The organism is Streptomyces sp. NPDC043680 (assembly GCF_056436685.1).
This window is the reverse complement of sequence record NZ_JBWKCE010000009.1, coordinates 1-55,791: the sequence shown is the minus strand read 5'-3', so window position 1 is coordinate 55,791 and position 55,791 is coordinate 1. Positions and strand designations below refer to the sequence as shown.

51 protein-coding genes and 4 pseudogenes are annotated in these 55,791 nt (G+C 72.2%); 28 read left to right on the top strand and 27 right to left on the bottom strand.

Features of this window, described 5'->3' with window-relative positions; all coding sequences use genetic code 11:
- Window positions 1-106 precede the first annotated feature (106 nt).
- The 5 genes from AC0666_RS19700 to AC0666_RS19680 all read right to left on the bottom strand — a co-directional run bounded on the left by AC0666_RS19700 (window position 107) and on the right by AC0666_RS19680 (window position 2,206).
- The gene (locus AC0666_RS19700) at window positions 107-373 is read right to left on the bottom strand and encodes a DUF4235 domain-containing protein (protein ID WP_468964879.1); all 267 of its coding nucleotides are present in this window, start codon (window positions 371-373) and stop codon (window positions 107-109) included.
- Window positions 370-660 carry a DUF3618 domain-containing protein gene (locus AC0666_RS19695; protein ID WP_468580014.1) on the bottom strand — a complete coding sequence of 97 codons (291 nt, stop codon included), beginning with the start codon at window positions 658-660 and terminating at the stop codon, window positions 370-372. The genes AC0666_RS19700 and AC0666_RS19695 overlap by 4 nt, the downstream gene beginning before the upstream one ends.
- Entirely contained in the window at window positions 657-1,088 is a 432-nt protein-coding gene (locus AC0666_RS19690; RefSeq protein ID WP_468964881.1) for a phage holin family protein, read from the bottom strand. Before AC0666_RS19690 ends, AC0666_RS19695 begins: the two co-directional genes overlap by 4 nt.
- 94 nt (window positions 1,089-1,182) lie before the next feature.
- Complete coding sequence (locus AC0666_RS19685) at window positions 1,183-1,596, bottom strand: CBS domain-containing protein (protein WP_468580017.1); 414 nt, start codon at window positions 1,594-1,596, stop codon at window positions 1,183-1,185.
- A gap of 133 nt (window positions 1,597-1,729) precedes the next feature.
- Window positions 1,730-2,206, bottom strand: coding sequence for a MarR family winged helix-turn-helix transcriptional regulator (locus tag AC0666_RS19680; protein ID WP_468964883.1), 477 nt, complete (start codon window positions 2,204-2,206; stop codon window positions 1,730-1,732).
- A gap of 132 nt (window positions 2,207-2,338) precedes the next feature.
- Between AC0666_RS19680 and AC0666_RS19675 the strand changes: the two genes are divergently transcribed.
- Window positions 2,339-2,749 carry an organic hydroperoxide resistance protein gene (locus tag AC0666_RS19675; protein ID WP_356853092.1) on the top strand — a complete coding sequence of 137 codons (411 nt, stop codon included), beginning with the start codon at window positions 2,339-2,341 and terminating at the stop codon, window positions 2,747-2,749.
- Window positions 2,750-2,913: 164 nt separating this feature from the next.
- The gene (locus AC0666_RS19670) at window positions 2,914-4,758 is read left to right on the top strand and encodes a serine/threonine-protein kinase (RefSeq protein WP_468964886.1); all 1,845 of its coding nucleotides are present in this window, start codon (window positions 2,914-2,916) and stop codon (window positions 4,756-4,758) included.
- Window positions 4,759-4,776: 18 nt separating this feature from the next.
- Here the strand turns inward: AC0666_RS19670 and AC0666_RS19665 are convergent, their stop codons facing one another.
- Together AC0666_RS19665 and AC0666_RS19660 are read right to left on the bottom strand one after the other, a co-directional pair.
- The gene (locus AC0666_RS19665; RefSeq protein ID WP_468964888.1) at window positions 4,777-5,721 is read right to left on the bottom strand and encodes a hypothetical protein; all 945 of its coding nucleotides are present in this window, start codon (window positions 5,719-5,721) and stop codon (window positions 4,777-4,779) included.
- Between the two features lie 143 nt (window positions 5,722-5,864).
- Window positions 5,865-6,056, bottom strand: a complete 192-nt coding sequence (locus tag AC0666_RS19660) for a hypothetical protein (protein WP_478708027.1) — start codon at window positions 6,054-6,056, stop codon at window positions 5,865-5,867.
- A gap of 208 nt (window positions 6,057-6,264) precedes the next feature.
- On the opposite strand from AC0666_RS19660, the gene AC0666_RS19655 reads away from it, so the two are divergent.
- Both AC0666_RS19655 and AC0666_RS19650 read left to right on the top strand, forming a co-directional pair.
- Window positions 6,265-7,806 carry a glutamate synthase subunit beta gene (locus tag AC0666_RS19655; RefSeq protein WP_478708026.1) on the top strand — a complete coding sequence of 514 codons (1,542 nt, stop codon included), beginning with the start codon at window positions 6,265-6,267 and terminating at the stop codon, window positions 7,804-7,806.
- Window positions 7,807-7,885: 79 nt separating this feature from the next.
- Window positions 7,886-9,901 (top strand): prolyl oligopeptidase family serine peptidase, encoded by a 2,016-nt coding sequence (locus AC0666_RS19650; protein ID WP_478708025.1) that lies wholly within the window; start codon window positions 7,886-7,888, stop codon window positions 9,899-9,901.
- 21 nt (window positions 9,902-9,922) lie between these two features.
- Here the strand turns inward: AC0666_RS19650 and AC0666_RS19645 are convergent, their stop codons facing one another.
- From AC0666_RS19645 to AC0666_RS19620, 6 genes are all read right to left on the bottom strand, one after another.
- Window positions 9,923-10,762: an alpha/beta fold hydrolase gene (locus tag AC0666_RS19645; protein ID WP_478708097.1), complete on the bottom strand. Its 840-nt coding sequence runs from the start codon at window positions 10,760-10,762 to the stop codon at window positions 9,923-9,925.
- A 52-nt stretch (window positions 10,763-10,814) separates the two neighbouring features.
- Window positions 10,815-11,315, bottom strand: a complete 501-nt coding sequence (locus AC0666_RS19640) for a hypothetical protein (protein WP_478708024.1) — start codon at window positions 11,313-11,315, stop codon at window positions 10,815-10,817.
- Between the two features lie 74 nt (window positions 11,316-11,389).
- Window positions 11,390-13,603, bottom strand: coding sequence for a xanthine dehydrogenase family protein molybdopterin-binding subunit (locus AC0666_RS19635; protein ID WP_468964897.1), 2,214 nt, complete (start codon window positions 13,601-13,603; stop codon window positions 11,390-11,392).
- Window positions 13,600-14,592: an FAD binding domain-containing protein gene (locus AC0666_RS19630; RefSeq protein ID WP_468964899.1), complete on the bottom strand. Its 993-nt coding sequence runs from the start codon at window positions 14,590-14,592 to the stop codon at window positions 13,600-13,602. Before AC0666_RS19630 ends, AC0666_RS19635 begins: the two co-directional genes overlap by 4 nt.
- A complete protein-coding gene (locus AC0666_RS19625) occupies window positions 14,589-15,098 on the bottom strand; it encodes a (2Fe-2S)-binding protein (protein WP_468964900.1) in 510 nt (169 codons plus the stop codon). Before AC0666_RS19625 ends, AC0666_RS19630 begins: the two co-directional genes overlap by 4 nt.
- Window positions 15,099-15,324: 226 nt before the next feature.
- Window positions 15,325-15,975, bottom strand: coding sequence for a hypothetical protein (locus tag AC0666_RS19620; protein ID WP_478708023.1), 651 nt, complete (start codon window positions 15,973-15,975; stop codon window positions 15,325-15,327).
- A gap of 596 nt (window positions 15,976-16,571) precedes the next feature.
- On the opposite strand from AC0666_RS19620, the gene AC0666_RS19615 reads away from it, so the two are divergent.
- The 8 genes from AC0666_RS19615 to AC0666_RS19580 all read left to right on the top strand — a co-directional run bounded on the left by AC0666_RS19615 (window position 16,572) and on the right by AC0666_RS19580 (window position 28,640).
- A complete protein-coding gene (locus tag AC0666_RS19615; RefSeq protein WP_478708022.1) occupies window positions 16,572-17,792 on the top strand; it encodes an MFS transporter in 1,221 nt (406 codons plus the stop codon).
- Window positions 17,793-17,987: 195 nt separating this feature from the next.
- Complete coding sequence (locus AC0666_RS19610; protein ID WP_478708021.1) at window positions 17,988-21,791, top strand: amino acid adenylation domain-containing protein; 3,804 nt, start codon at window positions 17,988-17,990, stop codon at window positions 21,789-21,791.
- Window positions 21,788-23,068, top strand: coding sequence for an ATP-grasp domain-containing protein (locus tag AC0666_RS19605; RefSeq protein ID WP_478708020.1), 1,281 nt, complete (start codon window positions 21,788-21,790; stop codon window positions 23,066-23,068). Before AC0666_RS19610 ends, AC0666_RS19605 begins: the two co-directional genes overlap by 4 nt.
- Window positions 23,065-24,012, top strand: coding sequence for a peptidase (locus tag AC0666_RS19600; protein WP_468964909.1), 948 nt, complete (start codon window positions 23,065-23,067; stop codon window positions 24,010-24,012). The genes AC0666_RS19605 and AC0666_RS19600 overlap by 4 nt, the downstream gene beginning before the upstream one ends.
- 3 nt (window positions 24,013-24,015) lie before the next feature.
- Window positions 24,016-25,827, top strand: a complete 1,812-nt coding sequence (gene asnB, locus AC0666_RS19595) for an asparagine synthase (glutamine-hydrolyzing) (RefSeq protein ID WP_478708019.1) — start codon at window positions 24,016-24,018, stop codon at window positions 25,825-25,827.
- Window positions 25,828-25,840: 13 nt separating this feature from the next.
- Complete coding sequence (locus tag AC0666_RS19590; protein WP_478708018.1) at window positions 25,841-26,671, top strand: hypothetical protein; 831 nt, start codon at window positions 25,841-25,843, stop codon at window positions 26,669-26,671.
- A gap of 10 nt (window positions 26,672-26,681) precedes the next feature.
- Window positions 26,682-27,596, top strand: a complete 915-nt coding sequence (locus tag AC0666_RS19585; protein ID WP_478708017.1) for an aminotransferase class IV — start codon at window positions 26,682-26,684, stop codon at window positions 27,594-27,596.
- 81 nt (window positions 27,597-27,677) lie between these two features.
- Window positions 27,678-28,640, top strand: a complete 963-nt coding sequence (locus AC0666_RS19580; protein ID WP_468964917.1) for a TauD/TfdA dioxygenase family protein — start codon at window positions 27,678-27,680, stop codon at window positions 28,638-28,640.
- A gap of 60 nt (window positions 28,641-28,700) precedes the next feature.
- Here the strand turns inward: AC0666_RS19580 and AC0666_RS19575 are convergent, their stop codons facing one another.
- From AC0666_RS19575 to AC0666_RS19540, 8 genes and pseudogenes are all read right to left on the bottom strand, one after another.
- Window positions 28,701-29,210 carry a hypothetical protein gene (locus tag AC0666_RS19575; RefSeq protein ID WP_468964919.1) on the bottom strand — a complete coding sequence of 170 codons (510 nt, stop codon included), beginning with the start codon at window positions 29,208-29,210 and terminating at the stop codon, window positions 28,701-28,703.
- Window positions 29,211-29,318: 108 nt separating this feature from the next.
- On the bottom strand, window positions 29,319-30,551 hold the full coding sequence (locus AC0666_RS19570; protein WP_478708016.1) for a pyroglutamyl peptidase: 1,233 nt from the start codon (window positions 30,549-30,551) through the stop codon (window positions 29,319-29,321).
- Window positions 30,552-30,749: 198 nt separating this feature from the next.
- The gene (locus AC0666_RS19565; RefSeq protein ID WP_478708096.1) at window positions 30,750-31,217 is read right to left on the bottom strand and encodes a DUF7144 family membrane protein; all 468 of its coding nucleotides are present in this window, start codon (window positions 31,215-31,217) and stop codon (window positions 30,750-30,752) included.
- A 518-nt stretch (window positions 31,218-31,735) separates the two neighbouring features.
- Window positions 31,736-32,038: pseudogene (locus AC0666_RS19560) on the bottom strand (ion transporter); the annotation flags it as partial.
- 8 nt (window positions 32,039-32,046) lie between these two features.
- Window positions 32,047-32,979, bottom strand: a complete 933-nt coding sequence (locus AC0666_RS19555) for a cytochrome P450 family protein (protein WP_478708015.1) — start codon at window positions 32,977-32,979, stop codon at window positions 32,047-32,049.
- Window positions 32,979-33,518 (bottom strand): cupin domain-containing protein, encoded by a 540-nt coding sequence (locus AC0666_RS19550; RefSeq protein ID WP_478708095.1) that lies wholly within the window; start codon window positions 33,516-33,518, stop codon window positions 32,979-32,981. Before AC0666_RS19550 ends, AC0666_RS19555 begins: the two co-directional genes overlap by 1 nt.
- 53 nt (window positions 33,519-33,571) lie before the next feature.
- Window positions 33,572-34,624: a type III polyketide synthase gene (locus AC0666_RS19545; protein WP_478708014.1), complete on the bottom strand. Its 1,053-nt coding sequence runs from the start codon at window positions 34,622-34,624 to the stop codon at window positions 33,572-33,574.
- A 162-nt stretch (window positions 34,625-34,786) separates the two neighbouring features.
- On the bottom strand, window positions 34,787-36,421 hold the full coding sequence (locus tag AC0666_RS19540; protein WP_478708013.1) for an extracellular catalytic domain type 2 short-chain-length polyhydroxyalkanoate depolymerase: 1,635 nt from the start codon (window positions 36,419-36,421) through the stop codon (window positions 34,787-34,789).
- 163 nt (window positions 36,422-36,584) lie between these two features.
- Here AC0666_RS19540 and AC0666_RS19535 point away from each other — a divergent pair, with 163 nt between their 5' ends.
- The 6 genes and pseudogenes from AC0666_RS19535 to AC0666_RS19510 all read left to right on the top strand — a co-directional run.
- On the top strand, window positions 36,585-37,199 hold the full coding sequence (locus AC0666_RS19535) for a TetR/AcrR family transcriptional regulator (RefSeq protein WP_361726284.1): 615 nt from the start codon (window positions 36,585-36,587) through the stop codon (window positions 37,197-37,199).
- The gene (locus tag AC0666_RS19530; RefSeq protein ID WP_478708012.1) at window positions 37,183-38,817 is read left to right on the top strand and encodes an isovaleryl-CoA dehydrogenase; all 1,635 of its coding nucleotides are present in this window, start codon (window positions 37,183-37,185) and stop codon (window positions 38,815-38,817) included. Before AC0666_RS19535 ends, AC0666_RS19530 begins: the two co-directional genes overlap by 17 nt.
- Window positions 38,818-38,879: 62 nt before the next feature.
- Window positions 38,880-39,584 (top strand): ribonuclease H family protein, encoded by a 705-nt coding sequence (locus AC0666_RS19525; protein ID WP_468964934.1) that lies wholly within the window; start codon window positions 38,880-38,882, stop codon window positions 39,582-39,584.
- 99 nt (window positions 39,585-39,683) lie between these two features.
- Window positions 39,684-42,317, top strand: coding sequence for a class III lanthionine synthetase LanKC (gene lanKC, locus AC0666_RS19520; RefSeq protein ID WP_478708011.1), 2,634 nt, complete (start codon window positions 39,684-39,686; stop codon window positions 42,315-42,317).
- Window positions 42,314-42,448: a SapB/AmfS family lanthipeptide gene (locus tag AC0666_RS19515; protein ID WP_267799330.1), complete on the top strand. Its 135-nt coding sequence runs from the start codon at window positions 42,314-42,316 to the stop codon at window positions 42,446-42,448. The genes lanKC and AC0666_RS19515 overlap by 4 nt, the downstream gene beginning before the upstream one ends.
- A gap of 67 nt (window positions 42,449-42,515) precedes the next feature.
- A pseudogene (locus AC0666_RS19510) lies at window positions 42,516-43,760 on the top strand (ABC transporter transmembrane domain-containing protein); the annotation flags it as partial.
- A gap of 5 nt (window positions 43,761-43,765) precedes the next feature.
- On the opposite strand, the pseudogene AC0666_RS19505 reads toward AC0666_RS19510, so the two are convergent.
- Window positions 43,766-44,443: pseudogene (locus tag AC0666_RS19505) on the bottom strand (transposase); the annotation flags it as partial.
- A gap of 412 nt (window positions 44,444-44,855) precedes the next feature.
- Here AC0666_RS19505 and AC0666_RS19500 point away from each other — a divergent pair.
- From AC0666_RS19500 to AC0666_RS19490, 3 genes are all read left to right on the top strand, one after another.
- A protein-coding gene (locus AC0666_RS19500) for an IS5 family transposase (protein WP_478708094.1) occupies window positions 44,856-45,652 on the top strand; the annotation gives its coding sequence in 2 pieces (ribosomal slippage) (window positions 44,856-45,191 and window positions 45,194-45,652; 795 coding nt in all).
- A gap of 228 nt (window positions 45,653-45,880) precedes the next feature.
- Complete coding sequence (locus tag AC0666_RS19495; RefSeq protein ID WP_467259388.1) at window positions 45,881-46,093, top strand: cold-shock protein; 213 nt, start codon at window positions 45,881-45,883, stop codon at window positions 46,091-46,093.
- Window positions 46,094-46,297: 204 nt separating this feature from the next.
- Window positions 46,298-46,690, top strand: a complete 393-nt coding sequence (locus AC0666_RS19490; RefSeq protein WP_478708010.1) for a hypothetical protein — start codon at window positions 46,298-46,300, stop codon at window positions 46,688-46,690.
- Between the two features lie 303 nt (window positions 46,691-46,993).
- On the opposite strand, the gene AC0666_RS19485 is transcribed toward AC0666_RS19490, so the two are convergent.
- From AC0666_RS19485 to AC0666_RS19475, 3 genes are all read right to left on the bottom strand, one after another.
- Window positions 46,994-47,224 (bottom strand): response regulator transcription factor, encoded by a 231-nt coding sequence (locus AC0666_RS19485; RefSeq protein ID WP_478708009.1) that lies wholly within the window; start codon window positions 47,222-47,224, stop codon window positions 46,994-46,996.
- A gap of 262 nt (window positions 47,225-47,486) precedes the next feature.
- The gene (locus AC0666_RS19480; RefSeq protein WP_468973828.1) at window positions 47,487-47,714 is read right to left on the bottom strand and encodes a hypothetical protein; all 228 of its coding nucleotides are present in this window, start codon (window positions 47,712-47,714) and stop codon (window positions 47,487-47,489) included.
- Between the two features lie 23 nt (window positions 47,715-47,737).
- A complete protein-coding gene (locus AC0666_RS19475; RefSeq protein ID WP_478708008.1) occupies window positions 47,738-48,070 on the bottom strand; it encodes a DUF6233 domain-containing protein in 333 nt (110 codons plus the stop codon).
- 410 nt (window positions 48,071-48,480) lie between these two features.
- Between AC0666_RS19475 and AC0666_RS19470 the strand changes: the two genes are divergently transcribed.
- The 3 genes and pseudogenes from AC0666_RS19470 to AC0666_RS19460 form a co-directional block, all read left to right on the top strand.
- Entirely contained in the window at window positions 48,481-49,431 is a 951-nt protein-coding gene (locus AC0666_RS19470; protein WP_478708007.1) for an RNA-binding protein, read from the top strand.
- A gap of 248 nt (window positions 49,432-49,679) precedes the next feature.
- Window positions 49,680-50,015 (top strand): hypothetical protein, encoded by a 336-nt coding sequence (locus AC0666_RS19465; RefSeq protein ID WP_478708006.1) that lies wholly within the window; start codon window positions 49,680-49,682, stop codon window positions 50,013-50,015.
- 145 nt (window positions 50,016-50,160) lie between these two features.
- Window positions 50,161-50,607, top strand: a pseudogene (locus AC0666_RS19460) (ATP-binding protein); the annotation flags it as partial.
- On the opposite strand, the gene AC0666_RS19455 reads toward AC0666_RS19460, so the two are convergent.
- Window positions 50,604-51,110 carry a hypothetical protein gene (locus tag AC0666_RS19455; protein ID WP_478708005.1) on the bottom strand — a complete coding sequence of 169 codons (507 nt, stop codon included), beginning with the start codon at window positions 51,108-51,110 and terminating at the stop codon, window positions 50,604-50,606. The pseudogene AC0666_RS19460 and the gene AC0666_RS19455 sit on opposite strands and share 4 nt — an antisense overlap.
- A 158-nt stretch (window positions 51,111-51,268) precedes the next feature.
- On the opposite strand from AC0666_RS19455, the gene AC0666_RS19450 reads away from it, so the two are divergent.
- The 3 genes from AC0666_RS19450 to AC0666_RS19440 all read left to right on the top strand — a co-directional run bounded on the left by AC0666_RS19450 (window position 51,269) and on the right by AC0666_RS19440 (window position 53,421).
- Window positions 51,269-51,499 (top strand): hypothetical protein, encoded by a 231-nt coding sequence (locus AC0666_RS19450; RefSeq protein ID WP_478708004.1) that lies wholly within the window; start codon window positions 51,269-51,271, stop codon window positions 51,497-51,499.
- 718 nt (window positions 51,500-52,217) lie between these two features.
- Window positions 52,218-52,484 (top strand): hypothetical protein, encoded by a 267-nt coding sequence (locus AC0666_RS19445; protein WP_478708003.1) that lies wholly within the window; start codon window positions 52,218-52,220, stop codon window positions 52,482-52,484.
- 85 nt (window positions 52,485-52,569) lie between these two features.
- The gene (locus AC0666_RS19440) at window positions 52,570-53,421 is read left to right on the top strand and encodes a hypothetical protein (RefSeq protein ID WP_478708002.1); all 852 of its coding nucleotides are present in this window, start codon (window positions 52,570-52,572) and stop codon (window positions 53,419-53,421) included.
- Between the two features lie 198 nt (window positions 53,422-53,619).
- Here the strand turns inward: AC0666_RS19440 and AC0666_RS19435 are convergent, their stop codons facing one another.
- Window positions 53,620-54,249 carry a TnsA-like heteromeric transposase endonuclease subunit gene (locus AC0666_RS19435; protein WP_478708001.1) on the bottom strand — a complete coding sequence of 210 codons (630 nt, stop codon included), beginning with the start codon at window positions 54,247-54,249 and terminating at the stop codon, window positions 53,620-53,622.
- A 529-nt stretch (window positions 54,250-54,778) separates the two neighbouring features.
- On the opposite strand from AC0666_RS19435, the gene AC0666_RS19430 reads away from it, so the two are divergent.
- A complete protein-coding gene (locus tag AC0666_RS19430; RefSeq protein WP_478708000.1) occupies window positions 54,779-55,408 on the top strand; it encodes a class I SAM-dependent methyltransferase in 630 nt (209 codons plus the stop codon).
- Window positions 55,409-55,791 lie beyond the last annotated feature (383 nt).

Here is a 55,791-nt window from a genome sequence, read left to right as displayed (position 1 = left end):
CATGAGAGGACACGGCCGCCGAAGGAGCCAACCGGGATGGGCCGACAGGGGGAAAACCCGGCCCGGGGCGTTTGAACGCGCCCCGGGCCGAGGGTCCGTCTTCGACTCAGGCGGGCCACGTGCCGGTCAGGCGCTTGGCCGCCACCGCGCCGGAACGGTCGATCGCCGCTTTGACCGCGGCGAAGACGGCGCCCTGCAACGCGGCCGCGAGCAGGATTTCCCGCCACGAGCGGTCCTCGTCCGTGGCGTTCGGGGCGTCCCCCTCATGACCGAGCCGCTTCCACAGCTGCTTGAAGGCGAGCCCGGCGAGGGCGCCGCCCGCAGCACCCAGGGCGAGCCCGACCGGCTTGTAGACGATCTTCGAGGTCTTCACCGGCTGCTCCCTCCGGGGTGCCGCAGCAACATCCACAGGAGGCAGCCCGCCGCCGCACCCGCAGCCACGAGCCAGCGGTTGTCGCGGACGGTCCGGGCCGCCTTCCCCCCCGCCTCGTGCGTGGCGGCGACGGCACGGCCGCGGGCCTGCGCCGCCTGGGCCTTGAGGTCCGTCTTCGCGACCAGCGTTTCCACGGTCCGCCCCAGTTCCGCCCGGGTCTCGGCCACTTGGGCGCGCAGCTGCTCGCGGGTGGGCTGGGGTTCATGCCTCTGCGCTGTCCGGGTCATCGGTGCGCCCTCTCCTTGATCTCGACGAGGTCGGCCCGCACGCTCTCGATGGCCTGTTCGGGCATCGGCGGGCCGGCCTGGCCCACCTTCCTCTTGCCGAGGCCGCCGAGCACGGCCGCGAGCAGCAGCAGAGCGGCGGCGATGACCAGTGCGGCCGCCCACAGCGGCAGCACCAGGGCGAGCGCGATGATCGCGGTGGCCACCAGCGCCTGAAGGGCGAGGAGCGCCACGACTCCCGCGCCGCCGAGCAGCCCCCCGCCGATGCTCCACCTTCTGCCCTTCTGGGCCATCTCGGCCTGGGCGAGGCGCAGCTCGTCGTGAACCAGCTGCGTCAGCTGCCGGGACGCCTTCGAGACGAGTGCGGCCACCGACTCCTCCTGATCGGCCCTGCGGTCGGCCCGGTGGTCGGTACGGTCCATGAGATCCATCACCTGTCACCTGTTTCCTCAGTACGCCGAGAGGCGGCCAGGACGGTGGACCGGGGGCCGCCGAGCGGCTCCCCGTAGGCCACCGCTGTCCGCCTCAAGAGGACAGTGCCTCCAGGAGGTCACCGACCTTCGGTTCGGGCAGGGCGCGCGCGACATCGGCCTGGGCCACCATGCCGACCAGATCGTGGCCGTCGATCACGGGCAGCCGCCGTACCTTGTGCCGGGCCATGGTGTGCAGGATCTCCTCGGCGTCGTCGTCGGCCCCGATGGTGACCGCCTCGCCCTGGGCGAACTCGCCGGCCTTGCACTGGGCGGGGTCCTTGCCCGCCGCCAGGACCTTCACGACGATGTCCCGGTCGGTGAGCATGCCCTTGAGCTTGTTGTCGGTGCCACAGATCGGCAGGGCGCCGACACCGAGCCGCTCCATCTTCTTCGCGGCTTCCAGGACGGTCTCCTCGGCCCCGATGCACTCGGCGCCCTCGGTCATGATCTCGCGGGCAGTCGTCATGATCAGTTCCTCCCTTGTCGCTCCCGCATGCTTCGTGCCCTGCGCCTGCCCGGTCGTACGCGCCCCTAACGGCAGTTCGGCGGCCGGATGGCCGACCGCGCGACCACCCGGTGCCCCGGTCGGCTCGCCGGGCTCATTCCTCTGCGGCCGTGGCGGCGTCGAGGGCGGTGGTGAGGCGGTGGAGGCGGGCCTGGAGGTCGCGGATCTCGGCCAGGTCGAAGCCCGTCGAGGTCGCGATCCGGCGCGGAACCTCGGCCGCGCGGGCGCGCAGTGCCGCCCCCGCCTCGGTCAGGCTCGCGTGGACGGAGCGCTCGTCCTCGGTGCTGCGTTCACGGCGGATCAGGCCGGCGGCTTCGAGGCGCTTGAGCAGGGGGGAGAGCGTGCCCGAGTCGAGCCGCAGGTGCTGTCCGAGCTGCTTGACGGGCGTCGTGCCGTGCTCCCACAGCACCAGCATCACCAGGTACTGGGGATAGGTCAGGCCGAGGTCCTTCAGGACGACGCGGTAGAGACCGCCGAAGGCCCGGGTCGCCGCATTGAGCGCGAAGCAGATCTGGCCGTCCAGGCGGAGGAAGTCCTCGTCGCGAAGGGTGTCGGTGCGCTGCTCGGTCATGCGGGGAAGTCTACCCGTCAAGAGCTTGCGGGTCACTTAGTTGTGCACAACTGAATTGTGTGGTCTATTAGTGGAGGCAGTCGACGACCGGCTGCCGCGCTTCCCCCGCTCCGCCCTGTGAGAGGAACTCCGATGGACGCCCTGTACACCGCTGTCGCCACCGCCAACGGCCGCGAAGGCCGCACCGTCAGCTCCGACGGTCAGATCGACCTCGCGCTCGCCATGCCCCCGGCCCTCGGCGGCAACGGCCAGGGCACCAACCCCGAGCAGCTCTTCGCGGCCGGGTACGCGGCCTGCTTCGCCAGCGCGCTGGGCCTGGTCGGCCGCCAGGCCAAGGTCGACACCGGCGAGGTGTCGGTCACCGCGGAGACCTCCATCGGCCAGGACGCCACCGGCTTCGGCCTGGCCGTCACGCTGCGCATCGAGCTTCCCGAGTCCCTCGCGGGCGAGACGGGCGCCCTGCTGGTCAAGCAGGCGCACGAGGTCTGCCCCTACTCGAAGGCGACCCGCGGCAACATCCCCGTCGAGCTCGTCATCGAGTAGTCGCGTCGCCGCGCGCCGGGGCCGGAATAGCGACATTCGGCCCCCTGGCGCGCGGTGGCCGCTCCCGCACCGTTCGGGCCTGCGCGGAGGCGAGGGGCGCCCGCCCGGTGTTCTTGGGTAGGGTGCCGGTCGTCACAGGTGTTCTGCGGGGGAGAAGTGAGTTGATGAGCGGTCAGCAGCCGGACCGGAACAGGGCCGTCGAGGTCTTCCAGCCGCTGATGGGAGACGATCCGACCGCCATCGCCGGCTACCGGATCGCGGCCAGGCTCGGCGCGGGCGGCATGGGCAAGGTCTACCTCTCGTACACGCCCGGCGGGCGGCCCGTCGCCATCAAGGTGATCCGGCCCGAGTTCGCCGAAGACGCCGAATTCCGCCGCCGGTTCGCCCAGGAAGTACGGTCCGCGCAGCGGGTGCAGGGGCTTTTCACCGCGCCCGTCATCGATGCCGACACCGACGGGGCGCAGCCCTGGCTGGCCACCGCGTACGTACCGGGCCCCTCGCTGGCGGACGCGGTCGTCGCCCACGGGGCGCTGCCGGTGGAGGCCGTGCTGCTGCTGATCGCCGGCATGGCCGAGGCCCTGCACGTCATCCACGGCGCCGGCATCGTGCACCGCGACCTCAAGCCGTCCAATGTGCTGCTCGCCGCCGACGGGCCCCGCGTGATCGACTTCGGCATCGCCCATGCCGCGGACGCGACCTCGCTCACCGGCAGCGGAGTCACCATCGGCACCCCCTCGTTCATGGCCCCCGAGCAAGCCGCGGGCCACCGGGTCACCCCGGCCACCGACATCTTCGCGCTCGGCCAGGTCGCGGCGTACGCGGCGACGGGCACCCCGGCGTTCGGGGAGGGCACCTCGCACGGGGTGCTCTACCGCATCGTCCACGAGGAGCCCGAGCTCAGCGCCGTTCCGGACCGGCTGAAGGAGCTGGTGGGCCGCTGCCTGGCGAAGGACCCGGAAGCCCGGCCCTCGATCGGTGAGATCATCACCCTGTGCCAGGCCGCGAACGCGGAGACCGTGCTGCGCCGTCCCGAGGACTGGCTGCCCGCCCCCGTCAGCGCCGACATCACGGCGCGCGTGGCCGCGCCGGCCCCGGTCCAGGCACCGCCGCCCCCGGTCGCCGCACCCTCCGTGGGCTACTCGCCCACCACGCCGGTCGCCCCGCCCACGGCCCCGCCGGCCGGTTACGGGCCGCCCCCGTCCCAGCAGCCGACGCAGCAGGCAGCCCCGCAGCAGCAGCCGACGCACCAGGCGCCCCCGCACCCCGCCCAGCCGCACCAGGCGGCCGCCCCGGCTCAGCCCCACCCGTACGCCCCGACCCAGTACGCGACGCCCGCACCGACCTACCCGGGGCACCCCGGCCACCAGGCGCCCCCGCCGCAGCCCCGGCCCCGCGCGGGCAGGCGGGGCGCCGTCCTCGCGCTCGCCGCGGCGCTGGTCTTCGGCATCGCGGGCGGCGGGACGGCGTACGTCCTCCTGAGCGGCAAGGACGACGACAAGGGCGGCCGGTCCACCGGCGCGGCCGGTGACGGCGGCGCCCAGCAGACCCCGAGCGGCAACGGCTCTCCGCAGGGGGCGGCCAAGACGGGCGGAGGGCATGTCGCAGCCGATCCGAAGCCCGCCGACTTCAAGGGCATCAACCTCACGGCGGGTTACCACCTGACGTTCGGCGACGACACCGTGCGGCCCCAGCCGGGGGAGGACGGCGGGTACGACCTCTCGTACGACACCGGCGGCTACCTCGACGCGGAGACCACGGGCGGCACCATGGTCCTGCTGGACCCCGGGCAGGAGGGCTCCCTCGCCTCCTGCCGGGCGGACACCCGCTTCACCAAGGAGGTCTACGTGAACAAGCTGTCCAAGGGCCGCCAGCTCTGCGTCATGACCGGCTCGGGCAACCTCGGCCTCGTCACCGTCCAGGGCTTCTCCTCCGAGGATTCACCCAGCAAGTACATCACCCTGGACGTGACGGTCTGGCGCAACGCGATCAGCACCCGCCCGGGCAGCTGACGCGCAGGCCCGCAGGGGTCAGGTCAGCTCGACCACCTGGTGCATGCCGAGCGCGACGTGCGGCACGCCCCGCTCCGCGTCCGGGATGAAGCAGAGCAGGGCGTACGTGCCCGGCGGCAGGTGATGGGTCTGCAGCAGCGCCGTGCGCCCCGGGGAGGTGGCGCCGAGCCCGAGGGCGGGCCCGGTGACGAACGGCGGCTTCCCGGACGCCGTGCCGGCCGCGACGCTGTCGTACCAGGCCTGGATCTCCTCGTCGGTGGTGCCGGGTTCGACGGGCTGGAGCTGCATCTCGTGCAGTTCGTCCGAGGAGTTGCGGACGAGGATGTCGTCGAACTTCCGGGCCAGCCCGTGGACTTCGAAGCGGGGCCCGGCGGCCGTCTCCTTCTCGATCACGACGGCTTCCGGGAAGGCCGCGAGGTCCTCCAGCTCGTTCTGGTCCTTCTCCTTCTTCTCCGGTTCTTCGTGGAGCTCCAGGGTCCGGTAGACCGGGTCGTCCGGGTCCTCCAGGAACGCGCCGAAGTCGAGCAGGACCACCGGTCCCGGCGAGATCGGCGTGGTGAAGGTCTCGGAGACCTCCGGGGTCACGAAGGCGCCCCCCAGCGCCTCCGCCTCGTCCTGGAGCGCCGTGATGCCCTCCGCGCTCTGGGCGGGGACGCGGCTGACGGCCTTCTTGAGGTCGGCGAAGACGGTTTCCAGCGAGACCCCCTGGTGGAGGCGGAACAGCTGCAGCTGGCGGCCGCCCTCGTCGTCCGTGCGGACGTGGAAGGAGACGAGGCCGCCGGCGGCATCCGACGGGGCCTCGATGCCTTCGTCTCCGATGCCGACCTCGATCGGCTGCGACTCGCGGCCGTCGCCCTCGCCGGCCTTGGCGCCGGCGGTGGCCATGCCTCCCAGCGCGGTGGCGAAGGCGAGCGTGGTGACGGCCGCCGCCCTTGCGCCGCTGCGGAGAAGAGTGGTGCGCATGAAAGTCCTCTCGATGGATGGTCCCCGGTCACCCAGGGCACCATCCCGCGGACTGACGACACGTCAGCCACGCTGGGAGCACCGTCGATCGGCCCACCGACGGCCGACCGAGCGGCCACCGGTCCTCCGCGCCACGTGCTCCGTCAGGTCTTCTTGCTGCCGCCCCGGCGCTCCCCGCTCCCCTCGCGCTCCTGCTCCCTCTCGTCCTCCCGCCGCCGCGTGGACTCCTCCGCGGTGCGGTTCCGCGTCCGGCGCCCTCCACCGGAGGCCTCTTCCACCTGCTCCTCGCGGCCGATACCCGGCCGCTGGGCCTTGTCCCGCATGCTGCCGCCCATGGCGCCGCTCCTTTCCCCGTCCGTCGGCTCCGCCGAGCGCCTTCCCGCCGCCGCGGCGGATACGCACCCGCGTCCGGCGGACCGCGCCTTACGGCAAGGCGCTGGTCCCGTGAGACCGGAGCTTTGCCCCGCCATCGGGAAACCGTGACAAATGCGGCGTAGCCTGGTCGGAACCGTCGTACCCGCCCAAGAACCACGGAGGCGGCGCATGACCGATCCCTGGGGCTTCCTGCGGACCCCCCGGCGCCCCGTCCCGGGGCGTCCCGCGGAGCAGCGGCTCGGCGACTGGCGCGAGGTCCACGCCGGGCAGACGCTGCTGCCCCTGGTGTCCGAGCAGGCGAACCGGTGCATGGACTGCGGAGTCCCCTTCTGCCACGCCGGCTGCCCGCTGGGCAATCTCATCCCCGAGTGGAACGCGTACGCCGCCCACGGCGACTGGCGGGCCGCGGCCGACCGGCTCCACGCGACCAACAACTTCCCGGAGTTCACCGGCCGGCTCTGCCCGGCGCCCTGCGAGGACTCCTGCGTCCTGGCCATCAATTCAGACCCGGTGACCATCAAGAACGTCGAGCAGACGATCGCCGACCAGGCCTGGGAGCGCGGATACGTCCCGCCCGCGCCGCCCGCGCGGCTCAGCGGCAGGACCATCGGCGTCATCGGCTCCGGCCCGGCCGGGCTCGCGGCGGCCCAGCAGCTCACCCGCGCCGGGCACACCGTCGTCGTCTACGAACGGGACGACCGCCTCGGCGGGTTGCTCCGCTACGGCATACCGGCGTTCAAGATGGAGAAGGCGCAGCTAAACCGGCGGATCGCCCAGATGAGCGCCGAAGGCACCGTCTTCCGCACGGGGGCGGACGTCGGGGGCGCCCTCGACGCGGCCGAGCTGCGCAGACGCCACGACGCGCTGGTCGTCGCGGTCGGGGCCGGGGAGCGCAGGGAGCTCGCCGTACCGGGGCGCCGGCTGCGCGGCATCCACCAGGCCATGGAGTACCTGATCGGCGCCAACCGGGTCGGCGAGGGCGATCTGGCCCGGCCCCCGATCACGGCGGAGGGCCGGCACGTCGTGATCATCGGCGGCGGGGACACCGGCTCGGACTGCCTGGGCACCGCCCTGCGGCAGGGTGCCCTGTCCGTGGTCCAGCTCGACATCAACCCCGAGCCCGGCCCCGAGCGGCCCGCCGCACAGCCCTGGCCGGTGTACCCGAAGGTCTACCGGATCTCCCACGCCCACGAGGAGGCGCGCGGACGCGACGGCGCCGACCCCCGGCTCTTCTCCTCCGCCACCGTGCACTTCGACGGCGACGAGGCGGGCCGGGTACGGGCCCTGCACCTGACGGCGGTGGAGCCCGCGGCCAGAGCGCCGCTCCCGGGGACCGAGCGGGTGATCGAGGCCGGGCTGGTCCTGCTCGCCCTCGGCTTCTCCGGTCCCCAGCGGGCCGGCGGCCTCGGCGAGCAGCTCGCGCTCAGCCGCGATGCACACGGCGCCTTCGCACGGGACGCGGACTTCGCGGCCCTCGCCGGACCGCGTCCGCAGGCCGGACCGCGCCCGCCCGGCGAGACGGCCTCCCGGGACGCCCGTCGGAGGCCGGAGGGGGTGTTCGTCGCCGGTGACGCCGGACGCGGGCAGTCCCTCGTGGTGTGGGCCATCGCGGAGGGGCGGGCCGCGGCCGCCGCGGTCGACCGCTACCTGACCGGTGCCACGGAGCTCCCGGCCCCCGTCCGCGCCCACGACCGCCCGCTCTCGGCCTGAGGCCCCTCTGCGCGGGCCCGGCCGGGAAGCTTGCGGGGAGTCGCCCCCGGCAGGGCGCGCAGGGCGGCACAATCAGGGGGTGACTGCTGAAGATCGTTTCCTGTGGCTGGAAGACATCGAGGGTGAGGCCGCGCTGGCCTGGGTGGGGGAGGAGAACGCCCGGACCGCCGCCGCGCTCACCGGGGACCCCCGCTTCGAGGCGCTGCGCGCCGAGCTGCGCGAGGTCCTCGACGACGCCGACCGCATCCCCTACACCGTCCGCCGCGGGGCGTTCCTCTACAACTTCTGGCGCGACGCCGACCGGCCCAAGGGCGTGTGGCGGCGTACGACGCTGGAGCAGTACCGCAAGGACGACCCGGCCTGGGAGGTGCTCCTCGACGTCGACGCCCTCGCGGCCGCGGAGGGGGAGGAGTGGGTATGGGCCGGGGCCGGGGTGCGGTATCCGGACTACCGGCGTGCCCTGGTGCAGCTGTCCCGGGACGGCTCGGACGCCGTCGTGGTCCGCGAATTCGACCTGGACGCACGGGAGTTCGTCGAAGACGGCTTCCGGCTGCCGGAGGCGAAGACCCGTATCGGCTGGATCGACGAGGACACCGTCTTCCTCGGCACCGACCTCGGGCCGGGCTCCGTGACCGCCTCCGGCTACCCGCGTACGGTCCGGCGCTGGCGCCGGGGCACCGCGCCGCAGGACGCCGAGCCGGTCTTCGAAGCCGAGGCCTCGGACGTCTCGGCCACCGGCTGGCGCGATGCGACACCCGGCTACGAGCGGGACTTCGTCTCCCGCGCCACCGACTTCTTCCACCACGAGCTCCACCTGCTCGCCGAGGGCGACACGCTGGTGAAGATCGACGTACCGGACGACGCGGGGAAGTACGCCCACCGGCAGTGGCTCATCGTCACCCCGAAGACGCCCTGGCTCGGCCATCCGGCCGGCTCGCTGCTCGCCTTCGACTTCGAGGGCTTCCTCGCCGGGGACCGCAGCGCCCACGTCCTGTTCGCGCCGGACGCGCACACGGCGCTGGCGGGCCACTGCTGGACCCGCCACCACCTGATCGTGGAGACGCTGGCCGACGTCGCCACCCGGATCGAGGTCCTCACCCCGGGCCCGGAGGGCTGGAGCCGCCGGCCGCTGGCCGACGTACCGCCGCTGTCCTCGGCGGGCGTCACCGACACCGACCCGGACGTCAGCGACGAGTACTTCCTGAACGTCGACGGCTACCTCCAGCCCTCCACCCTCACCTACGGCCACGTCGGCGGCGACGGAGAGGTCCTCAAGCAGGCCCCCGTCCGCTTCGACGCCGACGGTCTGACCGTCCGGCAGTTCTTCGCGGGCTCCCCGGACGGCACGGCCGTGCCCTACTTCGTGGTCGGACCCGACCGGCCGGGCCGGCCCGGTCCCGCGCTGCTCTACGGGTACGGCGGCTTCCGCGACCAGCAGACCCCGTACTACAGCCCGGTCACCGGCCGCGCCTGGCTGGCCCGCGGCGGCACCTTCGTCGTCGCGAACATCCGCGGCGGCGCCGAATACGGCCCGGCCTGGCACCAGGCCGCCCTGGGCGCCCACCGGGTACGGGCCTTCGAGGACTTCGCCGCCGTCGCCGCCGACCTCATCGCCCGGGGCATCACCACCCCCGACCGGCTCGGCATCACCGGCGCCAGCAACGGGGGCCTGCTGATGGGCGCCATGCTCGTGCGGTACCCGGAGCTGTTCGGCGCGATCGTCGCCAAGGTCCCGCTCCTGGACATGCTCCGCTACCACCGGCTGCTCGCCGGCGCGTCCTGGGTCGCGGAGTACGGGGACCCCGACAGCGCGGCCGACCGACCGCACCTGGAGGACCTCTCCCCGTACCACAACCTGGTTGCCGGGCAGGCCTATCCGCCCGTGCTGCTCATGACCTCCACCCGCGACGACCGCGTCCACCCCGGGCACGCCCGCAAGACGGCGGCCCGCCTGCGCGAGCTGGGCCACCGCGTGCTGTTCCACGAGAACACCGGCGGCGGCCACGGCGGCGCCAGCGACAACGAACAGGCCGCCCACAACCAGGCGCTCGCCTACACCTTCCTGTGGCAGCACCTGGGCGGTACGGCATCCTGACACGGCACGGACCGGCCGCCCTCAGGCCAGGAACGCTGCGGTGGATGCGACGAACCGGCCCGGGTCGTCGAGCCACGGGAAGTGGCCGGCTCCGGGCTGGACGACGAGCTCGGCGTGCGGGAACAGCCCGCTGAGCCCGGCCATCGCCAGGGGAGGGGAGTTCAGGTCCACCTCCCCGGCCAGCACCAGCACCGGCTGTCCGAACCGGGTGAGCGCCGCGCGGGTCCGGTCCGGATCGAAGGCGCCTTCCGAGCCGAAGACGGCCGCCGCCTCGCCGTTGCGCTGTCCGTCCTCGGCGGCCTGGTGCGCGCGGGCCGCCTCGTCCCACCGCCCGTACCGCAGCGGGGTGAGGGCCTGCCAGGAGTCGGGGGTCGCGCGGCCCGCCATCACGTCCTCCAAGGCCGCGAACGCCGCCGGGAACCACGGCTCGTCCCGGCGCAGCAGGGCCGTCTCCCGCCGGGCGGCGGCGCTGACCTCGATGCCGAGGCCGAAGGGGCTGGGTGTGATCAGCGCGAGCCTTCCCACCCGGTCCGGATGGCGCTCGGCGTAGAGGGCGGCCAGGTTCGTACCGGCGGAATGCCCGAGCACGTCCACCCGAGCCAGGCCGAGGTGCGCACGCAGGGCCTCCACATCGCCGACGAGCCGGTCACAGCGGTAGGAGCCGGGGTCCTCGGGTCGTGCGGACCGGCCCGTTCCCCGCAGGTCCAGCCGGATCAGCTGCCGGTGCGCGTCCAGGCCGCCGAGGTTCCCGAGGTAGGCGGAGTCCTGCATGGGCCCGCCGGGCAGGCAGACCAGGGGCGGCCCGTCCCCGGACACGTGGTAGGCCAGTTCGGTGCCGTCGGGTGCATGGAAGGTGTGCATGGCGGTGATCATGTCAACGGCATTCCTGCGGGGCAACCGCGTTACCCGCAGGTCAGGAGCGCGTACCGGCGTCCGCGAACAGGGCCGCGGCGGCGCGCAGTCGCAGGTCTTCCAGCAGCGAGACCTGTTCGCGGGCGCGCTCCAGCAGGTGCTGGAGCCGGCTCTCTTCCCACGCCGGCCGGTCGGACGCCGCCGCCGGGAGCAAGGCCGTCCAGAGGCAGGCCTTCCCCTCGACGCCGAGCCTGAGGGCTTCGAACTCCAGCAGGGAACTCAGCGGCGAGCGCCGCAGCAGGCGGCCGTTGAGCTTCACCCGGCCCGCCTTCTCCGAGACCCAGCCGGCCAGGGCCTTGTGGCGCCGGACGGGGATCCGCAGCGCCTCCATCAGCCGGAGCAACTCGCGGCGGTCGTGGTCGATCTCCTCCGCGAGGCGCGCAAGCTCCGGGCCGAGGGCGGAGCGCCGGTGGGTGCGGGCGACACGGCGCGCGAGCTCCAGGCCCGCCGTGGCTCCGGCCACATGGTCGTTGAGGTAGATGCCGAGCAAGTCGGAGTCCATACGGTGAGCCCTTTCTCGACGCCGTCCGGGCCTGGCGGGCCGGCGGACACCCTTACGCGTTGACTTCCGGCCCGTCAGGCCCTGCCGATCCGGTGACCGGCCGACGGCGGCCCGCCCAGGGCGGCCAGGACCCGGTCGGGGGTGAGCGGCAGCTCGCGGATGCGCCGGCCCGTCGCATGGTGGAAGGCGTTGCCGACCGCGGCCGCCGCACCGACGATGCCGATCTCACCGATGCCCTTGCTGCCCATCGGGTTGAGGTGCTTGTCGTGCTCGTCGATCCAGTGCACCTCGATGTCGGGCACGTCCGCGTGCACCGGCACGTGGTAGGCGGCGAGATCGCTCTCCGCGAAGTCCCCGAACGCAGGGTCCAGCGTGGCGTGTTCGCCCAGGGCCATTCCCAAGCCCATGATCATGCCGCCGGTCAGCTGGGAGCGCGCGGTCAGCGGGTTGAGGATGCGGCCCGCCGCGAACACCCCGAGCATCCTGCGGACCCGGACCTCACCGGAGACCGTGTCCGCCTGCACCTCGGCGAAGTGGGCGCCGAAGGCGTGCCGGGCGTACGGGGAGCGCTGCTTGGCGGACTGCGTGGTGTCGGCCGACACCGACAGGCCGCCGTCCGGGACCGGCCCGGGGTGCCGGTCCAGCCGGGCGAGCAGGGCGGTGCACGCGTCGTGGACGGCCCAGCCCCAGGAGGCCGTACCCGAGGAGCCGCCGGCCACCGAGCCGGCCGGCAGGTTGGTGTGGCCGATCTCCGCCGTGACGCGGTCCACCGGGACGCCGAGGGCGTCGGCCGCCACCTGGGCCAGGACCGTACGTGCGCCGGTCCCGATGTCCGTGGCGTTGACCTCCACCCGGAACGTGCCGTCCGGCAGGGCGTGCGCCCGGGCCGCGGACGGGGCGATGTAGACCGGATAGGTGGCGGCGGCCACGCCGGTGCCGATCAGCAGGGGGCCCTCGCTGCGGGCCGTCCGGTGCTGCGACCAGCCGAACCGCCGGGCGCCCTCGCGCAGGCATTCCACCAGGTGGCGGCTGCTGTAGGGGTGGCCGCTGTCGGGTTCGGCGGTGGCGTCGTTGCGTACGCGCAGTTCGACGGGGTCGAGCCCGAGCGCCTCGGCGAGTTCGTCCATGGCCGATTCGAGGGCGTACATGCCGGGGGTCTCGCCAGGCGCCCGCATCCAGGACGGGGTGGGGACGTCGAGCGGGACCACGCGGTGGGTGGTGAGCAGGTCGGGCACGGCGTACATGACCCGCGCGGGGACCGCGGCCTGCTCGACGAACTCGCGGACACGGGAGGTGTACGTCGTCACCTCGTGCGCGAGGGCGCTCAGGGTGCCGTCCGCCTGCGCCCCGAGCCGCAGCCGGTGCAGGGTCGCGGCGCGGTGCCCGACCGTGGCGGCCAAATGCCGCCGCGGCAGCGATAGTTTGACCGGGCGGCCGGTGCGGCGGCTGGCCATCACGGCCAGCACCACGTGCGGCCGCGGGGTGCCCTTGCAGCCGAAGCCGCCGCCCACGTACTCGGAGACCACCGTGATGCGGTCCTCGGGGAGGTCGAAGAGGCCGGCCAGCGTCATGCGCACGTACCCGGCGCCCTGGCTGGAGTCGTACACGGTCAGGCGGCCGCTGTCGGGGTCCCAGTGGGCGGTCGCGGCATGCGGCTCCATGGGGTGGTTGTGGAGCGGGGGCACGGAGTACACGCACTCGACGCGGACCGGAGCGGCGGTGAAGGCCCCCGCCGCGTCGCCCTGCTCGCGGTGGCCGGGGTAGCCGCCGTTGACCTGCTCGGGGGTGTAGGCGTCCGGGTGGTCGGGGGCCATGGCGACGTCGAAGGCGTCCTCGGCCTCGTACGTGATGCGTACGGCGTCGGCGGCTTCCTCGGCGCCCTCCGGGGACTCGGCGACGGCCAGCGCCACGTACCAGCCCCGGTGGGGCACCTCGGTGTCCTGGAGCACCCGCAGGGTCGCGTCGTCGGCCGGGCCCAGCCGGGGCGCGTCGTACGGGGTGAGCACCTCGACCACGCCGGGCAGGGCGAGGGCGGCCGAGGTGTCGACGGCGGTGACCCGGCCGCGGGCGATGGCGGCGGGCACCGGCCAGGCGTACAGGCAGCCGGGCGGGGTGTGCTCGGCGGCGTAGCGGGCGGTGCCGGTGACCTTCTCCCAGCCGTCGCGGCGGACGAGGGGCGCACCGAGGGCCGGTCCGGCGGCGGCCCCGGCCGCTTCGGGGGCGGGTCCGACGGGTCCGGTGGCCGGTCCGGCAGCGGGGGTGGAATGCATGGTCTGCCTCTCGCTCATCCGTGCTGCTCCTGCGCCAGCGCGTCCAGCACCTCGCAGGCGAGGTTGCTCGCGAGGCCGACCTTGAAGGCGTTGTCGCGCAGCGGCCTGGCTTCGGCGAGGCCGGCCGCGACGGCCTGCCGTACCGTGTCCGGGGCCGGCTCCGCGCCCAGCAGGAGCGCCTCGGTCGCGGTGGCCCGCCAGGGCCGGTGCGCGAGCCCGCCGAAGGCCAGGGCCACCCGGCGTACGCGGCCGCCGTCGAGGTCGAGGACGGCGGCGACGGAGGCCAGCGCGAAGGCGTACGACGCCCGGTCGCGGGCCTTGCGGTACCGGGACGGGACACCCGCCGGGCCCGGCGGCACGCGCACGGCGGTCACGATCTCCCCAGGCTCCACGACGGTGTCCCGCTCGGGACGGTCCCCGGGCAGCCGGTGGAACGCCGTGACGGGCACGGTGCGCGCCCCCCGGGGCCCCTCGATGTCGACCTCGGCGTCGAGGGCGGCCAGGGCCACCGCCATGTCGGAGGGGTTCGTCGCGATGCACTGCGGGGAATGGCCGAGCACGGCGTGGTCGCGGTGGACGCCGTCGAGGGCGCCGCAGCCGCTGCCCGGCTCCCGCTTGTTGCAGGGCTTGGACACGTCCTGGAAGTACGGGCAGCGGGTGCGCTGGAGCAGATTGCCGCCGGTGGTGGCGATGTTGCGCAGCTGCGCCGACGCGCCGGAGAGGATCGCCTGTGCCAGGACGGGGTAGCGGGCCTTGACCAGCCGGTGGGCGGCGAGGTCGCTGTTGCGCACCCCCGCCCCGATCCGCAGTCCGCCGTCCGAGGTCTCCTCGACGGTGGCGGACAGCAGGCCGGTGAGGTCGACGAGGGTGTCGGGGCGCTCCACACCGAGCTTCATGAGGTCCACCAGATTGGTGCCGCCGGCCAGGTACGAGGCCCCGGGGCGGCCTCCGTGGGCGGCGACGGCCTCGTGGAGCGCGGTGGGGCGGACATAGGCGAACGGCTTCACCGGATCACGTCCTGAACGGCGTCGACGATGCGCGGATAGGCCCCGCAGCGGCACAGGTTCCCGCTCATCCGCTCGGCGATGGCGGCCCGGTCGAGGGGGAGCGGTTCCTCGGGGGAGGAGCGCTCGGCTTCGGCCTCGGCGAGCATGCCCACGGCGGAGCAGAGCTGGCCCGGGGTGCAGTAGCCGCACTGGAACGCGTCGCGTTCGATGAAGGCCTGCTGCAGCGGGTGCGGGGCGGCCGCGTCGCCGAGGCCTTCCACGGTGGTGATCTCGGCGCCGTCGTGGGCGACGGCGAGCAGCAGGCAGCTGTTGGCGCGGCGGCCCCCGACCAGTACGGTGCACGCCCCGCACTGTCCGTGGTCGCAGCCCTTCTTCGCTCCGATGAGATCGAGCAGCTCCCGGAGCGCGTCCAGGAGGGTCACCCGGTGGTCGACGGTGAGCGTGTACTCCTTGCCGTTCACGCGCAGCGTGATGCGGGAGCGGGTCCCCGTGGCTGCGTTCGGCATCGTGACCCCTTGTATGCGCGTCGTGTCGGAAAAGTACCTTCTATACCTCTTCGACTATCCCGGCCGGGCGCATTTCACACCTCTCAGGGCCGACGGGCCTACCCTGGATACGGCGGCTGCCCGCGGTGAGCGGCCCGGGCAACCGCCCCGGCGGCTGCGGGCACGCACCCCTCCCCGTTTCCCGCGCCCGCGGCGCCGGCCTGGGGGGACATCCGGCAGGGGCGGATCACTGCCGGACCGGGTCGGCGGCCGAGAGGCCCGCGCGCTCCAGGGCGCGCAGCATGGCCGGCAGGTCGCTGGCTTCGCCGTCGCCGTCGGTCGCGGGGGCCGACGCTTCCAGGGCCTCGGGAGTCAGCCGGTAGCCCTGAGCCGCTTCCAGGAGTTGGCTCGCGGCGGCGCCGGCGGTGTCGGCGAGCAGCGCGAGCGCCTCCCTGTCGTCCACGAAGCGGCTCATGCCGCAGTCCAGGCCGTCGTCCCGCAGGCCGTCGGGATACGGGGCGCGGGCCCAGGAGCCGTTCTCGTACCAGTAGACGCAGCCCAGTTCCCAGCCGCTGAGCAGGTCGTGCAGCTTCTCGTACGGAAGCCAGTCCGGGGCCTGCGCGAGCATGTCGATGGCGGGCTCGTGCCACTTGACGCCGCTGGACTCGTCCTCACCGTAGAGCACGTAGCGTCCTTCGCCCCTGCGGGACAGGGTCCACCAGGTGCAGCCGCAGTCGTCGAGGTGCAGGCCGGTGTCGTCGATCCAATGGCCGGTGCGGTGCCGTCCGCGGCTCTCCGCCTCCGTGGTCGCCTCCAGTACCGCGACCAACGCCCAGCGCGCCCACAGCAGTTCCGCGGGCGGCAGGTCTCCGGGCAGCCCCGGCCGATGGATCGTCATGGTGTGGTCTCCTGCCGATGCGGGGTCGGACCGACAGATCGTACAGACCGGCCCGGACCGCACCCGCCCGGCGTCCCCCGGAGGGTGGCGCCACGCCCCGACCGGCCGATCTGATCGGCCGCTCGCCGAACTGCCCCTGGAACGGCGGTACACGGCCGTGCTCGGCGTGAACCGGACTGCCGCCGCGGTGTGTTACGGCCGCGAGTTCGTCTCCCGATGCGCTGCCGCCTTCCCGTCCGGCCGCATCCGCGCCGCCAAGACGCGCCGTACTCGCCGGTAGATGGGGTATCACCGACAATCTCTCCACATAATTTTTCTCAAATGTTTGCCGTGACCCCCGGTCAATTCGTTTGTGACGGGGGTCACATGTCCATTTCCTGGACACGGCGGGGCGCACGCAGTTTCGATAGAACCCGACGGGCCGACGATCTTGGCCCGTGATTACGGGGAATTCCCGAATCTTGTCGTTGGCAATGGCGCTGAACGAGGGGTGGGGGCGTGTCAGTGATCCTGACGTGCACGGAAGCAGGGGTCCGGCGGCACTGCCCGGCTCTCGGTCGGAAGTCCGCCCGTGCGGACCACGGTGTGGCAGGACCATGCTGAGCCGGTTGCTTCCCTCGCGCGGACCCGCACGTACCCTCACCGGTATCACCCTGGTGCACACCATGGGCCAAGGCCTGTGGATGGCACTCAACGCGATCTACGCGACGACGGTCCTGGGCCTGTCGCCCGGCCAGTTCGGCATCGGGGTCGGCGTCGCCGCCGGCATCGCCCTCGCCGTGAGCGCCCCGACGGGGCACCTGGCCGACCGGGTCGGCCCCCGCTCCGTGCAGATCTGGTCCTTCCTCGCCCTCGGGCCGCTCACCGCCGCCCTTCTCGCCGTCCACGGCTTTGTCATGTACGTGATCGTGGTGAGCGTGCAGGCCGTGGCCTACAGCGCCAGCCGCAGCGCGCGGATGGCCATGGTCGCCGGGCTCGTCCCCCCGGAGGAGCGGGTCTCGGTCCGCGCCTACCTGCGGGCCACCAGCAACGTCAGCGTGTCCGTGGGCGCCGCCCTGGCCGGCCTGCTCCTGACCGTCGACTCCGTCCGGGCCTACCAGCTGGCCGTCGTCTTCAACGCTGCCACCTACCTGGTGACGGGCCTGCTGACGCTGCTGCTCCCCGCCGTCGAGCCGCAGCCCGCCCGCCCCGGACCGGCCCTGACGGTCCTGCGCGACCGGCCCTACCTCACCTTCGTGGCCCTGGACGGGCTGCTGTCGATGCACAACCTGCTGCTCGACGTCGTCCTGCCGCTGTGGGTGCTGCACCACACCGGCGCTCCCCGCTGGATGATCGCCGCGATCCTGCTCACCAACACCATCGCCGTGGTGCTGCTGCAGGTCAGGGCGGCCCGCGGGACGGACGACCCGCCCGCCGCCGCCAGGGCCTCGCGCTCCGGATCCTTCTGCCTCGCGATCGCCTGCATCGTCTTCGCCCTCACCGAAGGCGCCTCGCCGGTGCTCGCCTGCGCCCTGCTCCTGGTCGGCGCCCTGGCGCACGTCCTCGGCGAGATCAGGCAGTCCGCGGGCAGCTGGGGCATGGCCTTCGGGCTGGCGCCCGAGCATGCGCAGGGCCAGTACCAGGGCACGTACGCCATGGGCGCCGACCTGGGCAAGATGATCGCGCCCGCCCTCCTGACCTGGCTCGCCATCGAGCACGGCACCACCGGGTGGGTGATCATGGCCGTCGGCTTCGCGCTGGTGGGTGCCGCCATGCCCTTCGTCGTGGACTGGGCCCGGCGCAGCGCCCGGCCCGCACAGGACCCCGTCGCCGCCTGAGCGCGCGGCCGGTGCGCCCGATATCCGGGTAATCACCGCAGTCTTTCCTGAATTCACCTGACCCGTATTTCCTTCCGCGCCCGATTCCCGCATCGGTGAAAACGGCGCGCGGAAAAGGCGGACCATTCCAGCCGCATTCCGTCGCGGGTGAATTCAGCCTGCCCGAAAACACATCAGACCAGGGGGACAACGACCGTGGGCGATATTCACGCCGACTCATCCGCCGGGGTACCGGACGGTGAGACGCCGGCCCTGCAACTGCCCGTCAGGGACCCCGGTCCCGGCGGCCCGGACCGGACGGGCACGGGTACCCACACCTGGTCCGGCGAGCCCGCCGGACCCGGCTTCTCGGACCAGGTCCACGCCGCGTTCACCGTCCTCGTGCACCGCTACAGCGGCCAGGACGACATCGTGCTGGCACGGGCGGGCGGTGCGCCCGGTGTGCCCGCCGACCGGCCCGTCGCCGTACGCTCGCCCCTCGCGTACGACGCCACGCTCTCCGAGACAGCGGCCGCGCTCGGCGCCCGCTACGCCGAAGCGGCCCGCCGCAGCACAGCCGGTGACCTCCCTGAGCTCGGTACGGGGCTGCACGCCGGCTACGTCGAAACCGACGGCGCCGAGGCCCTGCCCGAGGGCTTCGCACTGCTCCTGGAAGCCCGACTCACGTCCGAGGGCGCACAGTTCACGTTGCACTACGAACGGGCGCTGTTCACGGCCGAGTTGACCGCGCGGATGGCGGCCAACCTGAGCACCCTGCTCCGCGACGCCGCCCGCCGGCCGCAGGCGCCCGTGGGCGAACTGGCCCTGCTCTCCGACGCCGAGCGGCTCCACCTGCTGACCGGGCTCAACGACACCGCCCGCCCGTACGCCCGGGACACCCCGCTGCACGCCCTCGTCGAGGCACAGGCCGCCCGCACCCCGCACGCCCCGGCCGTCGAAGGGCAGGGCGCCGCCTTCACCTACCGGCAACTGGACCGCCAGGCCAACCGCCTGGCCCGGGCGCTGGCCGCCCACGGCATCACCCCCGGATCCCGCATCGGACTCTCGCTGGCCCGCTCCGCCCGCAGCGTCGTTCTGCTGCTCGCCGTCCACAAGGCGGGCTGCGCCTACGTCCCGCTGGACCCGGCCTACCCCGCGGACCGGCTCAGCGCCATCGCCGCGACCGCAGACATGGCCGCCGTCGTCCACGAGGGCGACACCGCCCCGGCCTGGCTCGGCGGAGTGGCGGCCGACGCCCTCCCCTGGGCGGAACTGTGGGAGAAGGCCTCCGCGCAGGACGACGCCCCGCCGGACCTCACCGTCGACCAGGACGCCACCACCCACCTCATCTACACCTCCGGCTCCACGGGCCTGCCCAAGGGGGTGGTGATCAGCCACCGCAACGTGGTCGCGCTCCTCGCCTGGGCCGAGGACACGTACAGCTCCGAGGACCTGGCCCGGGTGCTGTTCTCCACCTCACTCAACTTCGACCTGTCGGTGTACGAGCTGTGGGCCCCGCTCACCCGCGGCGGCTGCGTCGTCGTCGTGGACAACGTCCTCGCCCTCACCGAGGACGAGGGGCTGCGGCCCACCCTGGTCAACACCGTGCCCAGCGCCCTGGGCGTACTGCTCCAGCGCGCGGCGGTCCCGGACTCGGTCCGCGTCCTGAACGTGGCGGGCGAGCCGCTCTCCAAGGAGCTCGTCAACGCCGCCTTCGCGAGCACCGCCGTCACCCGCCTCTACAACCTGTACGGGCCGTCCGAGGACACCACGTACTCCACCTGGAAGTGCTTCACCGGGCCCACCGCCGACGCCCCCACCATCGGCGTGCCCCTCCTCAACACGGTCGCCTACCTCCTCGACCCGCACGGGCGGCTCGCCCCGCAGGGTGCCGCCGGTGAACTCCACCTGGGTGGAGACGGCCTGGCGGGCGGCTACATCAACGACCCCGACCGCACCGCCGCCTCCTTCGTCCCCGCCCCCGCCCACCTGGGCGCGGTGCCCGGCGGGCGGCTCTACCGCACCGGTGACCTGGCCCGCTGGACCGAGGACGGCGAACTGCGCTTCCTCGGCCGCAAGGACAACCAGGTCAAGGTGCGCGGCTTCCGCATCGAACTCGGCGAGATCGAGGCCGTGCTGCGCGAGGTCGTGGGCCTGCGCGACGTCGCCGCCCTGGCCGTGCGCACCGACGGCGACACCCGGCTGGTCTGCTACGTCGGCCTGGACGGCGCCGACGTCACGACCGAGGCGATGGGCGAGCACCTGCGGGCCAAACTGCCCCACTACATGCAGCCTTCCAAGATCCTCACGGCGGACCGGCTGCCCCGGCTGCCCAACGGCAAGGTCGACCGCAAGACGCTCGCCGCCCGGGACATCGACTGGGGCACGGCCGCCGCGGCCGCCTTCACCGGCGACGACCCCGACGAGGCGGAGGTCGCGCGGATCTGGGCCGACCTGCTGGGTCTGACCCGCATCTCCCCGGACCTGGACTTCTTCTCCGTGGGCGGCCACTCCCTGCTGGCGAACCTGCTGGCCGCCCGGCTCTCGGACGCCGCCGGCCGGGCCGTGCGCGTCGCCGAGATCTACGGCCACCCCACCCTCACCGACCAGGCCGCACTGCTGCGCCGCACCCGCGAGCAGCAGCCCGAGGACCGCACCCTCACGGCCGACGGCCCCGCGGCGCGGCTGCGCGCCGTAGCGGAGACCCTGCGCGAGTCCGGCCGCGGACACGGCGTCCCCGGCGCGGGAGCCGCCGTCTTCCGGGACGGCGCCCTGCAGTTCACGTACCACGGCGTCGCCGACACCGAGACGGGGGCCGCGTACACGGCCACGACCAGGCAGCGCATCACCTGCATCACCAAACCCATGCTGGCCTTCGTCGCGCTGCGCCTCGTCGACCGCGGCCTGCTCGGCCTCGACCAGCCGCTCCACGAACTGCTGCCGCAGGCGCTGCGGCGCCGCGACGGGAGCACCGTACGGGTCACCCTGCGCCACCTGCTGTCGCACACCAGCGGTGTCGACGACTCGTACGAGGTCTGGAACGACACCGACCTGCCGGACCTCGACACCTACATCGGCACGCTGGCCGGCTACGGCCAGCTCTTCGAACCGGGCGAGGTGTTCGCCTACTCGGCGGTCGGCACCTCCATCGTCGCGGCGCTGATCGAGAAGCTGCTCGGGGTCCCCTGGCGCCGCGCGGTCAACGAGCTGATGCTGACCCCGCTCGGCATCAAGGAGATCCCCGAAACCCTCACCGAGGGCGGCCACTACGAGGGCGCCGTCTCCGTCGGCTACGTGTGGAACGAGCAGGCCAAGGCCTACCTGCGCCACGATCCGCCGAAGCAGACCATCGCCGACGACGCCGCCGGCTCGTTCTCCGTCTGCCTCACCCTTGAGGAACTCGCCAAGATCGCCCGGCTCGCCCTCGACGACGGCATCGCCCCCGGCGGCGAGCGCCTGCTGTCCGCCGAACTCGCGCAGCAGATGCGCACCCCGCAGATCCCCGTGCCCGGCCACCACTTCATGCACGCCTGGGGCCTGGGCTGGCTGATGTTCGGCCCCACCGCCTTCGGGTTCAACTCCAACGGCAGCGGCCACCACAACTTCATCCAGATCTTCCCCGAGGAACGCTCCTTCCTGCTGCTGCTCGCCAACGCCTACCCCGCCTTCGGCCTCTACGAGGACCTGCTGCGTGCCCTCACCGGCGAGGGGCTCATCCGGACCGGGCGGCCGTTCGAGATGCGACTCGACGACTGCGCGGGCCTGTACGACTCCGACGGCTACCGGCTGAACGTCCTGCGCGGCACCGACCACCTCCGCTACGAGTACTCCGAACGCCAGGCGGACGGCGCGTGGCTGCAGCTCGACGAGGGCGACCTCGTCCTGTCCGGTGCGGGCGGCTTCAGCTCCATGTCGAAGAAGAACATCCTCGCCGGTTCGATCTCCTTCATCCCCACCCCTGGTACCGACATCCCGGGCTACGTCCGGATCGGCCAGCGATTCGCGAGGAAGACGCGATGACCGCGATGACACATCCGCACGTCAAGCACGTCGTGTTCGTGACCTGGAAAGCCGGCAACGCCCCCGCGTTCGAGGCGGCCCACCGGCTCGGCCACCACGTGACCCTCATCCGCTCCCTGCTGATGGAGCAGTCCCAGAACATCGACTTCGACTCCTCCCCGTACGCGCGGTTCGTCGACACGGTCCACGTCCTGAAGGACGCCACCGACCCCGACGCCCTGCGCACCTGCGTGCACGCCGTCCACGAGGAGCGGCCGGTCGACGGCTTCGTCGCCACGGTCGACGCCCTGGTCGTACCCGTCGCACGGATCGCCGAGGAGATCGGCGTACCGTTCACGGACGCCGCGGCCGCCGCGGCCGCCAAGCAGAAGAACCGCTGCCGGGAGATCCTCGCCGCGGCAGGAGTCGACCGCACCCGCCACGCGGTCGTCGGCGGCTTCGAGGAGGCCGCCGCGTTCGCCGCCGCCACCGGATACCCCGTGGTGGTCAAGCCGGCCCGGGGCTCGGGCAGCGAAGGCGCCCACGTCATCGCCGGCGAGGCGCAGTTGCGCGGCGTCCTGGAGCAGGCGGCGGACGGCGGCGGGTACGACGCGGGCATCCTCGTCGAGGAGTACCTCACCGGCCGCTTCGTCTCGGCCGAGATCGGCCTCGCGCACGGCCGGTTCCTGCGCCTGGCCGTCAGCGAGCGCTCCACCTGGCACCGGCACGAGGCGCTGGAGACCGGCACGACGATCCCCGCCGGGATCCCGGCCGAGGACCATGACCGTGTCATGGAGTTCGCGGAGGCCGTGGTCGGCGCGCTCGGGCTGCGGCTCGGCATCTTCCACGTCGAGGTCATGCTCGCCACGGACGGCACCCCGCGGCTCATCGAGCTCAACCCCCGCATCATGGGCTCCTGCCTGCCCAACCTCTTCCGGCTGGCGGGCGGTGGCGACATCTTCGAACTCCTCGTACGGATCCACCTGAACGAGGAGATCGAGCGGGGACCGACCGCCTTCACCCACTACGCGACCGTCCGCTGGTTCGGTGCCGCGGACACCACCCCCACCCCGGAGCGCGTACCGGACCTCGGCTGGGCGGCCGCGGAGTACGGCGACAGCCTCCACTCGCTGACCGTCCGCTTCCCCGAGGGCGACGTACTCCTTCCCTGCCGCGGCAACCTCGGCAACTTCGGCGAGGTCCAGGTCGTGCACACCGACCGGGCCGCGTCGATCCGCATCGCCGAGGAGATCGTCGCCCGCACCGCCGAACAGCTCGGAATCGAGGTGACACGATGACCGCCACCCCCCACGCCTTCTACGAGCAGACCCGCCGGCAGCTCGAACTGCTGGGACTGCCCGACGGGGACGCGCAGGGCATGCCGGGCTCCACCGCGGCCTTCGCCGACGGCGGCCACTTCCGCGTCGAGGTGCCCACCGTCAACTCGGTGCAGGCCGCCGAGACGCTGCTCTCCGAGAGCCGCCGCCGCGGCTTCACCATCAACCGCATCACCGAGACCCGCGGCATGTACCGGCACACGGCCCGGGAGATCAGCGAGTACGTGACCCTCGGCCGGGAGTACGGCGCCGAGATCCTGATGTCGGTGGGCCCCCGGGCCGGCTACGACATCGGCGCGAGCGTGCAGACCACGGAAGGATCAAGGATCGGCTACCGGCTGCGCGGCCAGGAGCAGATCGTGCGCGCCGTCGAGGACGTCAAACGCGGCATCGAGCTCGGCGTACGCGGCTTCGTCGTCTACGACGAGGGCCTGCTGTGGGTGCTCGGACGCCTGCGCACCGCCGGTGACCTGCCACCCGACCTCCACCTGAAGGTCTCCGCGCACTGCGGGCAGGGCAATCCGGCCTCCGCGCAGATGCTGGAGATGCTCGGCGCGAACAGCTTCAACCCCGTCCGGGACCTGACGCTGCCGATGATCGCGGCGTTGCGGCAGGCGGTCACCATCCCGCTCGACTGCCATGTCGACAACCCCCGGATGTCCGGCGGATTCATCCGCACTTACGAGGCACCCGACATCGTCCGGGTCGCCGCACCCGTCTACCTCAAGACGGGCAACAGCGCGCTCGACGGCCACGGCGTCAACCCCACCCCGGCACAGCTCGACGACATCCTGCGCCAGGTCGAGATCGTCGTCGAGTTCCTCGGCCGACACCATCCGACGGCCCGCCAGAGCAACGGCCGCGCACTCGCCCCCGCCGGCGCCGGCCCCCAGACGGAGGTGTGACCCATGTGCCGAATCTACGGGTGCTTCGGCGGCGAGCCCTTCGGCCGCGACGTAATGGACGCGGTCGCCGACGCGATGCGCGAGGGCGGCCCGGACGAGCAGACCGCCGGCCTCGGCGACGGATGGGCGCTGGGCAACAACCGGCTCGCGATCCAGGGCATCGCCCACGGGCACCAGCCCTTCGTCCGCGGCGAGCTCAACTGCGTGTTCAACGGCGAGATCTACAACCACCGGCAGCTGCGCCGTGAACTCGCCGCGCACGGCTACTCCTTCGAGGGCGACTGCGACGGTGACGTCCTGCTGCCGCTGTACGAGCTGTACGGCGACGCCTTCGTCTCCCGCCTGGAGGGCATGTTCGCGATCGCGGTGGTCGACGGCCGGGGCGAACCCTGCCTGAAGCTGTTCACCGACCACGCGGGCATGAAGTCCCTCTACTACTACCGCTCGGCCGACGGGCGCCGCCTCTGCTTCGCCTCCGAACTCCAGGCCCTGCGGCGCTTCCCCGACTTCCCCGACGAGATCGACCCGCTCGCCGTCGACCGCTACCTCGGCGGCAAGGCGGTCTGGGGCCCCGGCACCGTGTACACCCGGGTGCGCACGCTGGAGCCCGGTTCGGCCCTGCGCTTCGCCGCGGGCCGGCTCTCCCTGACCCGTACGGCGCTCACCGAGGCCGAAGTCGACTGGCCCGGCGGGGAGCCGTCCGTGGCCGCCGCGGGGGCGATGCTCGACGGGCTGCTGCGCGACGAGATGAGCCGGATGCTCGACGCGGACGTCCCCGTGTGCGTCATCACCAGCGGCGGCCTCGACTCCAGCTACACCACGGCCCTGGCCGCCCACCTGGTGTCCGACGTGGCCTCGTTCAACATCGCCTACCAGGGCGACTGGCCGGCCGACGAACGCCACTACGCCGCGGAGGTCGCCCGCCACTGCGGCACCGAGCACCACCAGGTGCTCCTGGACCCGGCCGGCTTCCCGGAGCTCGTGGAGCGGTTCATCCGCCACCTCGACCAACCCAACAACGCCCCGCACAGCCTCAGCACCTTCGCCCTGTTCGAAGCCGTCCACGAGGCCGGTTTCAAGGTGGCGCTCACCGGCGACGGAGCCGACGAGCTCTTCGCCGGCTACGCACGCTTCACCAAAGCCGACCGCGACGGGTCCACCGGCTGGCACCGGGCCTACCAGGGCACCATGGCGGCGGTCCAGACCGAGACCCTCCAGTCCCTCTACACCCCCGACTACGTCGCCCGCGTCCACGCGGACGGCGGCCACTTCGGGGACCGCAGCGCCGACGAGCTGGACCGGCTGGTGCGCTCGGGGGAGCGGGGCAAGCTCGAAACGCTGCTGCGCTACGACCAGTCCGTCCGCTTCCCGTACTACATCCTGCGCCGGGTCGACCACCTGAGCATGGCGCATTCGGTGGAGGCACGGATCCCCTTCCTCCAGCCGTCCGTGATGCGGTTCGCCCACGCGCTGCCCGCCGCCGTCAAGGTGGCCGGGGACACCGTGAAGGCGCCGGTGGCCGAGGCCGCCCGACGCTGGGTCCCCGAGAGCGTGGTGAACCGGCCCAAGCAGCCGTTCACCCTGCCGATCGCCGCGATGATCCGGCCGGGCGAGGCCCTGCACGACATGATCGGCGACCTCCTCCTCGCCCCCGGCGCCCACTGCCACGCGTACGTGCGCCCGGACGCCGTCCACGACCTGTTCCGTCTGCAGAGCGAGACCCCGGGGGCGCACGCCGCCGAGGCCCTCTGGTCGCTCCTGATGCTGGAGACCTGGCTCTCCGCGCGCCACCCCAAGCCGTCCACCACCCTTTGAGAAAGAGCCACCCATGACCGACACGCCCGAGACCACCCCCGCCGTGACCTCGATCCTGGCGGGCGTCACCAAGGACGACATCCGCCGCGACCCGTTCCCGCACATCGTCATCCGCAACGCGCTGCCGCAGGAGCTCTACGACGCCCTGTCGAAGTCGATGCCGACCGCCGAGTACATCGGGGAGCGGATCGGCAAGCCGATCACCTCGAACGAGCGCTACAACTACATGTCCGAAGCCGTCCTCGGCGACCCTGCGATGGCGCAGGTCTGGAAGGACTTCGTCATCTACCACTCCTCACCCGCGTTCTACGAGGAGTTCCTCGACCTGTTCCAGGAAGACCTGCTGGCCAACCTGCCGACCGCCGAAGACCGCCTGGGCCCGCTGCGCGACCTGCGCGTGGGCCGCCGCAACCGGGACGGCTTCGAGACGCACGACATCCTGATGGACTGCACGGCCGTCATCAACTCGGCCGTCACCGGCAAGCCCTCCGCCTACCGGGGCCCGCACGTCGACAAGCCGTACAAGCTCTTCGGCGGCCTGTTCTACATGCGCCTGCCCGAGGACGACGCCGTCGGCGGTGACCTCGTCCTCTACAAGTACCGGACCGAGGCGCACAAGTTCTACACCAGCGCCTCCGAGTACGGCGACAACCGCTTCGACATCGACCCCGAGTACGTCGAGGAGGTCACCACCGTCCCCTACGAGAGCAACACCCTGGTGATGTACCCCATCAACCGCCTGGCCCTGCACGGCGTTTCGGTACGCAGCCTCACCCACCACCAGCGGCGCTTCATCGCCCTCGTCGGCGACCTCCAGCACCCGCTCTTCGACCTCGCTCTCTGAGGGGCGCACCGTGATCCCATTCGACCAGCGCACCGGAAAGATCTGGTACGACGGCGCCCTCGTGGACTGGGCCGACGCCAAGCTCCACGTCCTCAGCCACGGCCTGCACTACGCCTCCAGCATCTTCGAGGGCGTCCGCGTCTACGGCGGCAAGCCCTTCCTCCTCGCCGAGCACATCTCCCGGCTGGGCGCCTCCGCGCGCATCCTCGACTTCGACCTCGCCCACACCGAGGAGACCCTGTACGCGGCCACCTGCGAGGTGGTGGCCGCGATGGGCATCACCGAAGGCTACGTGCGCATGAACGCCTGGCGCGGTTCGGAGATCATCCAGACGGCCGCGCTCAAGACCTCCGTCCACACCTCCATTGCGGCCTGGGAGCTCCCGGAGGGCTACTACGCGGCGGCCGACGCCCTGGAGAAGGGCATCTCCCTCGTCACCGGGCGCTACCGCCGGCCGGCTCCCGAGTACGCCCCGGTCAAGAGCAAGGCCGCGGGCAACTACATGATCGGCACCGTCAGCAAGAACGAGGCCCTGCGCGCCGGCCACGACGACGCCCTGCTCCTCGACGACCGGGGCAACTTCGTCGAGGCCACCGGCGCGCACCTCTTCTTCACCAAGGACGGCGCCCTGCACACGCCGACCACGCGCTGCACGATCGACGGCATCACCCGGGCCTGCGTGCTGGCCATCGCCGAACGCGAGGGCATCGAGTGCGTCGTGGGGGACCTGGCCCCCTCCTTCGCGGCAGAGGCGGACGGCGCCTTCCTCTGTGGCACCGCCTGCGAGATCCTCCCCGTCGCGCAGATCGACGGGCACGCCTACGACCTCGGCGGCAACGAGGTCATCGGCAAGGTCGTCACCGGCTACCGGGACCTGATCGAGGGCCGCAGCACGGTGACCGTTCCCCGCACCTGGGCCTGGTAGCGCACCGGCCCCGCAGCGCGGCCGCGGTGCGCACCGCGGCCGCGCCGCACTCTCCCACCCGTATTCGTGAAAGGCGAAAGCGTGACCCAGACCGTGCGTTCCCCCCACTTCACCGTCCAGCAGGTCGCGGGCCGGATCGGAGCCGAGATCTCCGGCGTCGACCTGCGCGAGGAGCTCGACGAGGTCACGGTGGCCCGGATCCGGCAGGCCGTGCTCACGCACCGCGTGGTCTTCTTCCGCGACCAGCACATCGACCACGCCCAGCACATCGCCTTCGGCCGGCGCTTCGGCGCACTGACCCGGCGCCCGGGCAAGAAGCACGGGGTGCACCCGGAGGGCCATCCGGAGATCCTCACCGTCGACCCGAAGGCCGACACGGAGCGCTACGGCGCCGACTTCGAGGAGCACTACCGCCGCAAGTGGCTGTCCCCGCTGGCCGGCTGGCACAGCGACCTCACGCAGGCGGTGAACCCGCCGGACCTGTCGATCCTGCGGGCCGAGCGGACCCCGCTGTTCGGCGGCGACACCCAGTGGACCAACACGGTCGCCGCGTACGAGGCGCTGTCGGCCCCGCTGCGCGAGTTCGTCGACCAGCTCACCGCGGAGCACGCCTTCTTCACCGCCGTCCACCTGCGCCACTCCGACCCGCGCGACCGGGAGATCCTCAAGATCTACTGCGAGGACCCGCAGGTCGCGGTCCACCCCGTGGTCCGGGTCCACCCCGAGACCGGTGAGAAGGCGCTGTTCGTCAGCCCCGGTTCGACCACCCGGATCACCGGCTTCACCGAGCTGGAGAGCCGCCACCTGCTCGAACTGCTCTTCCAGCACCTGACCAGCGCCGAGTTCACCGTCCGCTTCCGCTGGGAACCCGGCAGCATCGCCTTCTGGGACAACCGCAGCACCTGCCACTTCGCCCCCACCGACTTCGCCCACCTCGACGTGGACCGCGTCATGCACCGCGTGACGGTCCTGGGCGAGCCGGCGAAGGGCCCGAACGGATTCGTCTCCGAACTCGTGGAGGGCGAGCCGATGCAGGCCTGGTAGCCGCCGGGACCGGGCGAGCGGCAGGGGCCGCCGCGGCCGCCGGCCGGGGCGGCCCCGCGGTCAGCAGCCGCCGCAGTTGTAGAAGGTCACGTCCCAGTGGCTGCCTTCGTCGGCGTAGACGTTGCCCGCGCCGGACCGCCACTGCGGCGCGCCGTCGCCGCGAAGCCCGATGTAGGTGAAGGTGTTCTTGATGTAGCCGCCCAAACAGGTGTACTTGCTGAAGTCCAGCTTGTAGCCGTTCCAGTGCGAGTAGGTGCCCGCGGCGTGCCCGGCCTCGGTGCCGCCCGTGATGTTCAGCGCGCAGCCGCTGGCACCCTTGAGGGTCTGTGCACCCTGCGCCGTGGCGAGGTTGAGCTGCTCGAAGGACGTACAGGCGGGGTTGTTGCGGTCCGAGCAGCCTCCTGACGAGGACCAGGTGATGCCGGAGCTGCGGAACATCGAGGTCGCGGCGGCATGGCTGATCTTGGTGGCCGCCTGGGCGTCCGTGGCGCCGCCGAGGACGCCCACACCGGGAGCGAAGAGGACACCGAGGACGAGGGCGAGCGCGCTGAGGACCGGGCGTGATCTCATGGGGGGCTGCCTCCTGCGAGCGGGCGGGACGGGCATGGAGATGGTGCCCGAGCCGGGTGCGGGTCCGCCAGAGGGCGTACGGCCCGTGCGGGCCCGCACCCGCCCGCCTCAGCCCCCCGCGGCGGCGTGTTCGAGGACGGCGCGGACCTCCGCGGTGATCGCGCTCTCGTTTGCTTCGAACTCCGGGCCGGTGAGCACCTGCGCGTCCGCCGGCAGACCGGTGAGCACCGGTGTGTGCAGGTGTCCGCCGGGCAGGCGCGGGGCGAGTTCGCCGCGCAGCCGGTTGGAGCGGTAGGCCACCTCGTTCGACAGGTACCCGCCACCGCCGCCCGCGACGGCTCGCGAGCCCGGCGTCGGCCCGTCGGCCCGGTCCACCGGCCCGGTCGCGCCCGCCGGTATCTCGGTCACCTCGGTGTTCAGGAACACCGGGTACGGGGTCTGCACCGCGGAGGTCACCGCCTGGGCGGGGAGCGTGGTTCGGATGAACTCCGGTCCCTGTCCGAGGCCGGGAGCGGTCACCGGGTGCTCCCGGGTACCGCCCGAGAGGGAACCGGTGTTGTCGGGGTAGGGGTCGGCCGACCGGGACCGGCCCGCCCAGGCCTCCAGGGTGAAGATGCCGGGGTACCCCTGGCTCACGGTGGTGATGATGTCGGCCGAGCCGGGGCCGCCGGCCATCCGCGGGGCGAACGCCCGCTCCACGATGCCCGCGTCGAAATCGGCGTAGCGCACGGGCAGGACGACGGCGCGGACCTCGGCTCGGGTGCCGTCGGCGAGGGTGATGCGCCGGCCGTTGAGCTGCAGGGCCGCGGAGCCTGAGGGGTTGGCGCGGCGGAGCTCCGCGTCGAGCCCGAAGGGGTCGAAGCCGCTGATGAAGACGCGCCGTACGCCGGGCGCGGTCCCGAAGGCGTTGGCGGTGAGTCCGCGGGAGGCGTCCTCGAAGCGGGCGCGCAGCGCGCCGCGGTCGACGGCGAAGGCCGGCTCCCAGCGGGCGATGGCGGCCGTCATGGCCAGCCGCGCCCAGTACAGCGGCCGGTCGTCCCCGGCGGCGAGATCGCCGCCGGGCCGCTGCCCTTGGGCGCGTCGTACGGCGGCCTGCCACAGCGCCTCGCCCCAGGCGTCGGCGATCCGGCCGGCCTCGGCGGAGCCCCGTGCGCTGCACAGGGCGGCGGGGAAGCGCCGGGTGAAATCGCCGAATCCCGCGCGTTCGACGAGCGCCGTGGTCCGCGCGTCCGCGAGACGTGCCTGTTCGGCGTCGAGCGGCGCGGACTGCACGGTGCGGCAAGCGGCACCGTCTTCCGCGGGGGCGTCCGCGAACGCGGTGGCCGGAGCGGCGAGGGACAAGGGTAGGACGGTGGCAAGAAGGACCGCGGCCGAGGCGGTACGCCATAAGAGTGTCATGCGATGTGACATTACATAGCGTCCGCCGAGCTCACCAGAGACCTTTGCGCCCCTGTGCCGGGCCCTTGCAAGGGCCCGGCACAGGGGCTGCTTCACGGCTGTTGGACGGCTACGTCCCGCGTGCGACGCGCAGGTCGGACATCACACCGCTCCCGGCCCGTACCCCGCTCCGGTCCTGTCCGGGAGGTCGGTGCACAGGGCCCAGATGACGAACACGCCGATGGCGATGGCGATGAGCGACCAGACCGGATGGTAGGGCAGCCACATGAAGTGCGCGATCACCGAGAGCGCGGCCAGGGCGATACCGACGACCCGGCCGACCGTCGAGCCCTTGAGGATGGCCGCACCGACGGCGGCGACGACAATGCCCAGGATCAGGTGGATCCAGCCCCAGGCGGTGAGGTTGAACTTGAAGACGTAGTGGCCGATGTTCTGGTAGACGTCGTCGCGGGCGATGCCCGCGATGCCTTCGAAGATGCTGAAGATGCCGTTCACGATCAACAGGACACCGGCGAACATCGTGCCGCCGGAGGCCCAGGCGCTTCCGTCGTTCCTGCCACTGCTGCTGCTCGGCGTGGTACGCGGTGCAGTTCTCGGCGTGCCGCTCATCGCGCCGCCTTTCTGTCGAGGGCCCGGCGGGTCGAGCCAGGCCTCGGGGTACGGGATCGGTCCGGATGCCATGCGGTCCCGTCCTACATGGTGCGCACCGACGGCGCGGGGCGCACGTCGGGACGCTTCCGCTCCGCCCCGACGTGCGCCCCGCGCCCCAGCCGTCTATCCTCCGCCCGGCTCGCCACGACCTGGGCGTCGACGCGCACACGAACCGGATGCGGTGGGTTCCGTCGGCGTCGACCGCCGGACCGCCCGTCCCCAGCGCCTGAATCGAACGCGGCCGTGAAGAGCGTGGCCGAACGCCTGGGGACCTCCCCCTCGTCACGTCGCGTGCTCGGAGCAGGCGGCGTCGCGGCAGAGCCCGATCACCCTGACGGGCGCTGCTGCCCGTATCGGCGGGGGCGGGGGAGCGGGGAGCCGTCGGGGCGGTCGTCTCCCGGGGAGCGGCGTCGAGGCGGGCCTCCACCTCGGCCAGGGCGTGGCGCAGCGCGGCGATGCGCAGACGGAGCTCGTCGGCTGAAGGGCGACACGGCGAGGCCCGCGTGGACGGCGTCACCGAGGCCTTCCAGCGTCATCAGCAGGAACAGGGTCAGGGCGGCGCGACCGAGCGATCCGTAGTGCGCGGGATCGTGGCCGGCGAAGCAGATCCAGCCGACCATCGCGTACACGTAGAGGATCAGCGCCCCGACGAACAGGAAGCTGACCGTGCCCGGGAGGCTGCGGCCCACGGCGACGAGCAGGATCCGCAACTGGGGCATGAACCGCGCGGTGCGCAGCACGCGCGCCAGCCGCAACAGCCGCAGCAGGGTGGTGTTCTCCGGCGGGGCTACCAGGTCACCGGCAGCCCCACCGGCCCGCGGATGAGCACGTCCTTCTGCCAGACCACCTCGCCGGGATCGACGGCCAGTCGCAGGTCCGGCAGCCGCTCGACCAGCGTGGTCAGGAGCAGCTCCGCCTCCAACCGGGCCAGCAGCGGTGCCGGGCAGTGGTGGGGGCCGTAGCCGAAGGCCAGGTGGGGCGGACCCTGGCGGTCGATGTCGATCGGTGCGGCTCGGGGTAGCACGACTCGTCCCAGTTGGCCGCCACGTACGAGACGTACACGGCCTCGCCCCGGCGGATCAGGACCCCGCCCACCTCGACGTCCTCGGTGGCGACGCGCGCCTGCCCCACGCCGTGCTTGTGCGGAATCCAGCGCAGCAGCTCCTCCACGGCCGCCGGCACGGCCCGCCGGTCCGACCGCAGCCGGCTCATCAGGCCGTCGTGGGTCAGGAGTACGTACGCCATGTTTCGCCACGCCCAGCAGAGCCCCGATGACGTGCAGGGGGAACGGCGAGGTCACCTGCCGCACGAGGTCCGCGGGCGACCCCGACGCCACCATGCGGTCGAGCAGGTCGTCGAGCGCAGCCTGGGCGCGCGGACGCAGCGCCGCCGTGCCGGAGCGGCTGAACGCCGAGGAGGCCACGGAGCGGATCCGGGTGTGGTCGGGGGGATCCACGAAGCTGACCGCCCGGTCCAGCGGCACGAGGTACCTGTTCATGCTCGGCAGCGGCCGCCCGACGATGTCCCGGCTGAACCGGGGATCGGAGGTGACGAACCGGACCGCGTCGTGCCGCGCCGCCAGCCAGCACTCGCCAGGAGTCCCGTGCGGCAGCCGGACCCGGACGACCGGTGCGCCGCGCAGTGCCTCGCGGAGGAACGGGTCGAAGTCCAGCGCCACCAGATCCGCGGCCTCGTACACGGGGGGAGCGGTGTCCTGCATCACCGGCTCCTCCCCGGCCGTTCGTGGCGCAGCGGGGTGAGCTGCTCGATGTCGTAGCGGCGGCGCAGCGCGGCGATGGCCTCGTGGTCGACGGGCCCGTCTGCGGACAGGATCTCCAGGAGTTCCTCGAAATAGCGCTCGTGGTCCGGGGGAGGGGATGACCGGAAGAACATCCGGGCCGGGACGTCGGCGGGGTTGGCGAAAGCGTGGGGGCAGCCGGGCGGGACGAGGATGACCGTCCCGGGCGTGGCGCGGACCACGCCCTCACCCTTCGGCGACCGCCATTCCCGCCAGCCGTCCGGGGTGCGCACCCGCGGCTCGAAGGCGAGAACATCGAGCTCGCCCTCCAGGACGTAGAACAGTTCCTCGCTGCGCGCGTGGACGTGCGCGCCGACGTCGAAGCCCGGTGGCACGAGCACCTCGAAGCTCGATGCGACGCGCGACTGGGCCCCGGTCACCTTGAACGTCACGTGCTGGGCGGCGGCGCGAAGGACACGGCCTTCGCCGGGAGGCACGATCAGGCCACTGCCTTGAGCCATCGTGGCCAGGGGGTCCGCGGTCTCCGCGGTCACGGGGTCGTTCTCCGTCAGGGTCACGGCGTACGGCTCCAGCGGCCCAGCGCCATCTCGGCCGTGATGCCCGGGCCGAACCCGGCCAGGAGGCCGCGCGCCTGGTCGGCGGCGCCGCCCTCGTCGAACAGCCGGCGCAGCGCGTCCAGTACGACGGCGCTCGCCACGTTCCCGTACTCGGTGAGCGTGGCCCGGCTGAAGCGGAAGGCATCGGGGGCCACGCCCAGCAACTTGCTCAGGTCGTCGAGGATCCGCGGTCCCCCGGCGTGCACGATGTAGAAATCGAGGTCGGACGCGTCCCAGCCGTGTCCGACGGCAAGGGTGCGCAGCGCGGGGGCGAGCGGCTCCATGGTGCCCGGCACCCGTTTGTCGAGCAGGAAGTGGAAGCCGGTGGCGCGTACGTCGTACGCGATCCAGTCCTCGGTCCCCGGGACCAGGTACGAGCCGTTGCGCTCCAGGCGGATGCCCACCCCGCCCGTACCGCGGACGACTGCGGCGGCCACACCGTCGCCGAACAGGCCATTGGACAGCAGCGATCCGATGCCGATGTCGGTGGGCTGATAGCACAGCGAGCAGAACTCGCACGCCACGATCAGCGCGTTCGCCTCCGGGTAGGCCGTGCAGAAGTCGTGCGCCCTGTTGATCGCAGCACCGCCGGCCGCGCAGCCCAGCTGGGCGATCGGCAACTGCCGGGTGGTTGAGGGCAATCCCATCGTGTTGATGAGCCAGGCCGTGAGCGAGGGCATCATGAACCCGGTGCAGGACCCATAGATGATCACGTCGATCTCGGCGGCGCGCAGCTCGGCGTCCTCCAGCGCGCGCCGTACGACCAGGGGCACGCGGGCCTTGGCCTCGGCCTTGTAGAGCCGGTTGCGCTCCTCGAACCCCGGGTGCGCGAGCGTCTCTGCGACCGGTTGCACGAGATGGCGGGTCCGTACCCCGGTGTTCTCGATCAGGCGCAGCGCGAGACCGGGTCGGGGATGATCGGCATGGTGCGAGCGCGCGAGCTCAAGCGTCTCCTCCATGGTGATGACGTACTCCGGAACCGACACGGCAGGCCGACATGACGTCGCCATGCAGCACCCTTTCCCGACGCGCTCACCGGAGTGCCCGGTGTGAACCAGCCCGCTGATCAACGAGCAACTCCGGTAGGGGTGACGGCGGGTCGCTGGTCGGCGGCCCCTGGGTCCGCCCGGCCGGCGGCGGATCCGGCCGCCGCCGGTGCCGTGGGCGCGGTGTCAGGTGCGGTATTCGACGGTCAGGGTGGCCCGGGCCCCCTCGGCGACGAAGAGGTACGCCGTCGAGGTCTGGGGGACGGCGAAGCGCAGGCGCACCTGCGTCGTGCCCGTGCGGTCGAGTGCGGCCAGGCCCGCGGCCGACAGATCGGTCGACGCGGCGCTGCCCGCGGAGAAGGGCGGGATCTCGGCGGCCCCCGCCGCAGTCGTGGGCGCGGACCAGTCCGCCGGCTCCGGGGAGCAGTCTCCGAAGCATCCCGTCCTGGCGTCCACCAGCAGCCGGTTGCCGCCGGCCCACGGATCCGCCGACCCGCCGGTGCGCGTCAGCGTCACATAGGCCCGGGTGATCTCCTTCCCCGCGGGGATCAGCGAGGTGTCGAAGGAGAGCACCGCCCGGTTGTACCGGCCGTCGCTGCCGCGCCCCAGCGCAAGACCGTAGAGGTCCTCCAGGGTGCCGAGCGCCGCGCCCGAGCCGTCGGCCGCGGCCTTGACGTAGCCGTCCTCCGCATCCCGGCTCGGCAGCTGCACCCGGCCCTGCCCGGACGGAGGTGCTCCGTCGCCACCGAGGGCCCGCACCATCGCCATGATCGACTCGATCTGCCGTCCGCCGTGCCGGGCGTACGCGGAGTCGCCCTGGTAACCCCACCAGTTCCAGCAGCCGTTGGGATTGCCGGCCGTGGAGCTCGCCTGCGCCTGCGGGTAGAGGACGATCAGCCGGTTGGTGTCCGCGTACTCGTTGAGGTGGGCCTGTTCGACGAAGCGGGTGCCGAAGCCCTGGTACGCATACCCCTGCTTGCAGCCGTGCAGGGCCACGAGCAGCCGGCAGGCACCGCCACCCGTTCCGGCCGCGTCGGCGCAGGCCGACGGCACGTAGAGGAAGCCCCGTTCGCCCATGGACACCGACGCGGCCGCGCCCCCGGGTACGTACGGGTTCTGGTCGAAGGAGGTCAGCACGGCGCGGGGGGTGCTGCTCGGGGCGGTGACGGAACCCAGCAGATGGCCGAGCAGGTCGCCCTCGGCGTCGATGCCGCAGTCGTTGATCCAGGGGTGCTGGGTGACGGCGCAGGAGTTGGAGCCGAGTGGGCTGATCCAGGCGTGCCCCGCCGCCGTGCTCCTGTCGTAGCGGACCCGGGCGCCGAAGCGGCCGTAGAACGCGGCGAGTGCGTCCGCGACCGGCCGTTTGACGGTCTGGTCGCCCGATCCGCTGAAGACGTAGACCGGGTCGCCGGAGAGCTGGTCCACGGGGTCGACGAGGCCCTGCGCCGACCAGGCGCGCGTGGTCTGTTCCAGCTGGTCGAGCCGGAGGTCCTGCACGGTGTCCATGCATGCGTTCAGGGCGGTGCCGAGCGTGTTCTGCGCACAGTCGTACGGGCCCGAGGCGAAGGTGGCGGAGCCGTCGAACGTCCCCGAGTAGGCGACGTGCAGCTGCGTGGCCATGTAGCCGCCGGAGGAGATCCCGGCGCTGTAGACGCCGTCGAGGTGGTAGGGCCGGAGCGTACGCGGGACGGGAGTCGGGGCCTGCGGGGTGGCAGCCGAAGCCGCGCTCCCCGGACCCAGGAGGGCAGCGCCCACCAGCAGGAGCGCGGTCGCGAGGCGGCGTACGCGGCGGCCGGGTGCGGTAGCGGTCGAGGGTTTCATGGCACCTCCGGGGACGGTTGCCGGGAGACTACGACCGGGGCGGGCCCGTGCCCATGGCGGCCGCAGCCACAGTCGCCCCGCCGGGCCATGGCGTCCGCCCCTACCGGACCGCCTCCGCCGGAGGTCTGGCGTGAAGCAGTGAATCGGTGCTTCAATCCTTCACATGCCCTATCGACGACCGCCTGCCGTACAGGCCCGCCTCGACGCCCGGCGCGACCGCGTGCTCGAAGCCGCCGTCCGCCTGCTCTCCCGTGAGGGGTACGCCGGCTGCTCGGTCGCCGCCATCGCGGCCGAGGCGAAGATCTCCACCGGCAGCGTCTACCAGTCGTTCTCCGGCAAGTCCGAGCTGGCCGCCGCCCTCTTCCGGACCCTGGTGGCCCGCGAGGTGCAGGCGGTCGCCGCCGCCGCGGACCGGCCCGGAACGGCGGCCGAGCGGGTGGCCGCCGCCGTCGAGACCTTCGCCGCCCGCGCCTTGCAGGCCCCGCGACGCGCCTTCGCCCTGCTGGCCGAGCCGGCCGACCCGGCGGTCGACACCGAACGGCTCGTCTTCCGCCGTGCGTTCCGCGACGTGTACGCCCGGCAGATCGCCGCGGGCGTGGCCACCGGTGAACTCCCCGCGCAGTCGCCCGAGCTGACCGCGGCCGCGCTGGTCGGCGCCATCGCCGAAGCACTCGTCGGGCCGCTCGCCGACGGCGACGCCGCCCCCGGCGAGGTCATCCCCGCCCTGATCACCTTCACCCTGCGTGCCCTGGGAGGACACGATGCCGCAGACGCATGAGGTCACCAACCAGGTGCCCCCGCACCACGGTTACGACGCGGCGGCCGACCCCGCCCTGCTGGAGGCGGTCTCCCGCGAGGGTGCGGAATGGGCCGTACCCGAGATCCACCGGCTGGGCGTCCTCGCCGGCTCGGAGCAGGCCGCGGAGTGGGGGCGCCTCGTCAACGAGAACCCGCCGGTGCTGCGCACCCACGACCGCTACGGCCACCGCATCGACGAGGTGGAGTTCCACCCGTACTGGCACGAGCTCATGCGGACCGCCGTCACCCACGGCCTGCACGCCGCACCCTGGGCGGAGGCGCAGCCGGGCGCGCACGTGGCGCGGGCCGCCAAGTTCCTCGTCTGGGGACAGGTCGAGGCGGGCCACTCCTGCCCCGTGTCCATGACGTACGCGGCGGTGCCCGCCCTGCGCGCGACCCCCGCGCTGGCGCAGTGGCTGGAACCGCTCCTGGCGTCCCGCACGTACGACTTCGGACTGCGCCGGCCCGACACCAAGGGCGGCCTGATCGCGGGCATGTCGATGACCGAGAAGCAGGGCGGCTCCGACGTACGCGCCAACACCACGACCGCGGTCCCCGCCGGGGACGGAACCTACCGGCTGACCGGGCACAAGTGGTTCACCTCCGCCCCCATGTCGGACGTCTTCCTGACGCTGGCGCAGGCCCCCGGGGGCCTGTCCTGCTTCCTGCTGCCGCGGGTACTGCCGGACGGCACCCGCAACCGGCTGCTGCTCCAGCGCCTCAAGGACAAGCTGGGCAACCGCTCCAACGCCTCCGCCGAGATCGAGTACGACGAGGCCTTCGGCTGGCTGGTGGGGGAAGAGGGGCGCGGGGTCGCCACCATCATCGAGATGGTCAACATGACCCGCCTCGACTGCGTCCTGGGCGGCGCCTCCGGCATGCGGCTCGGCGTCATCCGCGCCGTCCACCACGCCACTCACCGGCGTGCCTTCGGCAAGGCGCTGATCGACCATCCGCTGATGCGCAACGTCCTGGCCGACCTGGCACTGGAGTCGGAGGCTGCGACCGCCGTCGCCCTGCGCCTCGCGGGCGCCACCGACCGGGTGGCGCAGGGCGGTTCCGACGAGGCACTGCTGCGTCGGCTGGGGCTGGCCGTGACCAAGTACTGGGTCTGCAAGCGGGCGCCGGGTCATGCGGCGGAGGCGCTGGAATGCCTGGGCGGCAACGGGTACATCGAGGATTCCGGCATGCCGCGCCTCTACCGCGAGGCCCCGCTGTCGTCCATCTGGGAAGGCTCCGGCAACGTCGCCGCCCTCGACTCGCTGCGGGCGATGGCGCGCCAGCCGGAGACGGTCGAGGCCTTCTTCGCGGAGGTGGGCCTGGCGGCCGGCGCCGACCGGCATCTGGACGCGGCGGTGGCCGCCCTCCACAAGCAGCTGGCCGATCCGGCCGAGGCGGAGTACCGGGCCCGGCAGCTCACCGAGACCATGGCCCTGGTCCTCCAGGCCGCCCTGCTGACCCGCCACGCCCCCGCCGCGGTCGCGGACGCCTTCTGCGCCTCCCGCCTCGGCGGCGAGCACGGCGGCGCCTACGGAACCCTGCCCACCGGAGTCGACACGGAGGCCGTCCTCTCCCGTGTCCGCACCGGTGCCGCCTGAGGCGGCCGGCACGCCGGGACACCCGAATTCATAGCAGGGCGGCTCTGGTGCATGATCGGGGGATGTCTGATCGCATCATTGCCGCCTGCGACGGGGCGGCGAAGGGAAATCCGGGCCCGGCCGGCTGGGCCTGGGTCATCGCCGACGAGCAGGGGCGTCCGGAACGCTGGGAGGCCGGACCGCTCGGCCGTGCCACCAACAACGTGGGAGAGCTCACCGCACTGCAGCGGCTGCTGGAGGCCCTCGCGCCGGGGACGGCCGTCGAGGTCCGGATGGACTCCCAGTACGCCATGAAGGCCGTCACCCAGTGGCTGCCCGCCTGGAAGCGCAACGGGTGGAAGACCGCCGCGGGCAAGCCGGTGGCCAACCGGGAGCTCGTCGAGCAGATCGACGCGCTCCTGACCGAGCGGGACGTGGAGTTCCGCTACGTTCCCGCGCACCGCGAGGACGGCGACCACCTCAACGCCATCGCCGACCAGGCCGCCAGCGACGCCGCCGCCACCCAGCAGCCCGCCGGAACCGCCCTCGGCACTGCCACCATGCCGGTTCCGGCGCCCGCCCGTGCCACCTCGGCTCCGCGCCGCACGACCGGTACCGCGGCCAAGAAGCCGGCGTCCACCCGCGCTCGCGCCTCCATCAAGGCCAAGTTCCCCGGCACCTGCCCCTGCGGCCGGTCCTACGCGGCCGGCGAGATGATCGCCAAGGTCGGCGCCCGCTGGGGACACCCCGACTGCGGCGGCGCCCGGTCGGAGGTCGCCCCCGCCTGAACTCGTGCGTACTGCACACCCAGGCGGTGACAGCCGTTACTGTCGCCGCCCCCTTCCTCCGTGACACCTTCGGTCCTGCCGCCGACCGAAGGAGCAGGAGTGAACAAGGGGTACGCCGCGTTCTGCGACGCCGACCGCTGGTTCTACGACGCGCCGTACCGGCGGGCCGAGGAGAGCTACCCGGCCGCGCTCGCCCCCGTACCGCCGGGGTGGCGCTCGCACCGCAGCGGGGACTGGCTCGCCCTGCGCCCCGAAGGGATCCGACTGCCCTCCCAGGGCTGGAAGATCCACGTCTCGGCCACGCTCGACAACGCCGAATCCCTCCTCGCCGAGGTCCACGCCTACTGCACCGCCCGCCGCATCGCGTTCAAGTTCGTACCCAGCCGGTACCTGCTGCACCTGCGCAACGCCAAGTACGCCGACCGTGCGGCGAGCGGGAAGTTCATCACCGTCTACCCGGCCGACGAGGAGCAGTGCCGCGAGATCGCCGAGGACCTCGACGCCCTGCTGGCCGGCTCGCCCGGCCCGTACATCCTCAGCGATCTGCGCTGGAGCGCCGGCCCGGTCCACCTGCGCTACGGCAGCTTCACCCTGCGGCACTGCTACGACGAGCACGGGGAACTCGTACCGGCCGTCGAGGCACCCGACGGGCGGCTCGTCCCGGACCGGCGCGGCCCCGCCTTCCAACTGCCCGACTGGCTCGAACCGCCCGCCTTCCTCAAGCCCCACCTCGACGCCCGCTCCGCCGTCACCCTCACCGGCGTGCCCTACACGATCGAACGCGCCCTGCACTTCTCCAACGGGGGCGGCGTCTACGCCGGCGAGGACACCCGCACCGGCGAGGCCGTGGTGCTCAAGGAGGCCCGCCCGTACGCGGGCCTCGCCGCCGACGGAGCCGACGCCGTGACCCGGCTGCGCCGCGAGCAGAGCGCGCTGGAGCAGCTCGCGGGCCTGGACTGCGTACCGGCGGTCCGCGGCACCTTCACCGTCGGCGACCACCACTTCCTGGTCCTGCAGTACCTCGAAGGCAAACCGCTCAACACCTACTTCGCCCACCGGCACCCGCTGATCGAGGCCGACCCCGAGCCCGCGCAGCTCGCCGCGTACACCGACTGGGCCCTCACCATCCACCGGCGGGTGACCGAAGCCGTCGAAGCCGTGCACGCCCGCGGCATCGTCTTCAACGACCTCCACCTCTTCAACATCATGGTGGCGGAGGATGAGAACGGCGAACCCTCCGTCGCCCTCCTGGACTTCGAGGCCGCCGCCCACGTCGACGAAGGGCTGCGGCAGACCGTCGCCAATCCCGCCTTCGTCGCCCCGGCCGAACGGCGCGGCTTCGCCGTCGACCGCTACGCCCTCGCCTGCCTGCGGCTCGCCCTGTTCCTCCCGCTGACCAGCCTCCTCGCCCTGGACCGGGCCAAGGCCGTGCACCTGGCCGCCCTCGCGGCCGAGCAGTTCCCGGTACCCCGCGCCTTCCTCGACGAGGCCGTCGAGGAGATCCTGTCCGGCGTCCCGGACACGCCCGGCGGGCGCCTGCCTGCGCCGACCGGACCGTACCTGCCCGTCGAACCGCGCGACTGGGACGCGGCCCGCACCTCGATGACCGCGGCCCTGCGCGCCTCGGCCACCCCGGAGCGCGAGGACCGGCTCTTCCCGGGGGACATCGCCCAGTTCGCGACACCCGGCGGCGGCACCAACTTCGGCTACGGCGCAGCCGGCGTCCTCCACGCCCTCGCCGAGACCGGCGCCGAACCCTGGCCCGAAGCCGAGCAATGGCTCCTGGACCGGACCGCGCAACCGGCCTCCGGCACCCCGCTCGGCTTCTACGACGGGCTGGCCGGCATCGCCTGGACGCTGAACCGGCTCGGCCACCCGGACCGCGCCCTCTCGCTCGCCGACCGCATCCTGCACGAGCCCTGGGAGGGCCTCGGAACCGACCTGCACAGCGGCCTCGCCGGGATCGGACTGGCCCTCGACGCCCTCGGGACGGCGAGCGGCGAGCCCGCACTGCACGCCGCGGCCCTGCGCTGCGCAGAGCTGGCCACCGGTGCCCAGCAGCGGCCCGCCCGCGCGGGACTGCTCCACGGCAACAGCGGGCCGGCCCTGCTGCTCCTGCGCCTCTACGAGCGCACCGGCGACCGGGATCTGCTGGCCAAGGCCGGCCTCGCCCTGCACCGCGACCTGGACCGCTGCGTCACCAGCGCCTACGGCACCCTCCAGGTGAACGAGGGCTGGCGCACGATGCCGTACCTCGGCGCAGGCAGCGTCGGCATCGGCATGGTGCTCGACGACTGGCTGGAGCACGGCGCGGAGGAGCGCTTCGAGGAGGCCCGCCGCCAGATCGTCAAGGCGGCGCAGGCCACCTTCTACGCCCAGCCCGGCCTGTTCCGCGGCGCCGCCGGCATGATCCTCCACCTCGGGCGGACCACCACCCCCGGCCCAGGCACCCGGCAGGGCGACATCGCCCGCCAGATCGAGGCCTTGGCCCGGCACGGGGTCCCGTACCAGGGGCACCTGGCCTTCCCCGGCGAGCAGATGATGCGGCTCTCGATGGACCTCGCCACCGGCACGGCCGGCGCCCTCCTCGCCCTCGGCAGCGCAGCGCCCGGCGGGCGCGCACAGCTGCCGTTCCTCCCGCCGCTGCGGCGTTCCGCGGCGGCCCCCAAGCCGGTCCCGTTCGGGACCGTGACCCATCGGAACACTCACGAGAAGAAGAGGAATCTGACATGACGCTTCTTGACCTGCAGTCGATGGAGACCCCCAAGGAAGAGATCACCGAGGCCGCGATGACCGGCGGTGGCAGCCGGGCCAGTCTGCTGCTCTGCGGCGACAGCAGCCTGAGCGTCACGACCTGTAACTGACCCAGGTCGCTCGGGCCCGGGCGGTTCGCCGCCCGGGCCCGCACCCCTGTTCTGGAGGCATCCGCGGATGACCCCGCCCGACCTGCCGGCCCCGGGAGCCGCCGAGACACCGTCGGCCGCACGCTCCGCCGACCGTGCCCTCGCCGCCGCCACCCGGCACAGCGCAGGGCGCACCGCAGCCGTCCTCGGCTGTGCCGTCACCGCCGCCGGGGCGGCCCTCGCCGAACCGGCCGTCCTCGGCCACACCCTCGACCTGCTGCTGCGCCGCGACCCGGCCGGCCCCCGGTGGACCCTGCTGTGCACCGCGGTCATCGCGGCCGAGGTCCTGCTCGACGCGGCCGCCGCACGGCTGACCGGCGCGGTCGACGGCCGCTCCGCCGCCTGGTGGCGCAGGCTCGGCCTGGCCCGTCTGCTGGGCACGGCGCCGCACCACGCCGCCCGCTACGCACCGGGCGAGCTCGCCGCCCGGCTGACCGCCCATGCCACCGAGGCGGGGAAGGTCCCGGCCGCCCTCGCCTCCGCTGCCGCCGCCGTCCTTCCGCCGCTCGGCGGACTCCTCGCGCTGTTCCTCATCGACACGTGGACGGCCCTCGTCTTCCTCGCGGGACTGCCGCTGCTGGTCCTGTTGTTGCGGGCGTTCACGCGCGACTCCTCCACCAGCGTCGCCCGCTACCAGCAGGCACAGCTCGCGACGGCCGGCCGTCTCGTCGAGGCCCTCGCCGGGGCCCGGACCATCGCCGCCGCCGGGACCGCCGCCCGCGAACGGGCTCGGATCCTCGACCGGTTGCCCGAACTGGACGCCGAGGGCCGGCGCATGTGGCGGGTCTACGGCAGTACGTCGGCCCGGTCCGCCGCCCTCATGCCGCTGCTCCTGTACGCCGTGCTCGCCGTGGCCGGCCTGCGGCTGTCGGCCGGAGCCCTCGGCGTCGGCGAGCTGCTCGCAGCCGTCCGCTACGCCGGCCTCGCCGCCGGGATCGGCGCGGTGACCGGCGCCCTCGCCGCGGTGGTACGCGGCCGGGCCGCCGCCGGGCGGACCGCCGCCCTCCTCACGCTGCCCGTACGGGAGCACGGCCGGGCGGAGCTGCCCCCGGGCGGCCCCGGAACGCTGGAGCTGCGCGCGGTCCGCGTGGTGCGCGGGGGATCGGTGGTGCTGCGCGGGGTCGACCTGCGGATCCCGGGCGGGAGCAGCGTGGCCGTGGTGGGCCGTTCCGGTGCGGGCAAGACGGTGCTCGCCGCCGTGGCCGGTCGGCTGGCCGACCCCGACGCCGGCCAGGTGCTGCTGGACGGGGTCCCGCTGGCGGAGCTGCCCGCCGACGTACTGCGCCGCGAGGTGGGCCACGCCTTCGACCGGCCGGTGCTGCTCGGCCGGCTGAGGCGTGAGTGGGCTCGGTTGACGGACTTCTGTTTGGTGGTGAGGTCCTTGCCGGGCCGGCGCCGGCTCGGGACGGCGACTCCGTCGCCGGCTCCGTGGTAGGCCTTGTCCGCCAGAATCGGGATGCCCAGGCGGATACAGGTGGCGATGATCCGATGCCGGCGGGCCGCGGTCAGATCGTGGGCACGGCCCGCCAGAGCGGGTGAGATCCACACCAGCGTCCCGTCGGGAGCGGTGATGACCTGCACGTTCACCCCGTGACGGCGGTGTTTGCCGGAGTAGTCGGCGCGACCGTCACCGACCCGGTCGCATTCGACGAGTGTGCCGTCGAGCAGGACGTATTTGGCGTCCGCGGCTTTCAGCGCTGCGGTCAGGCCCGGTGCCCGGGCGGCCAGGAGTGCCACGACGGTGTGGACGTATGCGTGGGCGGTGCCCACGCTGATACCGAACCCGGCCGCGATCTGGGCCAGGGTGTCGTTCTTCCGTAAGTACACCAGGGCAGCCATCGCCCGGCTCGAGGGTGGAAGCTTGCACCGCCGGTCACCCTCCCGGGTGACGATCAGCATCGTGACCCACTCCACGAGTGCATGCGGGACATCGAGTACGGCACGATAGGGAACCAACGGAGCCCCAAGGCTGAAGAGTTGAGCTTAGACACCTTGCTCAACAGCCCTGGGGCTCCGCCCGTTCCACGGCCACCGTCCCATCACCCGATCAGTGGCCAAGCTGAAAATGCTCAATGTTCGATGGCACACGTTCAAGGTTCGTTGACACGGGACACCACCGAAGGGTTCAACCCGGCAATTCGCGCGCAATCGCTGAAAAGCGACGCCAAGAATGGGCCCTCCAGTCGACGAACTCGGCACGCCCGGTATGGATCGACCTGCGATCATCTGACGGGCCCGCAGATGGCCCCTGGTGACCTTTTTGGCTGCCGAGTCGCCCTCCGGCTACTGGAAATGGGGGACCTGGGCGGGGTGATGTGACTTAGACGTTGTCTCATTTGGAGTGCTGGGTAGTCTGCACCGTGTGGTGATGGTCGAGCGCATGGTGCCGGACGAACTGTGGGACCTGTTTCAGCGAGTGGTCCCACCTGCTCCATCACGGCCGCAGGGTGGCGGCCGGCGCCGGTACGGGGATCGTGAGGTGCTGGCCGCGATCATCTTCGTTGCCACGACGGGTTGCACCTGGCGGCAGTTGCCGCCGGTCTTCGGCCCGTCGGGGCCAACCGCGCACCGCCGCTTCACCGAGTGGACCGACGCCCGGGTCTGGGCGAAGCTGCACCGCGTCATCCTCGACGAGCTGGGCTCGCGCGGAGAGCTGGACTGGTCGCGTTGCGCGATCGACTCGGTGAACATGCGGGCCCTGAAAGGGGGGACCTGACAGGTCCGAATCCTGTAGACCGGGGCAAGAAAGGCTCGAAGATCCACTTGATCACCGAGCGGACCGGTTTACCCCTCTCGATCGGGATCTCCGGCGCGAACCTGCACGACAGCCAGGCACTCGAGCCGCTCGTGCGCGGCATCCCGCCGATCCGCTCCCGCCGCGGCCAGCGCAGACGACGGCCCGCCAAGCTGCACGCAGACAAAGGCTACGACTACGATCACCTGCGCCGATGGCTGGGCAAGCGAGGTATCCGCCACCGCATCGCCCGCAAGGGCATCGAGTCTTCCACCCGGCTGGGCCGGCATCGCTGGACGATCGAGCGCACGATGTCCTGGCTGGGCGGCTGCCGCCGTTTGCACCGCCGCTACGAACGCAAGGCCGAACACTTCCTGGCCTTCACCGCCATCGCCTGCAGCCTCATCTGCTACCGCCGACTCGCCAAATGAGACGACGTCTTAGCGCCACAGGTGGCGGATGAGCGCCGTAGTTGGCGGCGCGCGCTATCTGGCGGCTGCGGATGTCTTGACCGGCCTGCCCGCTCGCAGCAGGCCCTTCGGCTGGCAGTGCGTGACGGCGCTCATCTTTGGGCAGCACGTCCCATATACGGCCATGGTGGCCGCATGCCATGATCCACTTGGTGGCACTGGGGCCGCCGCACAATTCTTGGGGTGAACATGTCCGACCGGCAGACCGGCATCGTGAAGTGGTTCAACGACGAGAAGGGGTTCGGCTTCATCACGCCGGACGCGGGAGGTGACGACCTCTTCGTGCACTTCAAGGCCATTGAGGGCGATGGCTTCAAGTCCCTCAAGGAAGGTCAGCGGGTCTCGTTCGTCGCTGAGCGTGGGCAGAAGGGCATGCAGGCGGCGCAGGTCTACCCAGAGTAGCTACCACCGCAGACAGTGGGCGCCGTAGTTGGCGATACTCGGCCATCTGCGGCGCTCAGTCACGCGGGGTGAGCTGAGCGGCTGAGTGGGCCCCGCTGAGTTTTCGTTGGCGGCTGTCCAGCTGGCCGGTGCACCCGCTGACGTAGCACGCCCCCGGATCCGATAGCTTGAACGCGTTCAAGTCATCGGGTCAGGGGGTTGGTCATGCAGGCCGCTGCGCGAGCAAGTATTCATCCATGGCAGTTCGGCCTCGTGCTGTGCGCCGTGGTCACCCCCCTACCGGTGCTGATCGTGTGGTTCGCGGGTTCCGGCATCCCGGCGCTCGCCTTCGCGACCGCCGCGGTGGTCTCCGTGCCATTGTTCCTGTACGCCCGGCCGTCCGGCTTCGTCTACGTCGCGGGCACCATCGCGGCGCTGCTGGTGCTGTGGTCGTTCATCGGCGCCATGGCCGGAATGTTCCTGTTCTTCCCCTCGGCGCTGCAGCTCCTGCTGGCCACCGGGGCGGACCCGCGCGAACGCCCGACCTCCGCCAAGGTGATGGCCGGTGCCGGACTGCTTCTGTCGGCGGCGGTCGTGGTGCAGTCGTTGAGGCGCTGAGCGCTCCCAGAGGGTGTCCGGCTAGGGCCTGTTTTGGAAGTTGCTGGTGTGCTGGGTGGGTCGTCCGGGGAAGTCGCGGGCGGCCAGGTCCGCTCCCGTTTCTGCCGGGACCAGGCCAGAGCGCGCCGTGGTTCGAAGCCCCCGCACGTGCAGGTGCAGGTGCAGGTGCAGCGCAGTCTCTTCATCCGTTACGGCAGTTTCTGATCCCGGCGTCGGCCCGTTCGGGACTCCGGCTTCGGGGTCGTCTGGCATGCGCTTTCGTAGGTGGGCGCGGTGAAGCGGGGCGTCGTCGGATGGCGGGTGTCAGATTCCCATGGTGATGGCGATGCGGGTGAGGTCGGCGGTGGTGTGGGCGTTGAGCTTGGCGCGGATGCGGCGGAGGTAGGCGTCGACGGTGTGCTTGGAGAGTCCCATGTGGCGGGCGGTCTGCAGGTAGGTGCGGCCGGCGGCGATGTGGCGCAGGGCTTCCTCCTCGCGGGGGGCCAGGGAGGCTGCGGGGGCCTGGGTGTGCGGCTCGGTGAGGGTGAGGCTCATGGGATTTCCTCCGCCGGATCGGCTGGGTCATCACTGCTCGCACCCTCGGAAGCAGTAGGGGTAAATGCCCCTTTTGTCTCTTGTTAAAAGCCTGACCCACTGACTTCGCGAGAGTGTCCGCCGCCTGTCACAGGCGTGTGACAGACGGGCCGGACGCGCCCACCAGCGCCGCGACGACAGTCTCACCGGCCGCCTGACCTGCTGCTTCGCGCACCTGCCACAGCGCTGACCCCCGCCGGGTGGCGGCCAGCGCTGCCCACTCTCACTCCCGGCCGGTATCCGGGGCCCACGCGGCCGGCCCGCCGCCGCGCCACTCGATCAGCAGCGCATCGTCCAGATGGACGTCGTCGGGGTCCAGGCCGGCCCGGCGCAGCAATTCCAGAAGGTCGCCGGAGCTCAGGGCGCGGCCGAGGATCTCGCCGTCGCAGCGGATGCGGCGCCCGCCTTGGACGTCCGGCGGATAAACGATGACGCGCGGAGCACGGCTCATCCCTCCACCTTGGCCTCGCCCGGTCACTCCAGCACTCCGAGGGTGGTGTCGGCCCGGCAGTGGACACATGCGGGCACGCCTTCGGCGAGCAGCCGCCGTATCTGCTCCGGGTCGGCGGGGGCGCAGCGGTTGCCGGTGTCCCAGCAGTGACCGGTGTGGAGGCGGACCGGGAGCCGGCCCGCGCCTATCCCGCGCTCGACCAGCCACGCCGGTGGCTCGGGCGGCGGCTGCTGCGGGGTGGTGGCGGCCTCGCGCTCCTCCGCGGCGGCAAGGGCCTGTTCCGTGCGGCTGAGTTCACCGCGCAAGTAGGTGACCAGAGTCCGCAGCCGGGGCAGGTCGGGCGGCAGGACGGACACACTCAGCCCCCGTACTGCGCCTGCCGCGCGGCCTTGCACGACGCGCACAAGGGCGAGGCGCGGACCCCGTAACGGCATGTGAGGGTGTGGCAGCGCGAGCAAGGTCCGGTCTGGCTGGGAGCCCAGGTGACGGGCTGGGGTCTGGCGGGCGTCTCGGGGGTGGCCATGGCGGTCTCCTGGGCATGCGGACGGCATCACTCTTATTGGATCTCATGTTCGAATTCTGTGGCGAGCGCGGCGCGGGCATTCCACGCGCCGTGTTGTGACTGAGCGCGATAGCTGGCCCTTGAGCGTGTTACTTGGCCTCTGAGTGCGATAGATGGCCCGCAGGGCACCTTCTTGATCACTTTGATCAAGCTCTTTGAGACCGGGACTACGCTGGCACTCCTTCTGACCGCCCAGGGAGCAGCGTGCCGCCGTCCTACGTTCACCGCATCACCAAGTACGACCCCGCCGACCGTGACGAGCGCGGCTACTACATCGGCGCCGAGGACACGGTCAGCGACCACGGGCCTGTCGAAGCGGCGTACCTGGCGGCCATCGCCGCCTTCGCCGAGGCCTCGGAAATCGACCGGCTGGAGATCCGCGAACCTGCGGTGACCGGCTTCGTCCACTTCGGTACGGAGCCGCCGGTTGAGGGGCATGGCCTCGGCGGGCTCTTCCCGCCCGCCCTGACCGGCTACCACGACGGGGCCGCGGTCTCCCTTCCGGTTGCCCTGGAACTGGTCCGGGTCATGCTCCGTGACCAGGGCGCCTGGTGTCGGCTGGAGGTCGGGGACGAGTTCACAGTGCACGTCGGGTTTGATCAGTACGTGTACGTGGCCAGCAACCGGCCCTGTGAGGAAGCCGTGGCCCGTACGCGGGAACTCGGCCTCTTTCCGGAACCGCTGACGGCCTCGCCCTACGCGGCTGAGTTCGACGAGGCGGAAGTGACGGAGCCAGCCGGCGAGGACTTCTGGACGCGCGTGCGCACCGCGCTTGCCTCAAGGCAGACATTGCTCCTCGAGGAAACCTACGTCCGCAACGCCGCACGCTGGCACCGCCTCACGCCGGAGAACCTGGACACAGTGCGCGCTGGCCTCGGCCCGCGCGCCCTGCTGACCGTCTGGCCCGACCTGAACCCCGACATCGGGGCGGTACTCGCCGCGCTGCCCAAGGAGGGCTCCGTGGAGTTCGTCTGGGAGTCGCAGGACGGGACGATCAGCCACACGATCGTCGACGACACCGACTACCAGCAGCTCGCCATCCAAGTGGCCGATGCTCAAGCGGCCTGCGCCCTGCCCCTGTACCAAGACGAACACCACCCGGTGCTCTGCGCCGTCCTGCCGGACAGCGACGGAGTGTTGCGCGCCCGCTGGTGACCCGGTTCGCGCCGCTAGCGTGGCGCGGTCGGGCCGCCCCGACGCCTTCCCGGCCGTCGGGGAGGACGCCGGGCGGCGGCCTGCTCCGGCCAGAGCGGCGCAGGAGCGCTCGTCGCCAGTCTCGGCTGTCCCTGGCGGTGTCAAGTCCCGAAATCTCGGTGCATGACTCCGTGGGGGTGGCTCCGGCCTACTGGAACCGAGGCCAAGGGCGTCAGATGGGCGCCCTTCACTACCAGCAGGAGAAATCCATGGCTCGCAAGATCGGGAAGAACTCTGTGCGCCTGAGGGTCGCGATGATCGCGGTGGCGGCCGGAGCGGTCACGGGAGGCGTCGTCCTCCCCGCCACGACGGCGATGGCGGCCCCGACGACCGTGGCGGACGTCCCGGCGGACCCCCCGGTGGTGACCTGGGGGTACACCCCTCCGGCGGAGCCCGACAAGCCGCTGGAAATTCCGGACAAGGCTCCGCCGAATCCTTACGAGGAGCCGGAGGCCCCGGTGACCTGGGGGTACACCCCTCCGGCGGAGCAGGAAGAGCTTGACCCCAGCACCATCCTCGAGAAGGGCCTCGGCGGAGGAGAGTGACGGCGGCGGTGACCTCTGACCTGGTGGGGGCCCTTGTGGTCGTCGTTTCCCTCGGGCGGGCCTGCAAGCAGGGCCCGCGCTCGCGGTGGTCCCGGTCAGTCTCCGAGGTCCGTTCGTGCTGATGACGGGCTTGCCGTGGCGGGGCTTCGGGCTGGTCGGGGTGGGCAAAACGCACGTCGCTCAGGCCCCTCGGCCACCTCGCCGTCCGCCAGGGCGCGAACGTCCGTTTCACGAAGACCAGCCGGGTCCTGGCCGAGCTCGCCGGCGGCCACGCAGACCGCACCTGGGACAAGCGCATGCGCGAGCTGATTCGACCCGACGTCCTGATCCTGGACGACTTCGCCATGCGGCAGCTGAGCGCGGCCCAGGCCGACGACCTCTACGAACTGGTCTCCGAGCGGCGGGGTCGCTCGCTGATCATCACCAGTGACCGGGCTCCCAGCGACTGGTATCCGCTCTTCCCCAACCCCGTCGTCGCCGAGTCGCTGCTGGACCGGCTGATCAACGCAGCCACCACGTGATCATGAACGGCGCCAGCTACCGGCCGAACAAGCGCCCCAAGAATCCCGTCGACAAGCCTCCGACCACCTAGCGATCCGGCTCGGCAACATTCCACTCCCGAGGCAGGTCCTCGCCGCAGAAGACGCAGACGAAGCCCTCCTCCCGCACGATGTTCAGCTCCTGGCAGGAGCGGCAGCGGCGGAAGACCACCTCATGGGTGAAGCCGGACGGGCGCTGGACCCCGATCCGGTCCAGGGCCTCGGCCACGGCCGGCCATGAGATGACGTCCGGGCAGTATCCGGTCGACTGGTTGCTGACCTTCTCGACCTCCCACCGCCCGGACTCCTCATGGAAGCTCATCTCGCCGGCGCTCAGCACCTCTTCGCCACCGGCGCACACCACGTGCTCGCTGCGGCGCGGAGCAAGTCGCAGCACCCCGTCGGCGTCGACGACGAACGTGAACGGCTCGGCCAGCTCATCCGGGGTCAGCTCGGAGGCCCACACGCCGAAGTCCACCGCCGAGCGTATCCTCCGGCCCTCGCCACCCGCCCGGACGAGCTCCTTCAGCTCGGCCGGACCCACATACCGATACATCCGCCCCCGGGTCTCCACGATCACCAACCTAGCCCCTCACACAGCCAGGGCCTGATGAGGCCCTGGCCGCGGCCACCGGGCTGCTGGAGCACCCCGCGCAGCCACCACACAACGACTACTGGGCCGCCCACGCCCAAGTCCTGCTCTCCGGCTATCTCATGGCCGCCGCGGTCGACGGCTCGGGCGTGGAGACGATCCTCGCGTGGATTGCCGCCCCGGACGACGGCCGCCCGCTGGAACTGCTGCGCACGGGGCCGGTGCCCACCTGGGCGCAGGAGTGCGAGGCGATCCTGGCCCTCCCGGCCCATGATCTGAACTGCGTCCTGTTCACCGCCCGCGACGCCCTGCGGGCAAACCTTCAGCCGGCCGCGGGCAACGAGTCCGGCTGACCACCCGGCCATCACCGCCCCGCCCCGAGCCCGGCTGGCTCGGGGCGCGGGATGTCCCCGGCCGCGCTGCGCCCGGCCAGGCGCAGCGGCGAAGCCGGCCATGCCTGTCCCCGACGGGGCTGTCGGTGGTGGGGGAGAGCATGGAGAGATGAGCGCCGGTAGGGCGCCTGTCGGCCCGTACACGGGTATCGGCAGGCTGTGCGAGCAGGTCCGGGACGCCCTCGCGGAGTGGGCGCCCCGGCTGCCGGGCGACGCTGATACCGCCCGCCGCGAACTGCGCACGGCGGCCCTCCACGCCGCGGCGGCCGCCGACGCGCAGTCGGGAGCCGACGCGAGGGGGCGACCTTGTTGCGGCCCGGGCTGGATGCAGTCGGGCCATGGTGGCAGTCGGTCTGCCGATTGCCCTGCGATAGCCATGTGTCTGGGCTTTCCCCGGGGGAGCGGCGAGACGCCCTGACCGCGCGCGGGCTGCATCGTGTGCAACCCATTGCACCGGTGCGCGCGGGGTGCGCATCGGTGCGCCGCCGAGAGCAGAGCCCGGCGGCGGCCGTCGCCGCCCGCCGGTTCCACGATCCGGCCGTGGGACAGACCCGGCACAGAAGGCCGCGAAGGCGGCGAGCGGGCAGCAGCCGAAGAAGAAGCGGCCCGGCAAGGCGCAGCGCGAGGCGATCAAGCAGGCGCAGGCGGCGAAGAAAACCGGCGGCGGTAAGCCGGCCTCGTGCCGCTCGTGCGCGGCGGCGAACCTGGCAGCGGCAGCCTGCTGGCGCTGCTCGTGGTGCGCCCGGTCCAGGATGCGCTGGTTCGACGGGCTGGACATCACCGGCTGCGCGACGTCGGGGCGGCGGATCATCCCTCGACCGCCTTGGTGGCGCTTTCGTCCTCCCGCATCAGCGTCCGGACCCGGTCGCGGACAAGGGACTGCTACCTGAGCGGGATGATTGACGCAGCGCAAAAAGCCGTAATAACGCGTCAGTTCGACGAGTAGGCAGGGTATGCAGGGGCTTGGAGATCGTCAAGAAAGGAAAAGGGTTCAAATGTGGATAGAAACCACGAGGATCGGTGCCGTCGGAGTGCTGGCGTTGCTGTTGGCGACAGGAGCGGGTAGCGCGTTAGCGGCATCGGCCGAGGACCCGCCCCGGCCGCTGCCCAGCAGTGCGGAGTTGTCCGTCCGGCTGGGGGAGCGGGTCATCGTGACGACCGAGGCTATGAGGTCCGGGGACGCGTTCAGCGACGTCCGGGTGACCTCGCCGGCCTTCGCCGCCGATGGCACCTTCCGGATGGACGATCTCCTCCTCAAGGCGGTGGCGACAGTTTCCTGTACCACCGAGCCGGGTTCCTATGAGGTGCGGTTCGGCTCGCCTCTCGGCGACGAGAACGCCTCCAAGATCGACCGGTTGTGGGGCCGGATCCGGGTGGCGCCGGCCGATGCGGCGGATCGGGCGGAGTGCGCGCGGCAGGTGGCTGCGCGGCCGCCGGAGTCCATGGAAGAGCGCTACCCCGCAGGCATAGAATGGCCGGCGTCGCCCTGGGACGTGCGCTCCGTGCCGGCCAGCGGGGAACTCCATGCCGAGGACGGGCTGGAGATAGGCAACGACGGCATGGTCGAGCTGTCGTCCCCGGGGTTCACGCGGCCGGTGGTGATGCACGGAGACAAGCATGTGAGCGCCACGGTCCGGATCCGGTGCGACGCCCAACCCGGCGTCTACGTCGTGCACTGGAACGAGAAGGGCAAAACCGCCAAGGAGTGGGCCCGCTACCGAGTCACCTCACCCCTCGCCGACTGCCACGATCCCGTGCCCAGCCCCCAGGCCGGCGAAGCGGCATCTCCAGGCCACGGGTTCCTCGGGGCCGCTGCCGCCTTCGCCGCGGCTGGCGTCGGAACTTGGGCATTGCTGCGCCTGCGCCGCAAGGCATCCCGCTGAGGTGGCCGTCGACGCAGTGCCGGAGAGGCTCCCTTAACGGCCCCGATGCCCGACAAGAGCCTGTCGAAGGTGTGGGTACCCGGTGGGGGCGGCCGGGCGTCGTTTCTCGGAGTCCCAAGGCCTGCCCGGGGTGGTTTCGTTTGGTCCAGTCTGCCGGTCATCGGCGCGCGCCGCGGTCCCGGTTGTGCTGGGATTCGATCATGGACAGGCCTGAGCACAACACGGGAGGGTTTCCTCGTTCAGGGGACGGTCCCAGTCCATGGTCAGCAGGCCGTGCCACAGCTGGTGGTAGACGGCTGGCAGCGTCGCGATTGGGTCCCCGAGCCGGAGCGCGCCCCTGCCCAACGCGGTGGGCTCGGGGAACGCCCGCTGCAGCCGGGCAGCGGAGATCCCGACCGAGCACCGGGGATGCCGGTAGCCCGACAGCCACCGTGCGTTGGCCGTGACCACCGGATCCGCGGTAACCGCGGACCGGTGCTCCCAGCCGGCCTCCCGAGCACACGCCTCAACTACCCGCGCCCGGCCTGCGAGCCGCCCGGACGGTCCACCGCGCCCGGGGCAGTCCACGAGGTGCATCGCGCCGTCGGCCAGGGCCACGGCCAGGTCAGGGGTGTGGGTGACAACCCGTCCCCGTTCCTCCCACACGAACTCCACTGGCCGGCACGCGATGCCCACCACCTGCGGATCGCGGTCCAGCAGCATGACCGCGTCCCGCATCGCCGCGCTCCCGTATCCGACCAGACGGCTGGTGGTCGCGGACCACCACCATCCCGGAGCCAACCGCCGTCCGCGCCGTACCGGGAAACCACGTACGACCGGGTAGTCCATGGGCCGTAGCTCCCCGGTCGTGGTCCGCCATGGCAGCTGGACCACCACCCCGTCGGGCCCCACGAACCGAACGTTCACATGACGCGGATGCACCCTGCCCCCTCCGTCGATTCTGAGGCAAGACCACAGGCAAGCCCCCTTCCCCCTCAGTGGAAACGGGTCGACCAATCTGAGCAATGCGCAGATACACCGAGCCATACGATGCGGTGAAAAACTCTCAGACCAGCCCGAAGGCTCCTTCTGAATCTGCTGCATCTGGGGAGACAGCGCGTGCTCGGCGGAGGAGCATGAGCGCCAGCACCGCCACCGCAAACCGTGGGCAGGAGTTGGACTGCGCAGGTTGATTGAGCAGTGCGCAGTTTCGCTGATCCGAGACACGTGCTGTCCGGTCAGTGGATCTGGTACGGGATGATCTTTCCAGAATTTAGCTCTGATCCAGATTGAATCAGATGGGCTGCGCCCCTCACCGGTGTAGTCGGCATGGGGCCGGAGAACGGCTCTGACCGTGGACGGTGTTAGCTTCCTCCCCGTGACGGACCACCAGGAGCAGACGAGGACGGCCTATGACGGGGTCGTCGAGCTGTATGCGTCGATGTTCGCTAATCGGTTGGAGACGCAGCCGTTCGCGCGGAACATGATCGGCACCTTCGCCGAGCTGGTGCGTGAGACGGGGAACCTGCGGGTGGCCGATGTCGGATGCGGGCCTGGACATCTGACGGGCATGCTGCACGATCTGGGCCTGGACGTCTTCGGGCTCGATCTTTCCCCGGGCATGGTCGACCATGCCCGGCGGGCCCATCCGGCGTTGTGGTTCGACGAGGCGCGGATGGAGGCCCTGCCGGTCGAGGACGGCGCGCTCGGCGGCGTGCTGGCCCACTACTCGATGATCCACACTCCGCCCGGTGAACTGCCCACACTCCTCGCCGAGCAAGTACGCGTCCTGGCGCCCGGAGGCCTGCTCCTGGTCTCCTTCTTCGCGACCGAAGAGCCGGAGCCGATCCGCTTCGACCACAAGGTGACCCCCGCCTACAGCTGGCCGGCGGACCGCTTCGCCGACCTGCTGGCCGAAGCCGGGCTCGTCCCCTTCGCCCGGCTGCTCCACGATCCGGCCTCCGAACGGGGCTTCCTCGATGCCCACTTGCTGGCCCGCCTGGGCTAGAGGAGCACAGGGCCCGACGGATGGCCTCTTTACTGCTGCCAGCTCGGTCCGCGGAGCGGGCCGTGGTCTGAAGGCGGAGCCGGAAGACCCAGGGCGGGGGAGCGGAGCGGACCCGCCCAACCGGCCGGAGGCCCGGACCCCGTGAGACGGTGTCACCTCCCGCCGCGGAGCGCGGGAGCCCTGGGGCCTGCACAGCAGGCCCACTCTGGTGGAGCGCAGCGGAACCAGAGCCAGTCCGGAGCGAAGCGCAGGACTCCGGCCCGAAGGGCCGGCCATGGCTCGGAGCGAAGCGGAGAGCCGGGCCCGAAGGGCCCCGGCCGAGCGCAGCGAGGCCGTTCAGTCCTGAGCGCGCAGCGCTCAGGTACCCGCTCCGCGGGAGATCG

Bases quoted from the DNA above. Each gene is read 5' to 3' on its own strand.
- AC0666_RS19695 (WP_468580014.1), bottom strand. From the start codon at position 660: ATGACCCGGACAGCGCAGAGGCATGAACCCCAGCCCACCCGCGAGCAG.
- AC0666_RS19690 (WP_468964881.1), bottom strand. From the start codon at position 1,088: ATGGATCTCATGGACCGTACCGACCACCGGGCCGACCGCAGGGCCGAT.
- AC0666_RS19685 (WP_468580017.1), bottom strand. From the start codon at position 1,596: ATGACGACTGCCCGCGAGATCATGACCGAGGGCGCCGAGTGCATCGGG.
- AC0666_RS19680 (WP_468964883.1), bottom strand. From the start codon at position 2,206: ATGACCGAGCAGCGCACCGACACCCTTCGCGACGAGGACTTCCTCCGC.
- AC0666_RS19675 (WP_356853092.1), top strand. From the start codon at position 2,339: ATGGACGCCCTGTACACCGCTGTCGCCACCGCCAACGGCCGCGAAGGC.
- AC0666_RS19670 (WP_468964886.1), top strand. From the start codon at position 2,914: ATGAGCGGTCAGCAGCCGGACCGGAACAGGGCCGTCGAGGTCTTCCAG.
- AC0666_RS19665 (WP_468964888.1), bottom strand. From the start codon at position 5,721: ATGCGCACCACTCTTCTCCGCAGCGGCGCAAGGGCGGCGGCCGTCACC.
- AC0666_RS19660 (WP_478708027.1), bottom strand. From the start codon at position 6,056: ATGGGCGGCAGCATGCGGGACAAGGCCCAGCGGCCGGGTATCGGCCGC.
- AC0666_RS19655 (WP_478708026.1), top strand. From the start codon at position 6,265: ATGACCGATCCCTGGGGCTTCCTGCGGACCCCCCGGCGCCCCGTCCCG.
- AC0666_RS19645 (WP_478708097.1), bottom strand. From the start codon at position 10,762: ATGCACACCTTCCATGCACCCGACGGCACCGAACTGGCCTACCACGTG.
- AC0666_RS19640 (WP_478708024.1), bottom strand. From the start codon at position 11,315: ATGGACTCCGACTTGCTCGGCATCTACCTCAACGACCATGTGGCCGGA.
- AC0666_RS19635 (WP_468964897.1), bottom strand. From the start codon at position 13,603: ATGAGCGAGAGGCAGACCATGCATTCCACCCCCGCTGCCGGACCGGCC.
- AC0666_RS19625 (WP_468964900.1), bottom strand. From the start codon at position 15,098: ATGCCGAACGCAGCCACGGGGACCCGCTCCCGCATCACGCTGCGCGTG.
- AC0666_RS19620 (WP_478708023.1), bottom strand. From the start codon at position 15,975: ATGACGATCCATCGGCCGGGGCTGCCCGGAGACCTGCCGCCCGCGGAA.
- AC0666_RS19615 (WP_478708022.1), top strand. From the start codon at position 16,572: ATGCTGAGCCGGTTGCTTCCCTCGCGCGGACCCGCACGTACCCTCACC.
- AC0666_RS19605 (WP_478708020.1), top strand. From the start codon at position 21,788: ATGACCGCGATGACACATCCGCACGTCAAGCACGTCGTGTTCGTGACC.
- AC0666_RS19600 (WP_468964909.1), top strand. From the start codon at position 23,065: ATGACCGCCACCCCCCACGCCTTCTACGAGCAGACCCGCCGGCAGCTC.
- asnB (WP_478708019.1), top strand. From the start codon at position 24,016: ATGTGCCGAATCTACGGGTGCTTCGGCGGCGAGCCCTTCGGCCGCGAC.
- AC0666_RS19590 (WP_478708018.1), top strand. From the start codon at position 25,841: ATGACCGACACGCCCGAGACCACCCCCGCCGTGACCTCGATCCTGGCG.
- AC0666_RS19575 (WP_468964919.1), bottom strand. From the start codon at position 29,210: ATGAGATCACGCCCGGTCCTCAGCGCGCTCGCCCTCGTCCTCGGTGTC.
- AC0666_RS19565 (WP_478708096.1), bottom strand. From the start codon at position 31,217: ATGAGCGGCACGCCGAGAACTGCACCGCGTACCACGCCGAGCAGCAGC.
- AC0666_RS19555 (WP_478708015.1), bottom strand. From the start codon at position 32,979: ATGCAGGACACCGCTCCCCCCGTGTACGAGGCCGCGGATCTGGTGGCG.
- AC0666_RS19550 (WP_478708095.1), bottom strand. From the start codon at position 33,518: ATGGCTCAAGGCAGTGGCCTGATCGTGCCTCCCGGCGAAGGCCGTGTC.
- AC0666_RS19545 (WP_478708014.1), bottom strand. From the start codon at position 34,624: ATGGCGACGTCATGTCGGCCTGCCGTGTCGGTTCCGGAGTACGTCATC.
- AC0666_RS19540 (WP_478708013.1), bottom strand. From the start codon at position 36,421: ATGAAACCCTCGACCGCTACCGCACCCGGCCGCCGCGTACGCCGCCTC.
- AC0666_RS19535 (WP_361726284.1), top strand. From the start codon at position 36,585: ATGCCCTATCGACGACCGCCTGCCGTACAGGCCCGCCTCGACGCCCGG.
- AC0666_RS19530 (WP_478708012.1), top strand. From the start codon at position 37,183: ATGCCGCAGACGCATGAGGTCACCAACCAGGTGCCCCCGCACCACGGT.
- AC0666_RS19525 (WP_468964934.1), top strand. From the start codon at position 38,880: ATGTCTGATCGCATCATTGCCGCCTGCGACGGGGCGGCGAAGGGAAAT.
- AC0666_RS19515 (WP_267799330.1), top strand. From the start codon at position 42,314: ATGACGCTTCTTGACCTGCAGTCGATGGAGACCCCCAAGGAAGAGATC.
- AC0666_RS19495 (WP_467259388.1), top strand. From the start codon at position 45,881: ATGTCCGACCGGCAGACCGGCATCGTGAAGTGGTTCAACGACGAGAAG.
- AC0666_RS19490 (WP_478708010.1), top strand. From the start codon at position 46,298: ATGCAGGCCGCTGCGCGAGCAAGTATTCATCCATGGCAGTTCGGCCTC.
- AC0666_RS19485 (WP_478708009.1), bottom strand. From the start codon at position 47,224: ATGAGCCTCACCCTCACCGAGCCGCACACCCAGGCCCCCGCAGCCTCC.
- AC0666_RS19480 (WP_468973828.1), bottom strand. From the start codon at position 47,714: ATGAGCCGTGCTCCGCGCGTCATCGTTTATCCGCCGGACGTCCAAGGC.
- AC0666_RS19465 (WP_478708006.1), top strand. From the start codon at position 49,680: ATGGCTCGCAAGATCGGGAAGAACTCTGTGCGCCTGAGGGTCGCGATG.
- AC0666_RS19455 (WP_478708005.1), bottom strand. From the start codon at position 51,110: ATGTATCGGTATGTGGGTCCGGCCGAGCTGAAGGAGCTCGTCCGGGCG.
- AC0666_RS19450 (WP_478708004.1), top strand. From the start codon at position 51,269: ATGGCCGCCGCGGTCGACGGCTCGGGCGTGGAGACGATCCTCGCGTGG.
- AC0666_RS19435 (WP_478708001.1), bottom strand. From the start codon at position 54,249: ATGGACTACCCGGTCGTACGTGGTTTCCCGGTACGGCGCGGACGGCGG.